A 55,726-nucleotide genomic window follows, 5' to 3' on the forward strand; every position below is an offset into this window, starting at 1 on the left:
AGGTTCAAATCCTGTCCCCGCTACTCACCAGTGGAGGGCCGGCCTCGCCCGGGCGCCAAATGTTTTTGCCCCGCCTTGGCCACCAGCTCCGACCGGGGCGGCAGCGACCTCTCCGGCGGCCAGTGGCAACGGACCGGGAGAGCAGGTCCGGCTCATGCGGCCGAGCCCTCACCGCTGGTTCCGTACGCGGCCATGAACATGTCCAGCAGCCCGTCGACCGCGTCCTCGTCGATGGGCCGGGTCGACAGCAGGCTGCGGTAGTACAGCGTGCCGCACAGCACCTCGGCGGCGAATTCCAGGTTCGCTTCCGCGGTCAGTTCTCCGGTGCGCTGGGCGCGGGTGATCCGGTCGAGGGTGCGCTGCTCGACGGTGACCAGGAATCGTTCGTGCAGGGTTGCCCGCAGTGTGGGATCAGCCTGTGCCTCGGCGATGACGGCACGGTAGACGGGGCCGATGGGCGGGCTGGACAGGGCGAGGCCCGAGCGCAGGAACTGTTCGCGCAGGTCCGCGCGGACGTCCCCGCTGTCGCGGTAGTCCAGGTCGCTGATCCACACGCGGCTGAGCGCGTCGAGCAGCAGCGCCGACATGGATGGCCAGCGCCGGTAGATCGTGTGTTTTCCGACCCCGGCCCTTCGGCCGACCGCCTCGATGCTCAGGCCCGCGTAACCGACCTCCGCAGCCAGATCGAGGGTCACCTCCAGCAGTTCTTCGGTGCGCGCGGCGCCTCGGCGCCTCGGCGTGGCGGGCGTGTCAGTCATGTCGCCACTCTAACGGCACAAGCCGTGCCGTTGACAATATCGCGGGCCGCACGCAGGATTCAGTCTCGATCGGCACGATCCGTGCCGTTGTCGAGTGTGGCGGCATGTCGCCGTCCACGCGTCCAAGATCCAGCACTTCAAGACCCTCAAAGGGGAATCCGCCATGAACAGCACCAAGAGCGGCACGCACGAGGGATTCACGGCCGAGGAGCGGGCCGCGATGAAGGACCACGCCCAAGAACTGAAGACGGCAGCGCGCCGTAGCTCGCGTGCGGACAAGGCGGCGGAGGCGGCACGGGACGTGCTCGCGAAGATCGCCGAGATGGGGGACTCGGACCGGATCATGGCCGAGCGCGTCCATGCCGTCATCACGGCCAACGCCCCGGTGCTCGCGCCGAAGCTTTGGTACGGGATGCCCGCCTACGCGCTGGACGGCAAGGTGGTCTGCTTCTTCCAGAGCGCGGAGAAGTTCAAGGCGCGCTACGCGACGCTCGGGTTCAGCGACCAGGCGAAGCTGGACGAGGGCACGATGTGGGCAGCCGGATTCGCCCTGAACGAGGTGACGGCCGAGGCGGAGGCGCGGATCGCCGCGCTGGTGAAGCAGGCGGTGAGCTGAGGCTCACCCGGTGAACGGGCCAGGGCCCTTCTTCCGGATCCCGCGCCGACGGACAGGACCGTCTCCGGTCCGGAAGAAGTGCCCTGGGCCGGACGCCCGCGTCACCTCGCCAGCCCGTCACCTCGTCAACCCGTCAACCCGTCAACCCGTCAACCCGCGTCGACCGCGCCCCGTGCGATGTCCGCGACCACCTCACGGGCAGCCCGCGTGCCCGAGGCGAGCGCTCCCTGTACGGAGCCGGTCGCGCGGTGGTCCCCGCACACGTAGCGGCCCTTTGTGAAGCGGCAGGTGCGGGTCAGGGGCTGGGGCGGCGGCATGGCGGGGAGCGCGTCCTTGACCGTGTAGGAGGCGACGTGCTCCCAGTCCGAGGTGTCGGTGCCGTAGACGTCGGCGAGCGCCGAGCGCAGCGGCGGCTCCCAGCCCGTGGGGCACTCCCCCAGCACGGAGGTCGAGATCAGCGCCCTGCCGTCGGGCGCGTAGGCGGGCGCCACCTCGCTGAGGACGCAGGTGTTGAGGAAGCGGCGCCGCGCGTCGATGACGAGCGTCGGTTCGCGCAGCGGGGAGGCGGGCGCCGCGTGGTAGTGCGTCGTCACGGTGCGGGACGGGGGTACGCGGAGGCCGGGCAGGAGCCTTTCGGCGTCGGCGGCGCCCGTGGCCACCACGACGACGGCACCGGACACCTCGGTGCCGTCGGCCAGTGTCACGCCGTCCTCCGTCAGCCGCGCGACGGGCGCCCCGAACCGCAGCGTCCCCGGAGGCAGCCCGTCGGCGAGCTGTGCGGGCACGGCACCGATTCCCTCCTCTGGCAGGCACAGCGTCCCGCGCAGCATGCTGCGCCACACCAGGTGGAAGAAGCGGCTGGAGGTCTCCAGTCCGTCCTCCAGGAAGACGCCCGAGAGGAAGGGCCGGAAGAACGTCTCGACGAACTCCTCGGAGATGCCCGCCTCCGCGAGTTCGGCGCGTGTCGTACGGTCCCCGCCGCCTTTCACCACCCGCATCGGCCCCGCCATGTCCCGTACCGCCAACCGGGCGACCGCCGCCAGGTCGCGGCCCGAGGCCATGCGTCCAGGAAGGAGGTCGGCGCAGCCGCGCAGGCCGCGCGTGGGGTCGCTGAAGCGCCGCATCCCGGCGTCCGTGCGGATCAGCGCGCCGGGTGTGAAGCGGCGCAGTCCCAGCGCTCGCAGGTCGAGGCGGCGCCTGAGCTGGGGATAGGAGGTGTTGCAGACCTGGAAGCCCCGGTCCAGGCGGAAGCCGTCGGCCACGTCCGAGCGCATCCGGCCGCCGACCGCGTCACCCGCCTCCAGGACCCGCACCGGGACTCCGGCCGCGCGCAGGTCGAGGGCGCAGGCGAGACCGGCCAGGCCGGCGCCGACGACGAGGACTTCGCGCGGGTTGCTGGGGCTGCTGGGGCACGGGTGCATGCGCGGTGGCCCTTCACGAGACTCACGGTCCGACGTCGCCAGGCCGCACGGCACCGGGCCGCCGCCTCTCAGCATGATCGTCGCTGCGGCCGTGGTCCGCCTGCCGCCCCGCCGCGCGCGGTGCGCCGTCTCCGTCAGAGTGCGGTCAGCGGGTCTCCCGGGCCCAGGACCGTGGCCAGTTCCTCGCGGGTGGGCCCCGTGGCCGGCCCGTGCCGGGTCACCGCGAGGGAGGCCGCGACGTTGGCGGCGCGCGCCGCCTCCCGCGGCCCCGCGCCACGGGCAAGGAAGGCGAGGAAGGCCCCGACGTGCGCGTCGCCCGCGCCGTTGCTGTCCACGGCCTCGACGGGGCGGCCCGGTACGTGGACGGGGGCCTCGCCCGGTGCGGCGACCCAGCAGCCGGAGGCGTCACCGCGCACGACAACGCCACCGGCCCCTGCCCGGCTGGCGCCGCTCGTGCCCAGGCGCTCCCGGAGCGCCGCCGTGGCGCCCTGCTCGTCCTCGACACCCGTGAGCAACCGGGCCTCGCGCCGGTTCGCGCTGAGCCAGTCGCAGCGGGCCAGCACGGGGGCCAGGACCTCGTCGGGGATGCCGTCGACCAGCGGGCCCGGGTCGAAGCAGAGCGTCACGTCCGGGGGAAGCCCTACGGCGAACCGTGCCAGCGTGGGGCCGCTGCCGGGGTGGGCGAGCCCGTACCCGGAGAGTTGCACGAGGTCGCCGGGACGCAGCCGTCGGGCCAGCGCGGCGGTGTCCTCGGCGGTCAGCGACGCCTCCACGCCCAGGGCCGTGGCGAAGGTGCGCTCTCCGTCGCCGTCGACCAGCGCGACGCAGAATCCGCTGTCGCCCTCCTCGCGCGGGGGCAGGACGGTCTCGACGCCCTCGGCCGCGAGCGCCGCGCGGACGCGGTCGCCGAACGGCCCTGTGCCGTGCGCTCCCCCGTACAGCGCGGGCAGCCCGAGCCGTCGCGCCGCGGCCAGCACGTTGAAGCCGCCGCCCGCGGTGAGCCCGTGGGCCGAGGCGAGCACGTCGGAACCGCGTTCGGGGAGGTGGGGGACGCGCAGGACGACGTCGACGATGACGTTGCCCGCGAGGACGAGGCGCGGGGCCGGGGCCGGTGTCGAGGAGGGGGCCGGAGAAGGGGCCGGAGAGGGGGCCGGAGTGGTCATGCGGGGATCGTCTCCTCTTCCTGGGCGGTCCGGGCCGCCTCGTCCACGCGCGCCGCCTCGTCCGTGACCGTGCGGTCCAGGGGGCGCAGGAGTGCGTACAGGACGGCCGAGACGGCGAAGGTGACGGCCCAGCCGAGCCCGTTCGCGCCGAGCCAACTGTGCGAGAAGGGGCCGGAGAACCAGATGTCCGTGTCGCTGGTCTTCGCCTCCGTCAGCAGCAGCCCGACGACGATCGCGACGGCCCACGCGGCGACGGCGGGCCAGGCGAAGCCGCCCCGGTACCAGTAGCGGCTGCCTCGGCGCGTGTCCATCAGCCCCTCGGCGTCGTACGCGCGTCGGCGCAGCATGTCGACGGCGAAGACACCGACCCACGCGGTGATGGGGACGGCGAGGAGGGTGAGGAAGGTGGTGAAGGGGCCGTAGAAGTCCTTCGCGACGAGCATGAAGTAGATGCCGCCCGCGAAGGTGAGGACGACGTCGATGCCGACGGCGACGGTGCGCCGGGTGCGCAGCCCCAGGGTGACCAGGGTCAGTCCGGCCGAGTAGACGGAGAGATGGTTGGAGAGCAGGAGCCCGCCGAAGGCCGCGATCAGGTAGGGCACGGACATCCACGAGGGGAGCATCGTGTTGATGGCCGAGACCGGGTCGGCGGAGGTGGCGAGGCTGTCGTCGCCCGCCGAGAGCAGTGAGCCCAGCGAGATGAGCAGCATCAGCGGGATGCCCGCGCCCGCTGCCGAGGCGACGACGAGCCTGCCGCCCGGTATGCGACGGGGCAAGTAACGGGCGTAGTCGGCGCCCGCGTTGGCCCAGCCGATGCCGGTGCCGGCGGCGATGACCCCGATGCCGCCGATGACGGCGCTGAGCGGCGCTGCGGGCGCGTGGGCGACCTTCGTCCAGTCGACGGTGGCGACGAGGAAGCCCATCACCAGGAGGTTGAGCAGCCCGAAGAGGCAGGTGGCCCAGCGGTTGATCCACATGATGGTGGCGTGCCCGAGGCCGCTGATCAGGAGCGTGCAGGCGATGAAGACCAGCAGGCAGAGCAGCGTCAGCACGGTGTTCTGACGTACCCCGAAGGCGATGGCCAGCAGCGAGAGCAGCGCGTAGGCGGCGGTCGTGGTGTTGATGGTCTCCCAGCCGACCCGGCTCAGCCAGGTCACCAGGGTGGGCCCGGTGTTGCCACGGGCACCGAAGACGGCGCGGGAGAGGGTGAGCGCGGGTGCGCCGCCGCGCTTGCCCGCGATGCTCAGCGCGCCGACGAGCGCGAACGAGCCGAAGGCTCCGATCACGGCCACGAGCGCCGCCTGCCAGATGTTGAGGCCGCGGAAGGCCACCAGGGTGGCGCCCAGGGGCAGTCCCAGGATGGAGATGTTGGCGGCGAACCACGTCCAGAACATCTGGCTGGCCCGGCCGTGCCGTTCGGCGTCGGGCACCGGCTCGATGCCCCGGGTTTCGACGGCACCGACACGCTCGCTCGTCCTTGAGCCGCTCATGACGGAACCTCCTTACGGTTCGGTTCAGGTTCAGGGGTGCGGGGAGGGGCCGCCGGTGCCATGTCGGTCCGGCGGCGGCGCGGCCCGTCAGGCGGCGCGGAGGGCGAGTAGGGCGTCGACGAGGGGGTCGAGGTCCAGGTCGTTGACGGTACGGAGGGTGGTGACGGCTTCGGCGGGGAGGCCCGTCAGACCCGCGGCGGCGCCGGAGACGGCTCCGGCGATGGCGCCGATGGTGTCGCAGTCGCCGCCGAGGTTCGCGGCGAGCAGGCAGGTGCGCCAGGGGTCGTCGCCCGCGAGGGCGAGCACGGCGAAGGCCGCGGGCACGGACTCCTGGCTGGCGACGCTGGTGCCGACCAGTGCGCTGATGGTGTCCACCGCCTCGTCCTCGTCTCGTCCGGCGACGAGTCCGCGTGCCCAGCGGATGCGCGCGGCGATGTCGGCGCCCGCGGCCCAGTGGCCGCGACGGGCTCCGGCGGCGGCTGCCTCCTCGGCCGCGTCCATCGCGGCTGCCAGCCCGTGCCCCTCGACGGCGACGCTGACGGCCGCCGCCACGGCAGCGGCGCTCGCGATGCCCAGGGTGGTGTCGTGGGTGACCTGGCAGGACTCGACGACGTGGTCGAGGAAGCCGTCGAGCGGCTCGACGGGGAAGGCGATCCCGACGGGGGTGACGCGCATGGCGGCGCCGTTGGTGGTGCCGCTCTTGCCGGTCTCGGTGACCGGTACGCCGCGTGCGACGGCGTCCAGTGCCGCCTTGGTGGAGGGGCCGAGGAGGTCGAAGGAGCCCTTGGCCTTCATCTCCTTCTCCCAGTCGAGGAGTTCGGAGGCCAGTTGTACGGGGTCGATACGTCCGGCCGAGCCGATGAGCAACTGCCCGACGACGACGGCCTGTTCGGTGTCGTCGGTGACCGATCCTGCGGGCATTCCGGCGGCGACGGGGTTGTCCGACGGGCCCGGCTCGAAGCCGGTGATCCGGCCGAAGCGGGCCGTGATGGCCCGACGGGACATGATCTGGGTGGGCATGCCGAGGGCGTCGCCGAGTGCGAGTCCGTAGAAGGCGCCGAGGGCACGGTCGGTGCGGCGGGTGGCGTGGTTCATGTGCGCTGTTTCTGCTGGTGGGGCGGGGTGTGTTGTGAGTGCGGGGCCGGGGGGGCGGCGTGCGGGGGTGTCAGGGTGCGGGGGTGTCAGGGTGCCGTGGCCTCTCCGAAGCGCGTACGCAGCTCGAAGTGGGCGGGGTCCAGGAGGCTGACGACGTGCTCGACGAGACCGCCGTCGGGCCCGCGCCCCGTGCGCCGCACCCGCAGGAACGATGTGCCGGACGGCCTGCCCAGGGTGGCGGCGTCGCCGGGTGCGAGGGGGACGGCGGTGGCGCGCTGCTCGCCCGACGCCACGACCAGGCCCGCCTCGGCGAGGGTGCGGGTGAGCGATCCGTCGGCCAGCCCGCGCTCGGGTACCTCCTCAAGACCGGGGTGGAGGGGGACACGGCTGCGTTCGAGGGAGACGTGCGCGCCGTCGGGCAGCGTGCGGAGGCGGTCCAGGGCGAGGAAGCGCTCGTCGGACAGGCCGAGTTCGGCGGCGAGCGCCGTGTCATGGGCGACGTCGAGGCGCAGGACAGTGGTGGTGGGCGACGCGCCCTGGTCCACGAGGGACTGGGTCCAGCCGTGCCGGTTGTCCAGCGGGGTGCCGTCGAAGGTGACGAACGAGCCGATGCCCGCATGGGTGGCGATCAGCCCCTCGTCGTTGAGCGCGCGCAGTGCCTCGCGGACGGTGGCGCGGCTGACGGAGAAGCGCTGGGTCAGTGCGTGCTCCCCCGGGAGACGGCTTCCAGTGCGCAGGGCGCCCGCCCTGATCTCGCGGCCGAGAACCCTGGCCACGCGCTGGTGCTTACGAGCCTGTTCGGACATGTCCGCACCGTAGACCTACCTGTCTGGACCTGTCTAGAGACCTGCGTCACTCCCTCCGCGTCACCTTCCATGGCCAAGGATTTCCTTTCCGGTAATTCCTTTCCCCTTCAGAGGATCACCCTGGAATAACCTCACACGATCGAGGGATACCAAAGGCGGGCGTGAGGGACAAGAATTCCTTTCACCCGGTCGCATCCGACCTCCGCTCATCGCAGGCGGAAAGCGAACGGGCATCTCACCATCACGAGCCCATTCGACCTCCTTTTCCCGTGCCCAAATATTTCACGGGCGCGAGAAAAGGAGCACGGGGAAGGAAAAGAATGACTATCTCGGCGAAAATCCTCCACCGCGCCGGAGCCGTCGCGGCATGCGCGGCGCTCACCCTCACTCTGGCACCCGTCGCCGCCACGGCCGCACCGTCGGCCCAGTCGTCCCAGCCCGCTGCTCAGCAGCTTGCCCACGTGTGCACGGTCAACGACAACGGCGTCAACTACCGGGGCGGACCCGGCAGCAACTATCCGGTGCTGGGCCAGGTGAACAAGGGCCAGAAGATGAACGCCAAGGGCAAGGAGGGTAGCTGGGTGATGGGTGACCTGTGGGGCGGCAGGACGGGAGTCTGGATTCACGTGGCCTATCTGGACTGCTGATCCGCCCCGCGAGGGAAAAAGGGATCATCACACACGGGGGGGGAACTCTCCCACGGAAGAACCGGGGGAAATGTAGGGGGATGCAGGAGGCATTTCCGTGGAGAAACCAGGGGGTTCCCGTGAGTTCGGTGACGGCTTTCCGGAAAGCCTCACGGAAAACGGGGAATCACGGATGACCGCCGCGTGATCACCCCTTCAACGTCCCGTCGGACACCGCTCGCGCAGTCGCCGCGGTGGTGTCCGACGGGATCCGCGCTGCGGTGGCATGAGGCGAACGGCTCGCTCGTGCACGGTTCGCTGGAGCGCGCCGAGGTGGGGGTGCGCGGGCTCAGGTGATGTAGGGGGTCGCTGAGGTCAGCCCGTGCCTGATGCGCTCCAGCAGCGCGGGGTGCACCGGGTAGGCGTCCAGCTCGGCCGGGTCGATCCAGCGCACTTCGGCCGCCTCGTCCAACTGGGGCCGTACCTCCCCGCCGAGCAGCCGGGCCCGCAAGCAGATGTTGATCGGCTGCCGCACCTCGTCCACGTGGTCACCATGCATGTAGACGATCACGTGGTCGGGGGTGGAGAACACCCCGACCAGGCCCACCACCTCGACATCGAGCCCGGTCTCTTCCCTGCACTCCCGGACTCCGGCCTGCCCGACGGTCTCGCCCTTCTTCACGCCGCCGGTGGGGATGGTCCACAAGTCGTTGTCAACCCGGCGAAGCATCAGCAGGCGGCCGTCCTCGTCACGGACGAAGACGCTGGCCGAGGTCTTGCGGCTGGTCGGCTGCGGCGCGTCCGGGTCCCGCCAGTGGTCGATCCTCCGCGTCCCCTTCATCGCCCCTCCTCCGGGTTCTCCAGGCTGACGGGCCGGGCCGAGGCCCATACCCGCTCGTACGACTCGACGTAGGTGTGGAAGAACTGACCGTCCATCCGCCGCAGATGCAGCGTCGGCGTATAGGCGGCGAGCACACCGTAGGCGTGGACGTTGACGATCATCTCGTCGTCGAAGCGGTAGATGCTGTTGTACAGCGGGGTGTCGTGCAACCGCACCTCGACGGAAGCGGGCATCCGGTCACCGTAGTAGGCGAGGACAGAGGCGACCCGGCCTGCGACGCCGCCGCCAATGCGGTACTCGCGGTCTCGCGAGGCGAGCTGTTCACCGTCAGGGTCGCCGAGGAGGAGCCGCACGCGGGCGCCGTGTTCGGCTTTCTGGGCGAGAGTCGGCAGCCAGTCGGGGTGTTCCTCGGTGAGGAAGAGACCGGCGAACGCGAGGAGATCGATGTCGCGGTCGGCCGCACGCAGGAGTTCGGTCCACAGGTGGCGGGGGACGTCGCTGCGCCGGGGGTAGGTCGCGACGAGTTCCGCGCCTGCGAGCGAGGCGGCGTTCCCCACGTCGGGCCACAGGTAGGACTCGTCCTCCTGGAGGATCGCGGCGACGCGGTATCGCGTGCGGGGATAGGGAACGGAGTCACCGGAAATCCACCGTTCAACGCTCTTGGTGGAGACCTCGGCTGCGGAGGCGAGAGTGCCGACATCAAGTCCGGCGCGGTGCATCGCTCGTCGTAAGCGCTCATTCACCATGCCGACAGCATGACAGCACTCCCCACCTGCGGACAGAGAGATGTCCGTAGATGTCTGACTGTGTCGATGCGCTGCCCGTGACCAGTGCGGACGATTGCGTAACGGGCCCTTGAAGCTGCTCCCGACAGCCCGAGGGCGGCGTCAACGCTGTCGAGGAGCATCAACATGGTGAAAAGTACCGCCTTCCGGATGGTGGCAGAGGAACGTAAGCCGGTCATGACACTGCGGGTGTACCGGATCGATGGGCGGACGGGTGCGCGTACCGACCTGCGCGCGGTGGACCCGACGCCTGGAGGGCCCCTGATCTCCCAGGTGTTCCCGCCATGCATGTGCCACCGCTGCCGCACACGGGCCGGGGAGACAGCCCGGTGGGTGAGTCCTCTCCGCGTTGTTTCCGGTGCCGTCGGGCTCCGGGTACACGAACCGCCCTCAACCTGTGCTCCGGTGATGAGCGAGCCCTACGGCCGGAGCGGCGTTCGCGCACGGTCCCCGTGATGGTCTGCGACGGGTGTGCGGCCGACATCGCTGTCGAGGACGCCGCCCGCGCCCGGACCCCGGAGGCGGCACGATGAGCGCGCCGCACGAGTGCGAGGTTGCCGAGGACCGGCACGAAGGCGACGTACGCGAACACGTCATCGCAGGGCCGCTGTGGCTGTGCGCACGTCACCGGCGCTACGTCGGGTACGCCCTGGACCGCATCAGCGTGACCGGTGAGGAACTGGCCCGCGCCATCGCCGTCCTCTCCGGCGCGGGCAAGCGCCCCACCCACACCGACACCGAACCCGCGCCGCCCACCCTGCGTGCAGTGCGCACACCGTGACCCTCACCCGCCACTGATCTGGAGCAATCCCGTGCCTCGCGACCACACCGTCCTCATCCCGGCCGACCCCGAGGATGTCTTCTACGACCCCCACGGCTGGGCCACATCGTCAGGTTTCCCCGTCGCCGTCCTCGACGGCCAGCAGCAACACTTCGTCATGCGCCGCATCCAGGACCACGCCGTACGCCTCATGTACGAACTCCCACACGGCACCGCCTTCCTCACCACCTACCCCCGCCCCATGCCGTCAGGCCAGGTCATCGAGATCATGGAAGGCAACCTCGCGACACTTCTCACCGGCTACGCCTGCCACCCCCTGCGCCTGCGCGACAAGGGCGAACGCATCGCGGTGGACGGCACCACGCGGGACTGCCTGTCCACACTGCTCGCCCCCCGCCACTGGTGGCACGCCCGCCACACCCGCATCGGCAAGGCACTGGAACACGACGGCCGCACCGTCATCCTCACCGCACCCCTCGTCGGCGGACGCACACTCCAACTCACCACCGTCACACCCTGAACGCCTGCCCCGGCAGCACGGCGCCCGGCGCCCGGACCCCGCGTCGGCGCCGGGGCAGGCACCCCCGTCCTGGGCGTGGGGGGGGGCGGCTACGGGTGCCACTCCTCCACGTCCACGACCGCGTCGACCGGCAGCGGCCCATAGAGGTGCGGGAACTCCTCGTCCGCGCCGGGCGCGGGTGGCTCGAAGCGCACCGGGGCCGTCAGCCTGTCGCTGTCGATGACGAGGACCACCAGGTCGGCCGGGTCCGTGTCAGCGCCATAGAGCATTTCGGCGACGGACCGCAACTGGTGTCGTAGCGAGCAGTGGATGAACCCCTCCTCGTGGAGTGTGCGGCCACGTGTGGACATCTCGTACGAGCCCGACTCGCGAGCGGCGTCCCACAGCACGCGCTCCGTGATGTGCAGCAGTTCCGTCATGCGCAGACGCTATGTCACTCCCCCGGCCAGGTGAACCGGGCGTCCCCGCGGGGCACACATGACACCTGGCCCACCGGGCGACGCAGAGGGAGAGGGTCGGAATGCGAGCAGGAGCAGGAGTGCTGCGGGCCGTCGGGGTGGCCACGGCGGTGTACGGGGTGGCGGTGGCCGCGTGGCCGACGCTGCTGGCGCGCCCGTCCGGGCTGGTCGACGGCGAAGGAGAGGTGGCCGAGGCGACGGGGATCTCGCTGCGCCCGCTGGCCTGGCGCGATGCCGCGAGCGGTGTCGCCATGGCGGTCGCACCGGAGGGCGAGGCGCTGCGCACGGCGGCGCTCCTGCGCGTCGCGGCCGACTTCGGCGACGCTCTCCTGCTCGGCGCGACGCTGCCCGACCGCGACAAGCGGGTGAAGGCCGTCGCCGTGTCCGTCGGCTGGGGTGCCCTGTCCGTGCTGGGGCTGTGCGCCGACGCGAGACCGGGACGCCGGGAGACGCGAGGGTGCCGTCGACGCCGGTAGTTGAACGTTGCGCGAAGGGTGGTCAGCACCGGGTCACGGGAGCAGACTCCGCCCCACGTACCGCCCCACCTCAGCACCGAGCACCCAGCACCCAGCACCCAGCACGCCACGACGGAGGGACAGCACATGAGCGGCAACAGGGCAGTGGCGTACCTCAAGCCGGGCACCGTGGAGGTGCAGACCATCGACTATCCGTCACTGGAGTTGCGCGACGGCCCCGGCGTGGCACCGGAGAACGTCGGCCGCACCTGCCGGCACGGTGTGATCCTCAAGGTGCTCGCCACCAACATCTGCGGCAGCGACCAGCACATGGTCCGCGGCCGGACGACGGCGCCCGAGAACCTCGTGCTCGGTCACGAGATCACCGGTGAGGTGATCGAGCGCGGCCCCGACGTGGAGTTCACCGAGGTGGGCGACATCGTCTCCGTCCCCTTCAACATCGCCTGCGGCCGGTGCCGCAACTGCAAGGAGCGCAAGACCGGCATCTGTCTCCACGTCAACCCGGCCAGGCCCGGTGCCGCGTACGGCTATGTGGACATGGGCGGCTGGGTCGGCGGGCAGGCGGAGTACGCGATGGTGCCGTACGCGGACTTCAACCTGCTCCGCTTCCCGGACCGCGAGGCCGCGCGCGAGAGGCTGCTGGACCTCGCGATGCTCTCGGACATCTTCCCGACGGGCTTCCACGGCGCCGTCACGGCGGGGGCCGGGGTGGGCAGCACGGTGTACGTGGCGGGCGCGGGGCCCGTCGGGCTCGCCGCGGCCGCCTCCGCGCAGCTTCTGGGCGCCGCCGTCGTCTTCGTCGGCGACCTCAACGCGGAGCGGCTGGCCCAGGCCCGCAGCTTCGGCTGCGAGACCGTCGATCTGACGCGCGGCGAACCGGGCGAGCAGATCGCCGAGGTGCTCGGCGAACCGGAGGTGGACGCGGCCGTCGACGCCGTCGGGTTTGAAGCCAGGGCGCACGGCGCGGACGCGGAGGAGGCCCCGGCCACCGTCCTCAACTCGCTGATGGGGCTGGCCCGCGCTGGCGGCAGCATCGGTGTCCCCGGCCTCTACGTCACCGAGGACCCGGGCGGCATCGACGCCGACGCGCGGACGGGCTCGCTGAAGGTACGGCTGGGCCTCGGCTGGGCCAAGAGCCACAGCTTCACCACGGGACAGTGCCCGGTGATGACGTACCACCGGCAGCTCAGCATGGCGATACTCCACGACCGGGTGCGCATCGCCCGCGCCGTCAACGCCACCGTCATCCCGCTGGAGGAGGCGCCGCGCGGCTACGCGGAGTTCGACCAGGGGGCGAGCCGCAAGTACGTGCTCGACCCGCACGGCGCGCTGAACGGCGTCACGGCGGCCTGAGCCTCGCCCGCACCCACGCCCCCGACCCCGTCAGTCCTTGCCGTTCTCCGGGGGCGGGGGCGGCACGGGCGCACCGGCCGGGGGCCGGATCTTCGCGTACACGGCCGTCGCCGTGCCCGTACCCGTGCCCGTGCCCCCGGCGCCCGTACCGCCGCTCTCCGCGACGCCCTCGTTCTCGTCGCGCGGCAGCAGCGCGTCACGCCGGGCACCCGGATCCCAGCCGGTGTCCACGACCCGCTTCTGCATCACGATCGCGCCCGCCAGCACCGCCGCGCCGATCACCAGCATCAGGACGACGCCGCCCGCGTCGCCGACCTTCGCCGCGTTGCCGATGAGGGTGCCGAACCAGCCGAAGTCGGCGTCCCCGAACGTGGTGTTCTCCTCGCCGAAGGCGCCGAGCACCTTGAGCAGCAGGGCGGGCAGGAAGGTGATCAGCACGCCGTTGAGGAAGGCGCCGACGACGGCGCCGCGCCTGCCGCCCGTCGCGTTCCCGTAGACCCCGGCCGCGCCGCCCGTGAAGAAGTGCGGCACAAGACCCGGCAGGACGAGCGCGAGCCCGAAGGCGGGCCCGAAGACGGCGGAGAGCAGCGCGAGGCTGACCAGGCCGCCGATGAAGCTGGCGATGAAGCCGAGCAGCACCGCGTTCTGCGCGTACGGGAAGACGATCGGCGCGTCCAGCGAGGGGACCGCGCCGGGGACGACCTTCTGGGCGATGCCCTGGAAGGCGGGCACCAGTTCGCCGAGGATCGTCCTGACGCCGAAGAGGATGACGGCGACGGCGATGCCGAACTGGAGGCCCTGCATGACGGAACTCATGAGGTAGTTGCCGATGTCGGTCGCCGCCTCGCCGCCACCGGCGGTGAACGCCTTGAAAGCCGTCTTCTCGCCCGCCTTGACGAGGTAGATGACGGCGAGGACGAAGTAGATCAGCAGCATGGAGAGTGCGGTGGCCACCATCGAGTCGCGCAGGAAGCGCAGGCCCTCCGGCAGCTTCATGTCCTCGGTGCTGCGGCTGCGCTTGCCGACGAGCTGCCCCGCCGCGCCCGAGACGACGTAGCCCGCGGTGCCGAAGTGGCCGATCGCGATGCTGTTGTTGCCGGTGACGCGCTTGGTCCACGGGTGTGCGAAGGCGGGCATCGAGACGAGCATGATGCCCAGCAGCACTCCGCCGAGGACGACCACGACGGCCGAGGAGAGCCCCGCGATGGCGAGCACCATCGTCAGCAGGGTTGCCATGAACAGCATATGATGGCCCGTCAGAAAGACGTAGCGCAGCGGGGTGAACCGCGCCAGGAGCAGGCTCAGCGCGAAGCCCACGATCATCAGCCAGGCGACGCGTGCGCCGAACTGCTCCTGCGCGATGCCGACGATGGCCTCGTTGGTCGGGATGACGCCGTGTGCCCCCGTCGCGCCCTGGATCATCTCGCCCAGGGGCGCGAGCGCGTCGACCACGAGCCCGGCGCCCGCGTTGATCAGCAGAAAGCCCAGGGTGGCCTTGATGGCGCCGCCGACGATCTGTCCGACGGACTTCTTCAGCGCGATGAGACCGGCCGCCGTGATGAGGCCGATGAGATACGCGGGTTCGCTGAGGATCTCGTTGACGAGGAACTCGGCGATGGATACGAGCCAGTTCATGGTGCCCGGTACTTCCCTCAGACGTCGTAGGTGTCTCGGAGCGTGCTGTCGACCTCGGAGGTGCTGGTGAAGTCCTGGACGACCTTCACGGGGACACCCACGTCCCCCAGCGTTCCGGCGATCTCCCGCGAGGTCAGGATGGCGACCGCCTCGGACGCCTTGCCCTTGGCCGAGATGGTGTCCGTTGCCTCGACGGTGACGTACCGCGACCAGCCCCAGCGGTCGAGGACGCGTTCCAGCGTGTTCTTCAGGAAGAGGCTCGTCCCCACGCCGTTGCCGCACACGGTGAGGATCTTGTGCATGCCGTGGCCACCGCCCGGCGCGCTCCGCGCGGCCCGGTCCCCGGCCGCGGTCCGGCCAGCGCCCCCGCCCCCGGCCGCACCCGCGCCAGCGCCCTCGCCCGCGCCCCCACCGCCCAGCGCGAGGTGCAACGCCTCGGGGGTCGGCGCGTCCCGCAGCGCGTCGGCGGTCGGCGGGTCGGCCAGCAGCCTGGCGAGGGCCGCCATGGCGGCCGTGTGGTCACCGGAATCCTTCGCGGCGAGGCCGACGACGAGGGAGACCGGGTCGTTCGCCTCGTGCCCGAACTCGACGGGCTCCTCGAGCCGCACCCAGGACATGCCCGTCCGCAGCACCGCGGGCGACGGGCGGGCGTGCGCGAACGCGAGACCCGGCGCGATGACGATGTACGGACCGTTCTCCTCGACGTTCGCGACCATCTCCGCCGTGTACTCGGCGGTGCTCGACCCCGTCGCCGTCATCAGCGCGCCCGCGGCTTCGACGGCCTCCCGCCAGTCCGCCGCCGGGACATCGAGACGGATGGCCTCGACGGGCAGAAGTTCACTCAGTGTCGCCATGGAACGGATCGTTCCACGGAACGCGGCGCCCGGCGCGACCGGCTCCCCCTGTGGGCTCCGAGGACCCGTACGGCCCACCGCGACACGCCCCCGATCGTGCCAATCGGCCCTTTTGCGCATGACGAGCGTGTGTGCTGGTCACTCCGCACAACCTTCAACCCTCGGAGTGAATATGCGCATTCGTTCTGCGTTCGCCGCTGCCGCCCTGGCCACCGTGGGCCTCATCGGCGGAGCCGGTGCCGCCGTCGCCGACGCAGGCGCCGCGGGTGCCGCCGTCGGTTCGCCCGGCGTGCTGTCCGGCAACGTGGTGCAGGTTCCCTTGCACGTCCCGGTCAACGTCTGCGGCAACAGCATCAACGTCGTGGGTCTGCTGAACCCGGCGTCCGGGGCCACCTGCGTCAACGACTGAGGCACACCCCGGCTGAGCGGCCCGTCCCCTGTTCCCAGCCCTTCCAGGACGGGCCGCTCAGCGGTGTCCGCGCACACCTTCCCCGTTTCCGCTCCCGGTCAGGACATGTCCGCGTCCCCCTTGTCCGCGTCCCCCTCCCCCTCCCCCTCGTGCGAAGCAGTCGCACCGGGCTCGCCGGGATCGCCGGGCTCCGTACGGAAGACGAGCCGGTCGTCCTCGACACCGACCCGCACGTGGTCGTGCGGTGCGAACTCGCCGCCGAGCAGCATCCGCGACAGCCGGTTGTCCACCTCCCGCTGGATCGTCCTGCGCAGCGGCCTGGCACCGTACTCGGGCTGGTAGCCGCGCCGGGCGAGCCAGCCGATGGCCTCGTCGCTGAACTCGGCCGTCACGTCCTGGGCCCGCATCCGGCGGCGGGTGTCGTCCAGCAGCATGTCGGTGATCCGCCGCAACTGCGGGTCGTCGAGCTGCCGGAAGATCACGATGTCGTCCACACGGTTCAGGAACTCGGGTCGGAAGTGCTCGCGCAGCGGGCGCAGCACCCGCTCCCTGCGCGCCTCCTCGTCGGCCTCGGTGCCACCGGCACCGCCACCGCCCCCGAACCCGAGCACCGAGCCGCGCCCGGTGATCGCCTCTGAACCGAGGTTGCTGGTCATGACGATGACGGTGTGGGTGAAGTCGACCGTGCGGCCCTGTGCGTCGGTCAGCCGCCCGTCGTCGAGCACCTGGAGCAGGATGTTGAAGACGTCGGGATGCGCCTTCTCCACCTCGTCGAGGAGCAGCAGCGAGTACGGGTTGCGGCGCACCGCCTCCGTGAGCTGTCCGGCCTCGTCGTGTCCGACGTATCCGGGCGGGGCACCGATGAGGCGGCTGACGGTGTGCCGCTCCTGGAACTCGCTCATGTCCAGGCGCACCATCCGGTCGTCCGTGCCGAAGAGCGCCTCGGCCAGCGCACGTGCCGTCTCCGTCTTGCCGACGCCCGTGGGGCCGAGGAACAGGAAGCTGCCGATGGGCCGGTCGGGGCTGGCCAGTCCGGCGCGGGAGCGCAGTACCGCGTCGGCGACGGCCGTGACCGCCTCGTCCTGGCCGATGACCCGCTCCCTCAGATGCGACTCCAGGCCGAGCAGCCGGTCCCGTTCCTCCTGGGTGAGGCTGCTGACGGGGATGCCGGTCTGCCGGGAGACGATGTCGGCGATGTCCTCGACGGTGACCTCGGCGATGCGGGTGTGCGAGTGCTGCCTGCGGCCGTCCTCGCCGATGGCGCGCTCCAGCTCGGTGAGGCGGTCGCGCAGCTCGGTGGCCTTCTCGTAGTCCTCGTCGGCCACGGCCTGCGCCTTGTCGCGGGTGACCTGCTCGGCCTCGCGCTCCAGTGCCCGCACGTCGGTGCCCCGGGTGGCGTGGCGGAGCCTGACGCGGGCGCCCGCCTGGTCGATGAGGTCGATGGCCTTGTCGGGAAGGAAGCGGTCGGAGAGATAGCGGTCCGACATCTCGACGGCGGCCAGCAGCGCGTCCTCGGTGTAGCGGACCTGGTGGTGTGCCTCGTACCGGTCGCGCAGCCCGCGCAGGATCTCGACGGCGTCGGCGACGCTCGGCTCGGGGACCAGGACGGGCTGGAAGCGGCGGGCGAGCGCCGCGTCCTTCTCGATGTAGCGGCGGTGCTCCTCCAGCGTGGTCGCGCCGACGACGTGGAGTTCGCCGCGCGCGAGCGGCGGCTTGAGCATGTTGCCCGCGTCCATGGAGCCGCCCTCGGACCCGGTGGTGCCCGCGCCGACGACCGTGTGCAGTTCGTCGATGAACACGATCAGTTCGTCGGAATGGGCGCGGATCTCGTTGATGAGGTCGTTCAGCCGCTCCTCGAAGTCGCCCCGGTAGCGGGTCCCGGCGACCACTCCCCCGAAGTCGATCCGGACGATGCGCCGCCCGAGCAGGTTGTCGGGCACGTCGCCCTCGACGATGCGCTGGGCCAGACCCTCGACGACGGCCGTCTTGCCGACGCCCGCCTCGCCGATGAGGACGGGGTTGTTCTTGCCGCGCCTGGCCAGGATCTCGACGGTCTGCTCGATCTCCTCGTCCCGGCCGATCACAGGGTCGATCTGCCCCTGGCGGGCCAGCTCTGTGAGATCACGCCCGTACTTGTCGAGGTTCGGGGTGTTGTGCGCCGTCGCGCCGGGCGCCTGCGGATCGGGCCCGCCCGGTGCCCTGTGGGCGCCGCTCTGGGAGGCGCCACGGGGGTCGAAGTGCGCCGCGTCGAGGATCTGCCCCGCGGTGGAGTCGCGGTTGGCGGCCAGCGCGACGAGCACGTGCTCGGGTCCGATGTACGGGGCTCCCCGCGAGCGGCCGATGTCGTGCGCGTCCATCAGCGCGCGCTTGACGGCGGGGCTCACCGAGATCGAGGTGCGCAGGGGTCCTTCCCCGGCCTGCCGGTCGATCTCGGCTGCCAGCGCGTCGGGGTCGGCGCCCGTCCTGGCCACCATGCTGCGCGTGGGCTCGGCCGCGAGGGCGGCGCGGAGCAGGTGCTCGGTGTCGAGATCGGCGCTGCCGTGCTCGGCCGCGTAGGAGGTCGCCTCGGAGAGCAACTGCCGTGCGGGCTCGCTCATCATCCGCAGGAAGTCGAAGGCCCGGGGATCGTTCCCCTGCCGTCCCGGCGCGCCCGGCTGACCGCCTGACCGCCCACCTGACTGCCCGCCCGGCTGTCCGCCCAGCTGCCCGCCCGGTGGTGTGGCGCCGAGGAAACGCGCGAGAAACTCTCCGAGCGGGTCCCGGCCGTGCTCTCCGGGGCCCGTGTACCCGCTGGTCATAGGGCTCCGTCCCGTCGGTACGGCGCTCGCGCCGCGCCGACTCGGTGTCGCTTGGTGCGTGTGACCTCTGGGGCCGGAGTTCCCGTACGCGGGGTGGTGACACGTCACGGACCGGCGAAATGTCCGCTACGGCGGGTGTCCGGGTGGCGACACACAGGGAGGGTGGCCGGGGGTGGCGCAGTGGCGCGCCGCCACACGCCACGGTGGGGGCTACTGCCCGGGGCAAATGCCCGTTACGGCAGGGGCAGTTGATTCCCGTGTTGCCGGAGAAAGGGACGGCCCTGTCATGGCACGCTGACTGCCGTGAACAGTCTTCGCTCCACTGTCTTCCGGCCGCCACCTGAATTCGGCCCGGGCGACCTCTTCGTGCGCGAGCCCGTCCGGCCCTCGCGCACCGCACTCGGCATCACCGGTTTCTACGCCGCCGTACCCGTCGTGCTCGCCGTCACGGCCATGGAGCGGACGGGGGTCGGCCCCGGCATCCTGCTCTTCCTCTTCCTGTGGCTGCTGATCGGGGTGGGCGCGGTGCGGGGGCTGCGCCGGCTGCGCGTGGCCTACCGCACGCCGGACGCCGTCGGGTTCGACGGGCGCGGGATGATAGCGCGATGCGACGGGCGGCCCGCCTTCCACATCCCGTGGCGCTACGTGCGCAGGCTGGATCACGGACGCCCGGTCTCGGCGCGGCCCTTCGGGCAGATGATGGAGCGCGACCGCCGCGAGAGCGTCGGCCTCGGTCCCGATCCCGGCTGGCTGCGGCTGTGGGTCGTCGACGGAGTCAGCGTCGAGGGCGTCGACCGTTTAGCGAAGTGGCGACGCACGGGGGACGGCGCGGCCCTGCTGGTCCCCTTCGGCAACGGCATCGACCGCGAGGCGCTGGGCCAGGCCGTACGGCGGCACGCGCCCCAGGGTGTGCGGGTACGGCTGTGACCGCGCGGACGGCGAGCCGGTGAGACGGTGACCAGGGGGGCCCGGCACACGGCCGGGCCCCCTGAGCATGTGTGCCGACGTGTGTGCCCTCCCGGCGCGGTGCCGGTACGGTGACGCCGGGCCCGGTGCGGCCCCGGACCCCGGACGGCGGTCCGTGAACCCCCTGACTACCCTCGGTGTTGGCCGTACGGGTACCCGCGTCCCGCGCCTGGCACCCCGGCCACCGAGCACGGCAGCACCACGAGCCACCGCACCGGGGACACATGTGCGGGGCCGACTCACGAGAACGGACAGAAGCACCGCACACGTGGACACGAGCGAAGCCCACGCCGGGCACAAGGCGACAGCAGCGGCCCGGCACGAGACCCGCGGCCCCGGCCGCACTCCGGAGCCCGGAAGCGCCGGAAGCGCCGGAAACGCCGGACGCGCGAGACGCTTCCCCGGCGCGGGCCCCGCCGGACTGGGCGGCCCGCCCTCGCCCGGCGTCCGCGCGTGGCGGCGGCTGCGCCACCCCGTCGTCACCGACTGCTGGGTCACCGCGCTCGTCCTGTTCCTGTCCGTCATGAACAGCTTCCAGAACCCGATGCTGGGCCCCGCGAGCGAGCCATGGCTCAACCACTGCCTGGCCGCGCTCGTCTCCCTGCCGCTGCTGCTGCGGCGCCGTCTCCCGGAGGCCGCTGCCGCGGTGGCCCTCGTGGCCGCCGCTACGCAGATGTCGGCCTTCGTCTGCCCCTTCGCCTTCTACGCGCTCGGCGCGTACCGGGGCACGGGCCGCCGCACGGTGGTCTGGGGCTCGGCCGTCGTCGGATTCCTCGCCCTCGCGCCGTGGACCGAGCCCGGCTTCGATCTGCGCCACCTCGTGACGTGGGTGCTGTTCCGCTACGTGCTCCAGGTGCTGCTTCCCCTGGTCATCGGCCTGTACGCCGGTGCGCGACGGGACGTGCTCGCCGCGCTCGTGGAGCGTGCCGAACGCGCGGAGCGCGAGCAGTCGCTGATCGCCGAGGCAGCGCGCGTCGAGGAACGCACCCGGATCGCGGGCGAGATGCACGACGTGGTCTCCCACCAGGTGAGCCTGATGGTCGTCCACGCGAACGCGCTGGAGGTCGTGGCCCACGACCCCGAGGTGACCAAGGAGGCAGCGGTCACCATCCGCACGGCGGGACGGCAGGCGCTGGACGAGCTGCGCGAGATGATCGGCGTCCTGCGACGCGGCCCGGACGAGGACGCCCGTCCCGCCGACGGTGCCGGACGCACCGGCGAAGGCACCCCGGACGGCGGGGACGGCACGGACAGCGGGGCCAGCCCGGAGAACGGCGGCGACGGCGGGCAGCGCACCGTCCGGCGGCGTCCCGGGCTGGAGCAGATCCCCGCCCTCGTCGACGCCTCCCGCGCGGCCGGGCTCAATGCGGTGCTGCGCGTCGAGGGCGAGCCGCGCGCGCTGCCCGACGCGGCGGAGCGTGCCGCGTACCGCGTCGTCCAGGAGGCGCTGACCAACGTGCACAAGCACGCGGCGGGCGCCGACACCGAGGTACGGCTCGCGCACGGCGCCGAGGCGCTGCACGTCAGCGTGACCAACGCGCGGCCCGGGCGGTCCGCGCCGCGCCCCGGCTCGTCACCCGGCGCCGAGGAGGAACCGCTGCTGCCCAGCGGCGGGCACGGACTGATCGGGCTGGGCGAACGCGTCCGGCTGGTGGGCGGCACGATCGAGACGGGTCCGCGCCCCGACGGCGGCTTCCGCGTCGCCATCGCCCTCCCCGCCCCGGCCGCAGCCCAGGACCCGGCCGGCTCGGCGGAAGCGCCTCGCGCGGAGGACGGGCCTCCGCTCGACGGCCCCCGCCACGACCCCGACGGCGGCTCCGACAGCGGCCCCCGCGACGGCTGAGACCCGCGCACCGGGCCGCGTTCCCGTCCGCGTGAGCCCGGGATCCGGCGCACGCGATGCTTGTCCGCGCCCCGTCATGCCTTAGCGTGTGGCCCGTGAACAGGGAGGGAACCCGGCTTCTGAGGGTGCGGCTGGCCGTGGCCGGGGCGTTGGCCGCCGTCGCGGGCGCGACCGGGAGCTGGTCGTACGCGCGAGTCGGCGGCTCGGCCACGGACGTGGTGCAGGACCTGTCCGTCGGCTGGGCCTACGCGGGCGCCGGCCTCGTGGCGTGGTGGCGCAGACCGGGCAACCGGACCGGGCCGCTCATGGTCGCCATGGGCGTCACCTGGTTCCTCGGCAACCTCCAGGGCACCCACGTGCCCGCGCTGTTCGCGCTCGGCGCCTGGGGCGAGGCGCTGAACATGGCGGTGCTCGCGCATCTGATCATGTCGTTCCCTGACGGCTGGCTCCCGACGCCGCTCCGGCGCCGCACCGTCATCGTCGCCTACGGGCTCGTGGCCGTCGGCGGACTGCTGCGCACCATGACGTACGACCCCGCCCTCATGACGGACGCCACCTATCTGGACTGCCCGAGCTGCGGGCCCAACCCGCTGCTGGTGCCCGCCGCCACGGACCTGTTCCACATCGTGGACGCCACGTACCGGGGGCTGAGCTGGATCCTCTCCGCCGTGATGGTGACCCTGATCGTCCGGCGCTGGCGGCACGCGACGGTGGCCAGGCGCCGCGCTCTGCTCCCGGCCTGGATCGCCGTCGTCATCGCGACGTCCTTCGTGCTGTGGGACCTGGTCCTGTATCTGCTGCCCGGCATGAGCGACCCGGTCAAGCAGGCCGTCTACGTGCTCTCCGACCTCTCCCAGGTGGGCGTTCCGCTCGCGTTCCTCGCCGGGCTGCTGCGGATGCAGTTGCAGCGCGCCGAGGTGAGCGGCCTGGTCATGGAGGTGGGCGCCGAGCCGACGCCGGGACGGCTGCGCGAGGTGCTGGCCAGGCTGCTGGGCGATCCGTCGCTGCGGCTCGGGCTGTGGCGGGAGGAGCGCGGCGCGTACGTCGACGGCGAGGAGCGCACCGTGGAGACGGGCTCGGCGGGCGCCACCCGCGTGGACTCCTCCCGTGGCACGCCGCTGGCGCTGCTGCGGCACGATCCCGCGCTGGCGGAGGACCCCGAGCTGCTGGAGGCGGTCGCCGCCTCCCTGCGTCTCGGGCTGGAGAACGTCTGGCTGCGCACCGAGGCGCGCGAGGTCACCTCGCGCATCGTGCGCGCCGCCGACACCGAGCGCCAGCGCCTGGAGCGGGACCTGCACGACGGCGCGCAGGCCCGGCTCGTCTTCGCGCTGATGGCACTGCGGCGTGTGGAGAAGGGGGTGGCCGATCATCCGGACGAGAAGCTGCGCCGCTCCGTGCACGAGGTCGAGCACAGTCTGCGGCTCGCGCTGGAGGACCTGCGCGGGGTCGCCCACGGCATCCACCCCGCCGTCCTCACCCGCGAAGGCCTCGGCCCCGCGCTCATGGAACTGGCGGAGCAGGCGACGCTGCCGGTCGTGGTGACGGTCGATCCGCGGCGCTACGACCCCGTCGTCGAGTCCACCGCGTACTTCACGGTCTGCGAGGCGCTGACGAACGCGGCGAAGCACGCGCGGGCGAAGGCGGTCAGCGTCTCGGCACGGCACGACGGCGAGCGGCTCGTGGTCGAGACCGTCGACGACGGCATAGGCGGCGCCGACACCGCGCGCGGCAGCGGGCTGCGCGGGCTGGCCGACCGGCTCGCGGCGGTGGACGGCGTCTTGCAGTTGGACAGCCCCGCCGGCGGCGGGACGAGGATCAGGGCGGAGCTGCCTTGCGGGTGATCGTGGCCGAGGACTCGGCGATTCTGCGGGAGGGGATCGTCAGGCTCCTCACGGACGAGGGCATCGAGGTGCCCGCGCACTGCGGGGACGCGGAGTCGCTGCTCGCGCTGGTCGGGACGCACCGGCCCGACGTCGTGCTGCTGGACATCCGCATGCCGCCGACCCACACCGACGAGGGCATCCGCGCGGCCGCTGAGATCCGCGCCCGCCACCCCGGTACGGGCGTGCTGCTGCTGTCGCAGTACGTGGAGTCCACCAGCACCGTGCGCGCGCTGGCGCGGGACCCGAACGGTTTCGGCTACCTCCTCAAGGACCGGGTCGCCGACGCGGGCGAGCTGTGCGAGGCGCTGAGACGGATCGGCGCCGGGGGGACCGTCGTGGATCCCGAGGTCGTCGCCCGGCTGATGGACAGGCCACGCGGGGCCGGACCGCTCGGCGAGCTGACGGGCCGCGAGCGCGACGTGCTGGCCCTGATGGCCGAGGGCCGGTCCAACGAGGCCATCGCCCGGCAGTTGGTCATCGGCGACAAGACCGTGGAGACCCATGTGCGGAACATTTTCATCAAGCTGCGGCTGGAGACGGATGTGACGGAGCACCGCCGGGTGAGGGCGGTGCTCACGTACCTGCGCTCCTGAGAGCCGAGCCACACGCCGGTGCCCCCGACACCGGCCTGCCCATCGCACCTCTCCGCGGAGGGCCTTCCCCCGAATCCCCCGAGGTCCTCCGCGGAGCGGTGCTGGTGAGAACAACGTTAGGGAACGGCGGCGCGGGCGGCATCAGGGCTAGCCCTGAAATCCGCGGTGCGGGTTCCGGATCACCGGTCCGGGGTCTCGGGGCCGCTGGTCAGGTGTCCGAGGGCGGTGCGCGACGCCCCAGGATGCAGCCCGACGCGGGGCGCGGGGAAGAGGCCCGGCAGGAAACGCGGGGAAGGGGCGCGCGCCAGGAAGGCGCGGCGGGAAAAGGGCGAGCGGAAAAAAGGGGGGCGCTGGCCAGGACGGGGGGAACCTGGCCAGCGCCAGCCTGTGGGGCGGCAAGGCCGGAAGTTCACTCAGCGGCCCGCCGCGTCGACTCTGTTTAACGTACAACAACCATGGTGTGCGCGTTCCGGCGGGGCCCCGTCGGTGTCAGTCCCGCGCCGAGCGGCGCTTACGGGCCACGACCACCATCCCGGCACCCGCCAGGACCACGGTGCCCGCGACGCCCGCCAGCACCAGCGTGTTGTTGGAGGAGCCCGTCTCCGCCAGGTCCGCGGGGGCCGGGCTGTCGCCGCCGCCGGCGGGCTCGGCCGCGGGCGCGCTGCTGGACGGCTTCCCGGACGGCGAGGCGGGGGCGCTCGTGCTCGGCGAGGGGCTGGCCGACCCGCTGGGCGAGGGCGAGGTGCTCGGCGAGGGCGGCGGGGTCTCGTCGTCGCAGACCGGGGACGTCTTCGTCTCGTCCCGCGAGAACTTGTCGTCGTCGCCCGCCACGACGATCAGGCGGACCTCCATCTCCTCACTGTGCTCGGGCAGGTCCAGCTTCTTCTGGAACGACTTCCCGAACTCCTGGACCGGCAGGACCTCCTTGCCGTCCGCCGTGATCTCGACCGTGTTGGGGGAGTCCGCGTCGTAGTTGGTCAGATCGACCGAGACCGACGAGCAGTCCACCTTCCACTCCGGTGTGTGTGCGGAGGCCGGGGCCGCGGCCATGCCCGCGCCCGCCACCGTGGCCACCGTGAGAGCGGCCACACCGGCCCATCTGCCGCGCCTTGCTGTCATGCCAACATCCTTCCGGATCTTCCTGGGGAAACCGTGCGGAACCAGTCGTACAAGGCCCGCACGCTACTCCCACCCGACCCCGCGCACCCGTCAACCCCGAAAACCGTCAACAGACCCTGGGGAAGCAGCAGTTCAGGGCTCCGCGCCGCAGCAGGACGAGGGGAACCGGAACCGTGCGGGAAGCGGTGCGCCGAGCGCTAACCTCTCCGTGGCCGCCCCCCGCCCACGTCCCGCGCCACCCGCGCCCGCGCCGCGCACGGCGCAGAACCGGAGCCTCCATGCCGACACCGTCGACACCTCCGTCTCCGTCACCCTCGCCGCATCTGTCCGAGGTCGCGCCCGGCGTCTTCCTCGTCCGCGGGAGCAGTACGAACTGGGTCATGCTCTGCGAGAGCGGCCAGGTCACGCTCGTCGACACCGGCTACCCCGCCGACCGCGCCCTCCTCCACCGGGCGCTGGCCGAGACCGGGCACGGGACCGGTGACATAGCCGCCGTGCTCGTCACCCACGCCCACAGCGACCACATCGGCTCGGCCGAGGAGCTGAGCCGGGCGGCCGGGGTGCCCGTTCTCGCGCACGCAGCAGAACTGGCGAACGCGCGCAGGGACGTGCTCCAGCAGATCTCCACCGCCACCGTCCTCGCCAACATGTGGCGCCCCTCGGTACCCGGCTGGGCGCTCCACTCGCTGCGCGCGGGCGGCAAGCGGGAGACACCCGTCAGCGATCCGCGCCCCTTCCCCGGCGAGGGCCCCCTCGACCTGCCAGGGCGCCCGGTGCCCGTCGCCACCCCTGGCCATACGGACGGGCACACCGCCTTCCACCTGCCGCACGCCGGTGTGCTGATCACCGGGGACGCGCTCGTGACCGGGCACCCGACCTCGCGCGTACGCGGCCCGCAGTTGCTGCCGCGGATGTTCGACGCGCACCGGGAGCGGGCCCGCGAGTCCCTGTCGGTGCTCGCGGAGCTGGCGGCCGACACCCTGCTCCCCGGACACGGGCCCGCGCACAGCGGCCCGGCGCGGGCTGCGGCGCAGGAGGCGTACGAGAAGGCATGACGCGGGGCTGGTCACCCGGGCGGGGCCGGGCCCGTCACCTGGGCGGAGCAAGCGCGGGCCCGGCGGGGGCGCGGCACGGCGTACGGCGGCGCGGCGCGGGGCGCGCCGCAGGGCGGCGTACCCCGAGAGGACCCGCGAGAGGGTACCCGCGGGCGGGTCCCGGAAGGGCCCCGGGAGGCCGCCGCGAGGGCCTCGTCCCGTCGCCGGTTGTGTCCGTCGCAGTGCGCCACGGGCCCCGCGAGGCGAAGATGGTCGTGGCCGCTCATCGCCGAGGAGGTGGCGGACGTGACGGGCACGACACCGGGCACCGGGGCCGACTCCCGTCGGAACGGCCTGGACCGCATCCTGCTCGACGCCGTGCGCGAGGTGGGCGCGCACGTCGGTCTCGTCTACCTCGTGGAGCCGCGCGAGCAGATGCTCTCCATGGAGGTGATCACGGGGCTGCCCATCGACTTCGCCTCACCCTGGCTGCGGCTGCGCATGGACGGGACCACCCCGGTGGCCGACGCCCTGCGCGACCAGCGTCTGATCTGGCTCGCCGACCAGGAGCACCTGGCCTCCGCTTACCCGAAGGCCGCGCTGTCCACCCCGTACCCCTTCGCGCAGGCCGAGGCCCCGGTCACCGCGGGCAGCACCCCGTGGGGAGTCCTCGCGCTGCTGTGGCCGGGCTCGCGGCCCGGGGAGCTGACCGCGCGGGAACGCAGCCGGATCACGGCGGCCTGCCGCCGCATGGGGCGCTTCCTCGCGCACGCGGCGACAATCGGCCAGCCGCTGCGGCCCGCGCCGCGCCCCCGGGCGATCGAGCCGCCGGCCGTCAGGCAGCGGCAGGCGGGCGAGGCACCGGCAGCCGCCGAGTACGCCGAGCGGCTGCCAGACGGCGCCCTCGCCCTCGATCTGGAGGGCCGCATCACCTTCAGCAGCGTGACCGGCGCCGATCTGCTCGGCAGCACCGTGGACGATCTGCTCGGCGCCATGCCGTGGGACGTACTGCCGTGGCTGAACGACCCCGTCTTCGAGGACAGGTACCGCGCCGCGGTGATCAGCCGCGAGGCCACCTCGTACTCCGTCCTGCGCCCGCCGGGCGAGCGGCTGTCCTTCGACCTGTATCCGGGCGCCACAGGGGTGAGCATCCGGATCACCAAGGCGGAAGCGTCGCTGAGGCCGGTGCCGGACAAGGGGCACACGCCCGTCGGGTCCCTCTACTACCTGATGCCGCTCGCCGCCGGCCTGACGGAGGCCGCCGGGGTACGGGACGTGCTGGACCTGCTCGCGGAGCAGATCATGCCCGCCTTCGAGGCGCAGACCCTCACCCTGATGCTCACCGAGAGCGGCAGGCTGCGGCTCGTGGGCCACAGGGGGGACCGTTCGGCGCTCGTCGAGGAGTTCGACGGTGCCCCGCTGCGCGACGGCCAGGACCCGGCCGCGCGGGTGGTGGCCACCGGCGAACCGGCGTTCTTCCCCTCCTGGCGGGAGATGGAGGAGGTCCACCCCGAGCTGGCCCGCAAGTCGACGAAGGGGGCCTGGGCGGTGCTCCCCCTGATCGCCTCGGGGCGACCCATCGGCGTGTGCGTCCTCTCCTACGACGCCGCGCACCCCTTCAGCGCCGACCAGCGCGCGGTGCTGACCTCGCTGGCCGGGCTCATCGCGCAGGCCCTGGACCGGGCACGGCTCTACGACACCAAACACCGGCTCGCGCACGCCCTCCAGGAGGCGCTGCTGCCCAAGGCGCTGCCGTCCGTGCCGGGGCTGGACATCGCCGCGCGGTATCTGCCGGGGACGCACGGCATGGACATCGGCGGCGATTTCTACGACCTGATCCAGCTCGGCGGCACGGAGTACGCCGCCGTCATCGGCGATGTCCAGGGGCACAACGTCAACGCCGCCGCGCTCATGGGCCAGGTCCGCACCGCCGTCCACGCGCACGCCACCGCCGGCGCGCCGCCCGAGGCGGTGCTCGCCCGCACCAACCGGCTGCTCACCGACCTCGATCCGGGGCTCTTCGCGAGCTGCCTGTACGCGCACATCGACCTGGCCGGCGGCAAGGCGTGCCTGGCCACGGCGGGGCACCCGCCGCCGCTGCTGTGCTCGGCCGACCGGCGCGCCTCGCTCGTACATGTGCCGCCCGGACTGCTGCTGGGCATCGACGCGGACTGCGCGTACCAGCCCAGCGAGGTCTCCCTCCCGCCCGGCGCGGTGCTGGCCCTCTACACCGACGGCCTCGTGGAGACACCCGGCGAGGACCCGGCGGACTCGACGGCCGCGCTGGCGTCGCTGCTGGAGGCCGTGGCCGACGAGCCCGTCGAGCAGCTCGCCGACAGCCTGATCGGCCACTGCGAGCACCGCACGGACGACATCGCCCTGCTGCTGGTGAGGCCGCACGGGCGGCCGGGCGGCTGACGTCCCGCCGTCCGGAGGACACCGTCTACACCGCCGCAGTCCCGCGCCCTCACCGCGGCCACACCGAAGGGAGCCCCGTCATGACAGACCACGGCGCCACCGCCGCAGGCGTGACCGTGCCCGATACCAGGCTCGCCGCCGAGGCGACCGAACTCGTGCGGGACAGCGTCGGCGATCTCGTCTACCACCACTCCCGCCGCGTGTTCTGGTTCGGCAGCCTCCAGGGCCGCAACCGGGGGCTCAGCTTCGACCCCGAACTCCTCTACATCGGCGCGATGTTCCACGACCTCGGCCTCAACGAGGAGTTCCAGGACAGCGGGCGCCGTTTCGAGGTGGACAGCGCCGACGCCGCGCGCCGCTTCCTGCACGCCCACGGCGTCCCCGAGGACAGCGTGCGCCGGGTGTGGACGGCCATCGCCCTGCACACGACTCCCGGCGTCCCTGAGTTCATGGAACCCGAGGTCGCACTGGTCACCGCCGGTGTGGAGTACGACGTGCTGGGCATCGGCTACCACGACATCGGCGAGGCCGAGCGGACAGAGATCACCGCCCTGCATCCGCGCCCCGACTTCAAGCGCCGCATCCTGGAGGCGTTCACCGAGGGCATCGCGCCCAAGCCCGATACGACGTTCGGGAACGTGAAGGCGGACGTCCTGGAGCACTTCGTCCCCGGCTTCCGCCGGGGCGACTTCGTCGAGGTGATCCGGAACTCGCCCTGGCCGGAGTGAGCGGCGCAACCCGGGTGACCACGTGAGCCCTACGGCCCGTCGAGCCTCATGCGCTGCCCGCAGGTGTGCCGGAGCGGACCCGTGCGCGGTCGCGACGCGCTGACGGGGTGCGGCGAAGAGGCGTGCTGAAGACCACGGGCAGCGTCGTGGGGCGGCGGGTCCACGGCGAGGGGTTGAAGGTCACCTCCTCCGGGCCGATGGTCAGCCGGAGCCCCGGCAGCCGGTGCAGCGCGGTGTTCACGGCGGTGTGGGTGATCAGGCGCGCGGCGTCCTGCGCCGGGCACATGTGGGGGCCCGCCGAGAAGGCGGCGTGGCCACGGTTGCCGGGCGGGCGCCGGTCGAGGGGAGGCAGCCGCGGGTCGGTGGCGTTGGCCGCGTTGAGGCCGAGGACGAGGCAGTCGCCGCGGCGGATGCGGCGCCCGCCCAGTTCGGTGTCGCGCAGCGCGTAGCGCGCGGGCATGTGGGTCATGGGCGGTTCGTGCCACAGCACTTCGTCCAGCGCCTCGTCCACGCCCAGGTCGCCGCCGCGCAGCCGGGCCTCGAAGGCGGGGTCGGTGATCACGCGGTAGAGGGTGTGGGCGATCCAGCAGGTGGTGGCCTCGTTGCCCGCCGAGATCATCGCGGCCATGGACTGGAGCACCTCGTCCTCGGTACGCAGATCGTGGTGGCTCAGGAAGGCGCTGGTCAGATCGTCGGTGGGCTGCCGCTGCCTGGCGTGCAGGGTGTCGCGGAGGATCTCCTCGAAGGTGCGGTTGCCCTCCTGGGAGTCGTCCTGGCTGCCGAACAGCGCGATGAGCGCGCGGTGCAGTTCGTGTCCCTGCGCCGCGTCGAGGCCGAAGAGGGCTGCGAGCGCGAGCATGGGGACGTGCGCGGCGTAGTCGCCCATGAGGTCGGCCCAGCCGCGTTCGGTGAAGCCGTCGATGAGGGTCTCGCACCGTCGGCGCACCTGGCGGCGCAGGGTGCGGTGGTCGAAGCGCGCGACGCCGTCGTCCAGCGGTCCGCGCAGCCGCCTGTGCTCCTTGAGGTCGGCGCCGACGACGTTGGGGCGGTACGCCATCATCGGCATCAGCCCGGAGTCCGGCGGGACCCTGCCCTCGTCGAGGTCGCGCCAGTTGCGGGCGTCGCGGGAGTAGAGCTTCTCCCGCTCGGTGATGACGCGGATTTCCTCGACGCCCATGACGAGCCAGGCGGTGACCCCCGGCTCCAGCAGCACCGGGGCGACGGGACCGTGCGTGGCGCGCAGCCGCCGGTAGAGGGGGTGCGGGTCCCGGGCCTGGGTGAAGACGGTGAGCGGGACGGGGCCCGACGCCGGAAGCGGGACCGGGCTCGGGGAGGTGGCCTGATCGTCGTACGGTTCGTGCGGTGCGCGCTGTTCGTGCGGCGCACGGGGTTCGCGTGGCTGGTGCGACGTCATACGAGGGCCTCCCGCGCCGCGTGGCGGTGCTGGTCGATGGCGTGGCGCACGAGCGCCTCCAGGGCCCGCTGCGACGCGCGCGGGTCGGTGGCCTCGCAGGTGACGACGGGGACCGAGGCGGGCAGGTCCAGTGCCTCGCGGATCTCCTCGTCCTCGTATTGGGCGCTGTCGGGGAAGCGGTTCACGGCCACGACGTACGGGAGGCTGTAGCGCTCCCACTGGTCCAGCACCTCGAAGCTGTCCTCGATCCTGCGGGTGTCCACCAGGACGAGGAGCCCGATGGCGCCGGTGACCAGCCCCTTCCACAGCTCCCAGAAGCGCCGCTGCCCCGGCGCTCCGAACAGGTAGAGGACGAGCGACGGGCTGAGGGTGATGCGGCCGAAGTCCATCGCGACCGTCGTCTCGGACTTGGCCCCCAGTCCGCGCAGGTCGTCGACGCCGACGCTCGCCTGGGTCATCCGCTCCTCGGTGCGCAGCGGTCTGATCTCGCTGACGGAACCGATGAGCGTGGTCTTGCCGACGCCGAACGCGCCGACGACCAGGATCTTGACCGCCTGCGTGACCGTGTCCGGCAGGTGCGGGTGCGCGTCGTCCTGGTGGTCGTCGTCCGGGTGCGAGTGCGAGTGCAGGTGCGGGTGCGCGTGCGGGGGCACGTCGTCGCGCTCAGGCGAATTCTTTGTTGCGAAGACCATCCAACACTTCCTGAAGCAATTCGATGCTGGGCTCATGGTTCTGTTCCGGCCGCCGTGGCGCCGGAACCGTCAGATGGCCGGAGGCGACCAGATCGCCCGCCAGCACCCGCGCGACGCTGACGGGCCGCCCGAGCTGCGCCGCCGCCTCGACGACGGAAGTCACGCCCGCGCCGCACTCGCGCAGCAACTGCCGGTGGCCCCTGCTCCCCGCGTCCGGAGGCAGCGGGTGCGGCGAACAGGTCGGCTTCAGCAGGGTCTCCAGCCCCCAGCCCAGCTCGCTGGGGGTGTCGGACCGCCCGCTGGTGAGCACGTAACCGGGTACGGCGTCGCGCCGCCGGGTTCCGCTCCCCCTCACGGCACCGGTTGCTCTCGGTACGGCGTGCCCTGGTGCTCGCCGAAGCGCTGGGCCTGGAGCGCCATCCGGTAGCCGATCTCCCCGGCGTTGACCCTGGCGTCCGTGACGACGGCCAGGCAGGAGCCGTCCCCCGCCATCCGTACGAAGATGAATCCGCCCTCGTACTCGGTCAGCGTCTGGTGGTATGCGTGTCCGCCGGTGCCGAACTCGGCGGCCAGGCCCCGGCCGAGGGAGGCGAGCCCGGAGGCCGCGGCGGCCACCCGCTCGCCGGTCTCCCTGTCCGTGTTCGCGCACCGTGTGGTGGGCAGGCCGTCGGCGCTGAGGACCACGACGTGGCGCACGCCCGCCACCTCCACGACCTCCCGCATCATCCACGCCCTGTCGGTGTCGGTGTCGGTCCGGGCGCAGGTATCGGTCTTGGTGTCGGTGTCGGTCTCGTTGTCCATGCTCAAGTCACCCTCGCGACGCGTCGGTTTCGGTACGGCTGCCACGTCCCGCGCCCAGGAAGGTGCCGAGCCACTGCCCGGCCTCCTCGGGCGTCCTGGGGGCCGCGCGGTCCTGGCCCTCGGCCATGGAAGGGGCGTCGGCCGAGGGAGAGGTGCCGCCGTGCTCCGGCTCCCTGTCGGCGCGGCGCTTGGGCAGGCCCGAGGCGGTGCGCTCCGCGACGGGCACGGGCACGGGTACGGGCACCGGGACACGCGCGGGCGCGGGTGCGGGCGCGCGTGCCGTCCGCTCCGGTCCGGGTTCCGACGTTGCCGTGGCGGGCGGCTGCGCCCCGGCCGGGAGCTGGTGCCGCGCGTGGACGAGAGGACCGTCGCGCTCGGAGGACCTGGAGACCCCGGAGGGCTCCGGCGGCAGCGGCTGGAGGATGTCCTGGGGCACCCGCACCATGGCGCGCACCCCCTTGTACCGGGACGGGTCGAGGTGCACGTCGATGTCGAAGCGGCGGGCGATGTTGCCGACGACGGGCAGGCCCGTCTGCGGACCGGGGAGCGTCCGCAGCGTCACCAGCCGCTCCCCCGCCGCGATCCGGCGCGCGGCGTTGAGCCGGGCCTCGGTCATGCCCAGGCCCTGGTCGTCGATCTGGATCACCACGTCGTGCTGGTCCGCCTCCACCAGCACGTACACGGCGGAACCCGGCGGGGAGTACGTCGTCGCGTTGGCGAGCAGTTCGGCGGTGAGGTGGATCAGGTACTCCGCCGCGTGCGGCACCACCGCGACGTCCGGATCGCCGGTGAGGGAGATGCGCGTGTAGTCGGGGATGCGGCCCGACGCCGCCTGGACCACGTCCGCCACGGCGATGGGCTTCTGCCACTGCTGGCCCGTCCACTCGCCGCCCATGATCTTGACTCCGCCCGCGAGGTGGACGAGGTGGTTGGCCTGGTGGCTCAGATCCATCCCGAGCTGTACCACGGCGGGGTCGTGCGCGTCGTAGAGCGCGCGGGCCCGCTCCTCCACGCGCAGCGCGCCGGACTGCATGCGTGCCGCGAGGGTGAGCAGGGCGTGCTCGTAGGCGTCCTGGTGGTCCTCGGCCGCCTCGTCGGCCATGTCGAGCAGGGTGTGGAGGAGTCGGCGCAGCCATGAGTCGCAGGGTGCGTCCGCGACCGTACGCGCGGGGTCCTCGTCGTCCAGGATCGCGCGCAACTGGACGCCGAAGGCTTCCAGCGTGATCCGGAGCGCCTCGTCCCGCTGCCGGGCCCACTCCCTCCACCGCTGGTCGTGTTCGGCACCGGCCGCGCTGTGCTGCCGCTGGAGCTGTTCGGCGTGCTCGGCGTGCCGCAGAGCGCTTCTGCGGTCGGCGCGGTGCCCGCGCCACAGCGGTACCAGGCAGACCGCCAGGCCGAGGGTGACGCCGGTGGCGACCAGCGCGGCGTCGCGCGGCCAGGCCGTCCAGGCGGCTGCCTGGAGTGCGACCGCGCACAGGGCAAGAAGCAGCGCCAGGGGCCACAGCAACTGCCGCGTGTGCCGGGTGCGCGGGGGAGGGACTGACGGAGAACTCATGGACCGCTTTCGACAATCGCGTCTCGTTCGGGGCGGTGACCCGTCATCGGCGGACTGTCGGTTCCGCGAACAACAGCGCAGGTGCCGGGTGTTGCTGGATGCTAACTCCGGTACCGGCACAGTGCGGATTCTTCTTCGCCATACACATGCGAAGAGGTGACAGCGGTCGAATGGGCGCGCGACGAATTCACAGCTCCTCGCACACGCGCTTTTCCGTGCGGTCGCACGATGTGTCATTGCTTTATGCGGCCAGTATCTTTATACGGCCGAACGGGGCGCGGTCGAATTACTTTCCCGCAGGTATTTCAGATTTTCCACGTGCACGCCACGGCCGTTCCCCGCCCCCGGCTCACTCTTTCTGGCGGTCGTCCACGATGCGGCGGATCTTGCCGACGGAGCGCTCCAGCGTCTCGGGGTCCACGATCTCCACGTCGACGCTGAGGCCGATCCCGTCCTTGATCTCCTTGGCGACGGAAGCGGCGGCGGCCTCGCGCTCCGGCACCCCCGTACCCGTGCGGGCCTCGACGCGCACCGTCATGTGGTCCATGCGTCCACGGCGGGACAGGTGGAGCTGGAAGTGCGGGGCGAGTCCGTGGGTGCGCAGCACGATCTCCTCCACCTGACTGGGGAAGATGTTCACCCCACGGAGGATGATCATGTCGTCGCAGCGGCCCGTGATCTTCTGGATGCGGCGGAAGGCCGGACGGGCCGTGCCCGGCAGCAGCCGGGTCAGATCGCGGGTGCGGTAGCGGACGACGGGCATGGCCTCCTTGGTGAGCGAGGTGAAGACCAGCTCGCCCTCCTCCCCCTCCGGCGGCACCTCGCCGGTCAGCGGATCGACGACCTCCGGGAAGAAGTGGTCCTCCCACACGTGCAGCCCGTCCTTGGTCTCCACGCACTCCTGGGCCACGCCGGGGCCTATGACCTCGGACAGCCCGTAGATGTCGACGGCGTGGATGCCGAGCCGCTCCTCCATCTCGCGGCGCATCTCCTCGGTCCAGGGCTCGGCACCGAAGATGCCGATCTTGAGGGAGGTGCCGCGCGGATCGACGCCCTGGCGCTCGAACTCGTCGAGCAGCGTGAGCATGTAGGACGGGGTGACCATGATGATGTCCGGCTCGAAGTCCTGGATGATCTGGACCTGACGGGCCGTCATGCCACCGGACACGGGAATGACGGTGCAGCCGGCGCGCTCGGCGCCGTAGTGCGCGCCGAGTCCGCCGGTGAAGAGGCCGTACCCGTAGGAGATGTGCACCTTGTGGCCCGGCCTGCCGCCCGCCGCGCGGATCGAGCGGGCCACCACATCGGCCCACATGGAGAGGTCGTTCTCGGTGTAACCCACCACGGTGGGGCGGCCCGTGGTGCCGCTGGAGGCGTGGACGCGGCGCACCTGGTCCATGGGGACGGCGAACGTCCCGAACGGGTAGGACTCGCGCAGATCCGCCTTGGTGGTGAAGGGGAAGCGGGCCAGGTCCTCCAGCGTGCGGCAGTCCTCGGGCCGTACACCCGCCGCGTCGAACTTGGCGCGGTACATGGCGACGTTCTCGTACGCGGTGCGCAGCGTCTCCTGGAGCCGGGTGAGCTGAAGGGCGCGCAGCTCCTCGCGGCTCATCCGCTCGCCCGCGTCGCGCAGCGCGGCGGGCAGGGGCTCCGCGGCCGTCACCCGCGGCGCGGCGGGCGCCATGGAATCGCTCATGCTCGGGTTCCTTCCACGCGGGGGACGGTACGGCTGCGGCCACGGAACTCCGCGATCACCTCACCGTCGCGCAGGACGCTCACGTCGTAGATGCCGCTGCGGCCGTAGCGGGTGCGTTCGGTGGCGACCGCGGTCAGTTCGTCACCCTCCCTGGCCGGGGCGACGAAGGAGATGTCCGCACCGGCAGCGACGGTGACCGGGCCATGGCTGTTACAGGCGCACGCGAAGGCGGTGTCGGCCAAGAGGAAGAGATAGCCGCCGTGCGCGGTGCCGTGGCCGTTGACCATGTCCGGGCTCACCGTCATCCGCAGTTCCGCCGCGCCGTCGTCGGCTCTCAGCAGTCTGATCCCGAGCCCCTGTGACGCCCGGTCGGCGGCGAACATCGTCTCCGCCGGTTTCCCCGGTTCCCCCGGCGTTCGCGGTGTCGGCGGTCCCCCGTGCGTCGCACTCGCCATGCGTCTTCCACCACCCCTCCCGGCCCGACCGACCATTCGGTTAGCGTTGCGGCGCGGTCAAGTAATCCAGCATCGGCGCTGGCTGTCAAGGGATCTCACGTACGTCGGCGGGGCGGAGAAGCGGCCGGAAGGGCGGCCGGGAAAGCGGCCGGGGCCCGGCGCGTGGTGCGCCGGGCCCCGGGGGCTGTAGGACGAGGTGGGACGGGGCGGGGCGGCTCAGCCCGCGTAGACGTCCTCGACGTAGCGGCCCTGCGCCGTCAGCTCCTGGAGCCAGTCGGCGGCCCGCTCCGCACCGGCGTCCGGGTGCCGCCGCAGGTACACCTCGCGGAACGCCTCGCGCACGCCCGGCGCCATGTGGGCACCGTCGCCGCACACGTACACCCGCGCGCCCTCCTCCAGCAGCCGCCACACCTCGTCGGCCTCGGCGGCGACGCGGTGCTGCACGAAGCGGACGCCGTCACGCGGGCTCCTGCTGTGCGCCGGGCGCAGGGAGACGGCGCCCGCGCGCTCCGCCGCGCGCAGTTCGTCCGCGTACAGGAAGTCCGCCGCCGGGTCCTGGCAGCCGAAGTAGAGCAGCGCCGGGGCCAGTTCGGCGCCCTGTTCCAGCAGTGCGCGACGGTCGGCGACCGTGCCCCTGAACGGCGCGAGGCCGGTGCCCGCGCCCACCATCAGGACGGGGACGTCGGGCGCGTGCGGGACGCGGAACGCCTCGCGGCACGGCTGTACGCGCGCGAGCACGGTGTCGCCGGGCGCCAGCGCGACGAGGTGCGCCGAGCCCGCGCCCCGGTAGGTGCCGCGCCCCGAGCGGGCGGGGGCCTCCAGGAGCGAGACCATCAGATCGGCGTGGCCCGGCAGGTCGCCAGGGGAGGACGAGACCGAGTAGTGGCGGATGCGCATCGGGGGCAGCAGCGTGAGGATCAGCGGCCAGGTCAGCGCCTCGCGCAGCGCCGGGTGGTCCGCCACCAGGTCGAGGAGGGTGCGGTGGTCGGCGGCCAGCGCCTCCGGGTCCTCGGCCAGCGCGGCGAGCGCCGCGCGCTCGGGCGGGCACGGGTTGGCGTCGGCCAGTGCGGCGACCTGCTCGCGTGTGGGCCGGTCCTGAAGCTCCAGGTGGCGGGTGAGCAGTTCCCGTACGGTCAGCGGCCGGTCCACCGGCAGGCTGCCGCGCCCGGGGCGGCCCGCGTGGATGCTCAGCACCGCGTCCAGCCGCGCGCCCAGCACCCCGGCGGCGCGCGCGACCAGTACCGGGTCGTTGGCGGGCAGGACGGCGAGATGGTCGGCGGTGCGGTAGGAGGTGCCCTCGGGCAGGGCCAGCCGCACCAGCCGCTTGCGGCGGGCATGCCCTTCGGCGGTCAGGTCGCGGGCCTCGGTCACCGTCATGGGGACGAGGCCGTGCCGCGCGGCGAGCGCGTCGAGGGGGTCGCCGGTGACCTCGGCGACGGTGTAGGCGGGGCCCTGGTCCGGCGCGACGGCGGCGCCCACCGTCTCGGGGTCGCCGTGCTCGGTGAGGAGCGCCGTGCGCAGCGCCGACGTGAACTCCCGTACCGCGCCGTCCAGGTCACCGGACGCGTCGGCCTCGGCGCGGGCGACGAGGCGGGTGCCGCCGAGCGCCGCGAGCCGGTCGTCGAGGAGGGTGGGGACACGCTGGTAGGTGGCGGCCCAGTTGCGGTCACCGACCCCGAGCACGGCGAACGCGACCCCCTCGGCCGCGCCCGCCTCCGCCTCCTCCTGGAGCCACTGGGTGAAGCGGGCGGCGTCGTCGGTGGGGCGGCCGTTGTAGGACGCGGCGACGATGACGACGGCCCTGTCAGTGGGCAGCGCCCCGGTGTACGCGTCCAGCGGGGCGACGGACGTCTCGCAGCCGAGGCCCTCCGCGGTCTCGGCGAGGCGCCCGGCGAACTCCTCGCAGGTGCCGTAGTTGGTGCCGTGCAGCAGGAGCAGCCCGGTGCCCGCGCGCACGCGCGTCGGCAGCCCGGCCGTGTCCTGCGGCCCCTCCCCCGGCGCGGCGGAAGCGGCGGTGGCGGCGGTCACGAGGGGGAGCGCGTCGAAGGCGGCACGATCGGCGGCGCGGTCGGCCGGGGTCCGCAGGACGAGAGTGAGGGTGAAGCCCTCGGGCTTGAGGGTGAGGGTCTCCTTGATCCGCAACTGGTAGTCGGCATGGTCGATCAGCCGGTAGCGGTGCAGGAGCATGCCGAGCAGCATCGTCGCCTCGTGGAGGGCGAACTGCCGCCCGATGCAGGCGCGTTCCCCCGTGCCGAAGGGCTTGTACGCGTGCGGGGAGCGGCCCTGCTCGGCCTCGGGCGCGAAGCGCGCGGGGTCGAACGCCTCCGGGTTGTCGCCCCAGACCGCCGCACGGTGCAGCATCGGGGTCTGGACGGTGACGGTCTCGCCCGCGCGCAGCGGGTACCGGCCGCCGAGGAGGGTGTCCTCGCGGGCCTGACGGCCGAAGCCGGGAGCCGTGGGCCACAGCCGCAGCGCCTCGTTGAGCACCTGCCGGGTGTAGCGCAGCTTGTTGACGTCCTCGAAGGTGGGCTCGGGGGCCGGATCATCACCCCACAGCTCGTCGGCCTCGCGCTGGGCCAGCCGCAGCACGGCGGGGTTCTTGACGAGGTAGTACAGCGCGAAGGAGAGGGCGCTGGAGGTGGTCTCGTGCCCGGCGATGAGGAAGGTGATGACCTGGTTGCGGATGTTGGCCAGGTCCAGGGTGGTGCCGTCGGCGGGGTGGGCGGCGCCCAGCATCAGGCCGAGGAGGTCGTCGAAGGACTGCGCGTCCCTGGCCTCGTCCCCGCCGCTGGTGGGGGGCGCGGTGCCGTCGCCGCTGCCGTTGTCCTTGTCAGCCGCGACGCGGGACTCGATGACCTCGTCGACCACGGAGGCGAGGTAGTCGGCGTCGGCCCGGAAGGCCGCGTCCTCCTCGGTGTGATCGGCACCGGGCTTGCGGCCGAGACGCTTCATGCTCCAGGCGAGGCAGCGCACCATGGCGTCCACGAACGGGTGCGGCTCGTCGCGCGCGAACGACTCGAAGTCGTAGCCGAAGCCCGCCAGTCCGATGGTGTCGAGCGTCATCCGGGTCATGTCCTCCGACACCTCGACGGGGCGCGGCGCCGCGCCGACGGTACCGACGGCGTGGTTCGCCTTCGCGTCCCAGGAGGCGATGACGCGCCGCGCGACGCGCAGCATCACGGGGTGGTAGGCGCGCATGGAGCCGAGCGCGAAGGCGGGCATCAGGATGTCGTGCGCCCTGGCCCAGTTGGGCTCGTCGTTGTACGCCGTGAACAGCCCGTCGGCCGCGAACTCGCGCACGTTCACCAGCGCGGGCCCGACGGCCTTGCTGAACCGCTCCTCGTCCGCCAGTTCCGCGACGAGGCCGGGGTCGCTGACGAAGAGGGTGTCGCGGCCGTACAGACGCCGGTTGAAGATCGGCCCGTACGTACGCGCCAGCTCCATGGCCTGCTGCACGGGGGTACGGGTGGGTCCGGTGCCGGAGATGTCGGCGACGGGTATCGCCGCGCCGTCGGTAGTGGCGTCAAGGGTGGCCTGGCTCATCGCGTAAGTGCCTTCTGCGGTGGGGGAATTGCTGCCGGGGCGCCACACCGTCCGTCGCCGGGGAGCCCTCCCTCACCTTCGCCCCGACGACCCCGGCGACGAGGCCGCGGCGCTACATGATTGTGTAGTGGTGATCCGGTGTGGCGCTCTTGCGCGTGGCCTTGCCGAGGGGGCGCCGAGGTGGGCCGGGGGGCGCCTGGTGACGGATGACAGGTGACGCGCGACGACCAGTGAGGCAGTGAGTGTGAGCGTCTTCCACGCACACCCCTTCAGGGACGGAGAGGCGGTGATGTGGCGGAACAGGTTTCTGCTGCTCTTCGACCGCGTACAGAGCGCCCTCGCCGTGTGCCGCACCGACGGGACGATCCTGCTCGCCAACCCGGCGATGGCCGCCGAATGGGGCGCCCCGCCGAGCAAGCTGTGCGGCCACAACGCCCTGGAGCTGTTCAGGCCGCGCGAGCCCGACCAGATGAGGCGGCTGGTGGAGGCGCTGCGCCTGGGACACCGCTCGCGCTATCCGGTCGGGGTCGGATGGAGCACGGACGGCTGCCCGCGCTCGGGCGAACTGACCGTCGTCCCGGTCAGCGAGACCCCGCAGAAGGAGCCCGCGCTGCTGCTCCAGCTCCGGGTGCGCGAGCCCGACTCCGGCCCGGCCGCCCCCGCGGACGAGGGGCTCGCGCGGGTCAGCGCGATCGAGGCGGACATCCTGGCGCATGCCGCGGCCGGGGCGACGACCGCGTCGATCGCCGGGGCCGTCGGCCTGACCATCGACGGCGTCAACTACCACCTCTCTCGGCTCTCCAGGCGCTGGCAGGTGCCCAACAGGCCCGCGCTCGTCGCCCGCGCGTACGTCCTCGGCGTGCTGGAGGCGGGGGTCTGGCCGCCGCGCCCCGTCGTACACCCCGCCCCGGCCGCCGGGAACTCCCGCCCCGGCCCGCAGTGAGCGCGACAGGACCGGCGCTGCCGCCGAAGGCCCCCCGCCGGCCCCGGGGGACTAGCGCTCGTCGAGGATTCCGGGGGTGTCGTGCAGGACGACGCTCTGTTCAAGCGGGACGCGCCCCATGTGGAAGCTGTTCGCCGGTGCGGCCAGGTCGGCGGTGCCGAAGGAGATGCCGAAGAGCAGCTTGAGGTCCTTCGGAACGCCCAGGAACTCCCGGACGGTGTCGGCGTACATCCCGAGCATGGTCTGCGGAATGCCGCCGAGTCCCCGGGCCGTCAGCGAGAGCAGGAAGTTCTGTGCGTACATGCCGATGTCACCGGCCACCCGCACGCCGTCGCCGAACGCGGGCATGAAGAGAAACGCGGCGTGGGGGGCTCCGTGGAAGTCCAGGTTCTCCCGGGCATGCGCGTTCCTTGCCGCCCGGTCCGAGCGGGGTATCCCCAGAGCGCCGTACACGGTCGCGGCGTGGTCGTGCGCCCGGTCGAGGTAGGCTCCCTCGCCGAAGTCGTCATAGCTGAAGGAGAAGTCGGGGGAGAACCGCTCCTCCTCGTCGGCCTTGAGGAGTTCCTTGCTCAGGGCGTCGCGCGCCGCGCCCGAGACGACATGCACCGTCCAGGGCTGGGTGTTGCAGTTCGACGGGGCGGCCTGGGCGTCTTCCAGTACGCCGCGGATGTCCGACGGGGACAGCGGTGTGGGGTGGAACCTCCGGACGGAGTACCGGGAGCGCACGTAGTCGGTGATGGGCGAAGCCGTGGCGGGCAAAACGATTCCTTTCAAAGGGGGGCCGGTCCGGTTCAAAGGGGGGCCGGTCCGGTGACCGCGATTGCGTCCGAGGGGGCTGTCGCGGGCTTGGCGGCAGCGCCAGGCGCGTCAGCGGTGGAAGGAGCGGTTCAGCTCGACGAGCTGCTCCCGCGTGGGCGTGGAGGTGAAGGCGGCGAAGCGCTCCATCGCGCGGTCACGGTTGCGCGGGGCCTGCTCCCGGTCGGCCGAGCCGAGGGCCTTCTCCAGGTCCCGCAGGTCCAGTTCGGTGCAGTAGGCGGGGGTCATCGGCTGCTGGCGCCAGGAGTCGGCCAGCACCCCGGCATCGAAGGGGTCAAAGCCGGTTTCGTCCACTAGACGCATGCCCACACGCCGCGCCTCCTCGGAGTCCGCCGCGACCGGCAGCGCGATGCGGCCCGGGGTGCCCGCCGGAGCGTCCTTGGCCTGGAACGTCTGTGCCAGCACGGCGTTCCACGCCTTGACCACGGGCCGCCCCAGATGCTCGGTGACCCACAGGCTTTCCACCTGGCCGTTGTCCACCGCCTTGATGGCGCCGTCCCGGTGAGGCATGTAGTTGGAGGTGTCGATGACCACGGTTTCCTCGGGCACGGAGGCGAACAGCGGCGCCACCGCCGGGATCCGCCCGAACGGGATGGACAGAACGATGACGTCCTTGCCCTGGACCGCGTCGGCCGCGGTCACCGCGTGCGCCCCGAATTCCAGCGCCTCGGCATCGATCGTCTCAGGGCCCCGGGAGTTGGCGACCGCGACGTCGTGTCCGCCCACGCTGAGTCTGCGCGCCAGCGTCGTCCCGATCGGCCCGGTTCCGATAACACCAATTCTCATGATTTGTCCCTCTCGATGTCGCACCACCCCCAGGGAGGGGACGGCAAGATGTGATGGATGAACCGCGCGGGGAGAACGCCGCCGGGACTCTCAACGGCACCGGCGGCCGACGGCCGACGGCGAGGAAAGCGGCCGGTGGCCTACCCCTCGTCGTTCTGTTCCCGGTATCCGCTCTCGATGAGCGTGCGCAGGCGGCCGAGCGATTCCTCATCGGTGGCGCCGGTCCCGCTGATCCAGGCGGTGGAGACCGCCGCGAGGTACAGGTCGTACCCCTTCACCGAGGGCCGCGCGTGCCCCGCGGCCTGCGCGGCGCGCAGATATTCGTCGGTGGTGGCGATGAGGTCGTCGCAGGGAAGGGTGAGCGGGTTGTCCGGCTCCCGCTCCCTGGCCGCGGTCATGAGCGGCTCCGGCAGCCCGCTGAAGGCGCTGAAGTACTCCTCCATCGCGCGCAGCCACTGCCGCAGCCTCTCGGAGGCGTCACCGAGCCGCGCGATGTCCGCCCGGCGGACCACCAGTTCCTCGGAGCGCATCTGGAGCACGGCCGCCAGCAGCGCCTCCCGGGTCGGGAAGTGCCGGTACAGCGTGGCGGGCCCGACGCCCGCCTCCTTGGCCACCGCCTCCAGGGAGGCGCCGACGCCGTCCTTCAGGAAGTGACGCTGGGCCGCCTCCAGGAGGGCCGCACGGTTGCGCTGGACGTCCGCACGGGGCTTGCGCCCTCGCTGTTCCTTGACGCTCATGCACCCTCCGGCCTCGTGCGTTCCTGCGACCACAACAAAACGGAGACTGCCTCCGTACAGATTCGAGCGTAAAACGGAGACAGCCTCCGGTCAACTCCGCGCCGCCGCTCCGCCGACACCCGGAGGGCGCCCGGGGTGGCGACGGCGCCGAGGGTGGCCAGGACCCGGGCCCTGGTCGCCGGGTCCTGGCCACCGGGTCAGCCCTCGCCGCGCGGGACGACCATGGACAGCACCGACGGCAGCGGGTACCAGTCGGAGGTGACGTAACTGGCGTTCGCGCCCGCGAGCTGTGTGACCCGGTCGCGGGCCTGCTGCTCGGTGGGGTTGGTGGCGTCGATCTCCGGGGCCACCTTGTGCGCGTCGGTCATCACGACCAGATAGCCGCGCTCCCTGTACCAGCCGGTGTCGATGTCCCCGGCGGCGTAGGCGGAGGCGTCGCCGTCGAAGAAGACGAACCAGCCGCGTAGGTCCTCCGCGTAGCGGCTCTCGCGCGGGTCGCCCTTCTCCGCGCCGTGTACGGCGGGGAAGGCACCGGCCTCGCCGAGGCGCCCAGCCGCCGCCAGGTCCCGCAGATGGGTGGCGTACTCGCGGTCGGTCCACAGGTCGTCGGCGGGGTTGCCCTCCTCCACCGTGCCCGGTATCAGCTCGAAGACGAACTTGCCCGCGAGCGCCGACCTGTCCGGCCAGGCCCCGGCGCGGACCGCCTCGTCCAGGTTCGCGTGGTCTCCGGCGAGGTCGGCGGGGCGGTAGAGCGCGTCGCCGAGCTTCTCCGTCAGCAGCGCGTCCAGTTGTGCCGGGCCGCGGTCGGCCTTGCCGTAGAACCCGTCCTTCATCTCCACCTTGATGGTGACGGGCGCGTGGTCCGGGTGTGCTTCGTGCCAGGCCCGCATGTCCGCGAGGCAGCCGCCGAGGCTCTGGTTGCGGGGCTTGGTGCGCAGCTCGTCCGGCGAGGAGGCGTTCTCGCAGTTGTTGTCGCTGCCGATCGGGTTGTTGTGCGCGACGCGCCAGCCCGAGCCGAAGGCGCTGGTCCAGACGTCGAGTTCGAGGAGGGACGCGCCGGAGTCGAGGGCATCGGCGAAGTAGCCGTACTTGTCCTTCTCGTACGCGTTGTGCACGCCCACGGCCGTGGAGTCGGACACCTTGGCCGTGGGGGTGGGGGCGGACGGGGCCGCTCCGGCGAGCTGCGGGACGGTGAGGGCGCAGGCCGTGGCGGCGAGCGCGGTCGCCGCGGCGGTGGTGACGAGCCGGGATCTGTTCATCCGTGAATGCCTCTGCTGTGAAGTGGGGGGCAGGAAGGCATCAGATTACGGATGTTGCCGCACCACAGGTATGGCACGGAGGAGATGACTCCGGTGAACTCCCGGTGAAGCGGCGGCACTTCGGCCGGGACGGTGCGCCCGCCCCGGCCGAGCGACGGGGACGGGCCTGGCCCGGGTGCGCCGGACAGGGGTACGGGCCGGGCCCGCGCACCCGGCCCGTCATCCCCGCCCGTCAGGCCAGCCCGTCAGGCCAGCGCGTCGTGCAGCGCGGGCAGCAGCTTGGCCGAGGCCCACTCGGTGAACGCGGACTGGGCCTCGCCGCCCGCCTGGACCAGGGCGATCTGGTCGAATCCCGCGTCGGCGAAGGGCCGGATCTTCTCGACGAACTCCCCCACGTCGGAGCCGCAGGGGATCTGCTCGGCCACGTCCTCGGGCCGCACGTACTGCGAGGCGGCCGTGAACGCCTGGGTCCCCGGCAGCTCCGCGTTGACCTTCCAGCCACCGGCGAACCAGCGAAAATTGGCGTGCGCACGACGCATGGCCGTGTCCCTGTCCGGGTCGTAGGAGACGGGGATCTGGCCGATCCTGGGCTTCCCCGCTCCCCCGGCCTCGTCGAACATCCGGCCCAGCTCGGGCTTGGGCTCCGTCGCGATCAGCACATCGCCCAGCCGCCCCGCGAGATCGCACGACTGGCGCCCCGAGACGGCGACGCCGATGGGCGGCGCGGACTCGGGTACGTCCCACAGCTTCGCGGACTCGACGCGGTAGTGCTTGCCGTCGTGGTTGACGTAGCCGCCCTCGAAGAGGGAGCGGATGAGGGTGATGGCCTCTTCGAGCTTCTCGTGCCGCACGTTCGCGGCGGGCCATGGGCCCACGACGTGCTCGTTCAGGTTCTCGCCCGCGCCGAGCCCGAGGGTGAAGCGGCCCTCGGACAGCAACTGCACGGTCGCGGCCTTCTGGGCGACGACGACGGGGTGGTAGCGGAAGGTCGGGCACGTCACATACGAGACGAGCGGCAGCCGCTCGGTCACCTGGGCCACTGCCCCGAGCACGGTCCACACATACGGCGAGTGCCCCTGTTCGGGAAGCCAGGGAAAGAGATGGTCGGAGGCGACGGCGAAGTCGAAGCCCGCCCGCTCGGCCGCCACCGCGTCCTCGACGAGCTGGCGCGGGCCTGCTTGTTCGCCCATCAGCGTGTATCCCATACGTACCATGGCGATGGCTGTACCCCGGTGCGGCGGCGCAAGGCATCACCACGGCCACTGATCACCCGCATGGCCCGTACGGCTCGTATGACCCGTACGGCCCGCGCGGCGGTGCGCTGCTACTGGCCGCGTGCCTGGAGCGAGGCGAGGTAGGCGTTGTAGGCGGCCAGCTCCTTGTCGCCGTCCCGGTCGGCCTTGCGGTCGTCGCGACGGGCCTGGCGCTGCTCCGTCACGTACCACTGGAAGACGAGCGCCACGAGGACGATGACCGACGGGATCTCGCTGAACGCCCAGGCAATGCCCCCCGCCGCCGTCTGGTCCGAGAGCGCGGTGACCCCGAGCGAGGCGGGCGGGTCGGCGTAGGTGCTGACCATCGGGCGGGTGGCCATCATCAGCGCGATGCCGAAGAACGCGTGGAAGGGCATGCCCGCGAACAGTTCCAGCATCCGCATGACGTAGCCGGGCCGGTTCGGGCCCGGGTCGATGCCCATGATCGGCCAGAAGAAGATCAGGCCGACGGCGAGGAAGTGGACCATCATCGCGATGTGGCCCGTCTTCGAGCCCATCAGGAAGTCGAAGAGGGGGGTGAAGTAGAGCGCGTAGAGACTCGCGATGAACAGGGGGATGGTGAAGGCCGCGTGGCTGATCACGCGGACGTAGCGGCTGTGCAGCAGCGCCACCAGCAGCTCGCGGGGCCCCTTCCTGCCCCGGCCGGCCGAGGGCAGCGCCCGCAGCGTCAGCGTCACGGGGGCGCCCAGCAGAAGCAGGATCGGCGACAGCATGCTGATCACCATGTGCTGCACCATGTGCACGCTGAACAGGACCATGCCGTACTCGTTCAGCGCCGTGCACATCACCAGCGCCACCGTCAGCACGCCCACGGTCCAGGCGATGGTGCGGCTCACCGGCCAGGTGTCGCCGCGGCGGCGCAGCCGGATGACGGCCCAGCCGTACAGGCCGAGCGCCAGCAGGCAGCCGACCAGGAAGAACGGCTCGCCCGTGAACTCCAGACCCCGTCCCAGCGTGAACGGCGGCAGGTCCATCGTCATGCCGTGTCCGCTGTGATCCATCCGTGCTCTCCCGGTTCGCGCCGATCCGCCCGGACCAGCGTAGAACCGCCCCCGCCGTGCCGGGCACGCGGGGGCGGTCTGATGTGCCGCGACGGTCAGGCAGAAGCCGGACGGCCGTCAGACAGACGTCAGGCGGGCTGCGTGGCCGCCGCGATGCGCTCCTGGCGCAGCGCCTCGTACCAGCGGTCGTCGGCCGGGGGCAGCGCGTTCACGTCGAGCGCGAGCTTGATCAGCAGATCGGCGATCAGCGGGTTGCGGGCCAGCACGGGTCCGTGCATGTACGTGCCGAAGACCGTGTCGTTCCAGGCGCCCTCGGTGCCGTCACCCGTGCCGTTGCCCTTGCCGAGGCGGACCCTGGCGAGGGGGCGGGCCGTGGGGCCGAGGTGGGTGACGCCCTGGTGGTTCTCGAAGCCGGTGAGCTGCGGCAGGCCGAGGCGGTCGTCGATGTCGCCCAGCACGTCGCCGACACAGCGCTCGGCCTCGCCGCGGGTGCTGACCACGTCGAGCAGGCCGAGGCCCTGCTCACGGGCGCCGAGGTCGTTGATGAACTCGTGGCCCAGGATCTGGTACCCGGCGCAGACGGAGAAGATGATCGCGCCGTTGTCCACGGCCCGGTTCAGACCGCCGTCGCGGCGCAGCCGCTCCGCCGCGAGCCGCTGCGGCCTGTCCTCGCCGCCGCCGATGAGATAAATGTCGGCGGAGGTGGGGATCGCCTGGTCCGAGCGCACGTCCGTGCGCTCCACGAAGAGCCCGCGCTGCTGCGCGCGGCGCTCCACGACCAGCGCGTTGCCCTGATCGCCGTAGGTGCTGAGCAGGTCGGGGTAGACCCACACCACCCGGAGGCCCGTATTACTCATGCTCGCCGATCTCCTTCGGGGAACGAGGGGTCAGTTGCCGACGACGCGGCGCAGGTCCTGGAACGCGGTGTAGTTCGCGATGGCCTCGATGCGGCCGGGCGGCAGGATGCGGACGGCCTCGTCCACGTCCGAGCACACCTCGAAATCGACGCCCGCGACCTCCAGCCGCACCGCGAGGTCCAGCTTGCGGTCGCCGATGACGCAGATCGGGTGCCCGGCCAGCCGCGAGTAGTCGACGTCCCACAGCCAGGAGGTGTCGGTGCCGTCCGCGCCGCGCGCGTTGACGGAGAGGATCACGGGGGCCGGGGGCGCGTCGATGAGGGAGAAGGTCTCCAGCCAGCCCGCCGGGTTCTTGGCGAGCAGCAGCCGCACGTCACGGCCCTGGTAGGAGACGACGTCATAGCGCCCGGCGACCGCCGTCACGGCGTGCATGCGCTCCAGCGCCACCTGCGGGGGCACCCCGAAGGCGGCGGCGACGGCGGCCGACGTGGCGGCGTTGGCCTTGTTGGCGCGGCCGGGGAGCTGGAGCACGATGGGCCAGGCGGAGCCGTGCGGGTCCAGCACGTGGTCACCGGAGAGTGCCCAGCTCGGGGTGGGGCGGCGGAAGCCGCACTCGGCGCAGAACCAGTCGTCCCCGGGGCGCTGCATCACGCCGCCGCAGGCGGGGCAGGACCAGGCGTCGTCCTTCCACTCCTGGCCCGCGGCCACCCAGACCACGTTCGGCGAGGAGGAGGCGGCCCAGACCACCAGCGGGTCGTCGGCGTTGGCGATGATGACCGCCTTCTGGCCCGACAGGCCCTCGCGCCAGTGCTCGGCGAGCATGCGGGTCTCGGCGGCGCGGTCGAGCTGGTCCCTGGAGAGGTTGAGCAGCGCGATGGCCTTGGGCGTGACGTCCCTGGCGACGTTGGCGAGGTACTTCTCGTCGACCTCGATCACGCCGAACTGGGCGTCCGAGCCGCCCGCGAGCGCGGAGGTGATGCCCGCTGGCATGTTGGCGCCCAGGGCGTTCGAGACGACGATGCCGTTGGCGCGGAGTGCCTCCGCGATGAGGCGGGTCGTGGTCGTCTTGCCGTTGGTCGCCGACACCAGGACCACGTCCAGGTTCTGTGCCACGCGTGCCAGCAGGTCGGGGTCGAGTCTCAGCGCCACCTTGCCGCCGATCACCGACCCGCTGCCGCGCCCCGCGGCTCGCGACACCGCCGCTGCGGCCCTGCCGGCCGTGACGGCCAGCCTCGCCCGCGGCGACAGCGGCTCCGTGTTGCCTGCCATCGTCCTTGATCCTCCTTGCCCCTCGGTCGGGAGAAGCCTACCGAGATACCGCGCGGCCCCCGAACCGCGCCACCCTGCGAAAATCCCCGCCCCGTACCCTTGCCCCCATGCAACGCGGCACCATTCCCGGCAGTTCCGGCTCCGTACGCCCCCTGCGGAGGTACGGGGACGCGGTGCTGCACGCCGCGGCGCGCGACGTCACCGGGGACGACGGGCCGCTCGCGCCGCTCGTCGAGGACCTGTTGGCCACGATGTACGCGCACGAGGGCGTCGGTCTCGCGGCGCCGCAGATCGGTGTCCCGCTGAGGCTGTTCGTCTTCGACTGCCCCGACGACGAGGAACGCCGTCACCGAGGACATGTCGTCAACCCCCGCCTCGTGGAGGCCGACGGTGTCACCGTACGCGGTCCGGAGGGCTGTCTGTCACTCCCGGGTCTGGAGGCGGGCACGCCACGTCACGATCACACGGTGATCGAGGGCACGGATGTGGACGGCGCGCCGGTGCGGGTCGAGGGCACGGGGTTCTTCGCGCGCTGCCTCCAGCACGAGTTCGACCACCTGGAGGGGACCGTCTACGCGGACCGCCTCACGGGGCTGCGCCGGCGGCGGCTGCTGCGGGCCGTGCGGCGCGCGGGCTGGTACGGGGGCGGGTGAGCGGTACCGGTACCGGATCCGGCACCGGGTGGGCCGTCGCGGGGCCGGGGGCGCCGGACGGGCCGGGCGAGTCGGACGGGGTCAGAAGCCCGGGCCTCCCACCCTGTCCCCCGCCGCCGCAAGGCGTCCCCATAGCAGGTCGGCGAGGTGCCGGACCAGTTGGGCGCGCGAGCACGGTCTCTCGCGCAGCCACCAGTCCCCCGCCGCGTGCATCATGCCGACGATGCCGTGCCCCCAGACCCGGGCCAGCTCCTCGCCGCCGGGCCCGAGGTCGACCCGTTCGGCGATCACCTTGGCCAGCTCTTCGCCGAGCCGCCGCAGCAGGGGCGCGGAGTGCTGCCCGACGTCGAAGCTGCGCTCCACGGGGGCGCCGTCCTCGGCCGGGTGCATCAGGAAGCGGTAGACCTGCGGCCTGGCCTCGATCGCCGCGAGGTAGGTGTCGAGCGTGGCCTCGACGCGTTCACGCCGCTCCCTGGGTGCGTCGAGCGCGGCCCGCAGCGCGTCGAGGAGGGCGTCGGTGTGGCGCACGGCGAGGGCGCGGTAGAGGCCGCCCTTGTCGCCGAAGTGGCGGTACAGGATGGGCTTGGTGATCCCCGCCTCCGCCGCGATGGCGTTCATGGAGGCGCCGGGGCCGTCCCGCAGAACGACCCGGTCAGCCGCCTCCAGCAGCTCCCTGCGGCGCCGTTCCGCGGCGCTCCGCTGATCGTCGCGTTGTGTGGTCGTCCCCATGGAAGGTGCCTCCCCGCCCCTCTTGCTCGCTTTGCCCCCGCGCAACGTAACACCCGCGGTACGGAGGAAACGGGCACGGCAGTCGGGAGGAGGGGAGTTGACATCTCTTACTGGCGAGTAACAGACTCTCAATTACCGAAGGTAACCAGATGTCTGGAAGGGAACCGCCATGGCCGACCCCGCATTCGCGCTCGACCTCAACGACGAGCAGAAAGAGGTCCGGGAGTGGATCCACGGATTCGCCGCGGATGTCATCCGTCCCGCCGCGGCGGAATGGGACGAGCGCGAGGAGACCCCCTGGCCCATCATCCAGGAGGCGGCCAAGATTGGCCTGTATTCCCTTGACTTCTACGCCCAGCAGTTCTTCGACCCCACAGGACTCGGCATCCCCATGACCATGGAGGAGCTGTTCTGGGGCGACGCGGGCATCGGCCTGTCCATCGTGGGCACGGGTCTGGCGGCCGTCGGCGTGCTCGCCAACGGCACCGAGGAGCAGATAGGCACCTGGGTCCCGCAGATGTACGGGGACGCCGACGACGTGAAGGTCGCCGCCTTCTGCTCCTCCGAGCCGGACGCGGGCTCGGACGTGTCCGCCATGCGCACCCGCGCCGTCTACGACGAGGCCAAGGACGAGTGGGTCCTCAACGGCACCAAGACCTGGGCGACCAACGGCGGCATCGCCAACGTCCACGTCGTCGTGGCCGTCGTCGACCCGGAGCTGGGCTCCAAGGGCCACGCCTCCTTCATCGTCCCGCCGAACACCCCGGGCCTCTCCCAGGGCCAGAAGTTCAAGAAGCACGGCATCCGCGCCTCGCACACCGCCGAGGTCGTGCTGGAGGACGTGCGCATTCCGGGGCACTGCCTGCTGGGCGGCAAGGACAAGCTGGACGAGCGCCTCGCCCGCGCCCGTGAGCGGGCCAAGAAGGGCGGCGAGCGCATCAAGAACGCCGCGATGGCCACGTTCGAGGCGTCGCGCCCGGCCGTCGGCGCCCAGGCCGTGGGCATCGCGCGGGCCGCGTACGAGGTGGCGCTGGAGTACGCCAAGACCCGCATCCAGTTCGGCCGCCCCATCATCGACAACCAGGGCGTCGCCTTCCAGCTCGCCGACATGCGGACCCGTATCGACGCGGCGCGGCTGCTGGTGTGGCGCGCCTCGTGGATGGGCGCGGCGGGCAAGCGCTTCGAGTCGGCCGAGGGCTCGATGTCCAAGCTCTTCGCCGGGGAGACCGCCAAGACGGTGACCGCGCAGGCCATGCAGATCCTCGGCGGCAACGGATACACGCGCGAGTACCCCGTCGAGCGCATGCACCGGGACGCCGCGATCTACTCGATCTTCGAGGGCACCAGCGAGATCCAGCGCCTGGTGATCGCCCGTACGGTCTCGGGCGCCACCATCCGCTGACCTGGGCCCCGCGCCCCCCGTCAACCGGCCCGCGCTCACCGGCCCGCGCCCGGGATGTCCGGAGCGGGCCGGTAGCGCGCACGGCCCCGCCGGGCGACCATGGTGACCTGGCGGCGGTTCCGTACGTGCGGCACTCCGTGGCGCCGCGGGCCGTCGGGAGGAGGGTGCTGAGATGCCTGGTACCGCGAAGGCGCTGACGGTGTGCACGGTGGTCGCGCTTGTCATCGTGACCGCCTACACGGTGACCCTGGGGGGCAGTGGCTGGCTGTGGTTCGCCTGGATCGTGCTGGTACTGATCACCGTGGGGGCCGTGGCCACCAAGGAGAGCTGAACCGAGGGAGCGCGAGCGTGGGGCGGCCGGGTCCGGCGGGACCCGGCCGCCCTTTCCTTGCGCCCCACACCTTTGCCCCTCGCGCCCTTCGCGTGAATTGCCGCACCGCATTCCGCCCGCGTGCACCGATGATTTCCGGACAGCCGGAACGGCCGGTCCCGTGCCGCGAGGAAAGCTACTGCGAAAGGCCGACCGGCCTCTCCGCCACCCGCAGCGCACGCCTCGCTCCCTTTCACCGGAAACGGCTCCTCCCGTACGCGGAGGAACTCGTCCCGAAAGGCCGTTCCGCGCCGGGAACGGCCGGAAACAGGGGCGCGGAAACGGCGGAAACCCGGGGCGGAGGGAGTCCAAGATCACAGCTTTGCCGTCTGCTGCGATCACCCGGCCTCACCTAGCCTGCCGTCATGACGGTCCCGCCTGACGATGGGCTCTCCCTGGCCGCCGACTTCCCCGACGCCACGCGTGAGCAGTGGCGGCGACTCGTCTCGGGGGTGCTGCGCAGGACAGGGGTCACGCCCGCAGACGAAGAGGTTCCCGAGTCCGCTCTCGCCACCGCGCTGCGCGACGGCATCCGGGTGAACCCGCTCTACACCGCCGAGGACGCCGAGGCGGACCACGGCCTGCCCGGCTCCGGCCTGCCCGGCTTCGCGCCCTACACCCGGGGCGCCAGGCCCGAGGGCAATGTCGCGGGCGGCTGGGACATCCGGCAGCGCCACGCCCTGGGCGACGCGCGCGCCGTGCGCGAGGCGGTACTAGCCGACCTGGAGAACGGCGTCAGCTCCGTGTGGCTGACGGTGGGTCAGGGCGGGTTTCCCGTACGTGACCTGGCCACCGCGCTGGAGGGCGTCTATCTGGACCTGGCGCCCGTCGTCCTCGAAGCGGGCGCAGAGGCGGGCGCGGCTGGCCGGGAGCTGCTCCGGCTCTACGCGGCCTCCGGCGGCCCCTCCCCCGACGCACCGGCCAACCTGGGCGCCGACCCGCTGGGCCACGCGGCCCGCACGGGGCGGCACACGGAGGCCGAGGCCCTGGGCGCCGACGCGGCCGGGCTGGCCGTGCTCTGCGCTGCCGACCACCCCGGTGTGCGGGCCCTCACCGTCGACGCGCTGCCCTACCACGAGGCGGGCGCCTCCCCCGCGCAGGAGCTGGGGTGCGCGCTGGCCACCGGGGTGGCCTATCTGCGGCTGCTGACGGAAGCGGGGCTCCCGGTGGCCGAGGCGTGCGCGCAACTGGAGTTCCGCTACGCGGCGAGCGCCGACCAGTTCACCACCATCGCGTCCTTCCGCGCCGCCAGGCGGCTGTGGGCGCGGGTCGTGGAGGCGTGCGGCGCGGATCCTGAGGCGGGTGCGCAGCGCCAGCACGCCGTGACCTCGCCGGTGATGATGACCCGGCGCGACCCGTGGGTGAACATGCTGCGCACGACCGTCGCCGCGCTGAGCGCCGGGGTCGCGGGCGCCGACGCGGTGACCGTGCTGCCCTTCGACCACGCGCTGGGTGTCCCCGACGGCTTCGCGCGCCGCATCGCCCGCAACACCTCCAGCATCCTCGTGGAGGAGTCCCGGCTGGCCGGGGTGATCGACCCCGCCGGCGGCTCCTGGTACGTGGAGCGGCTGACCGACGAGCTGGCCCGCGCCGCCTGGGCCTGGTTCCAGGAGATCGAGCGCGCGGGAGGCATGGCGGCGGCGCTGCGCGAAGGGCTCGTCGCCGGACGGCTGGACGACGAGTGGGCCCGGCGCTCCGCCGAGCTGGCCCGCAGGCGGGAGCCGGTGACCGGGGTGAGCGAGTTCCCGAACCTGGCGGAGCGGCCGCCGAGGCGCGAGGCTCCGCCCGCGCCCGCGAGCGGCGGACTGCCGCGCGTGCGGCGCGACGACGGCTTCGAGGAGCTGCGGGCACGCTCCGACGCGCACCTGGCCGCGACGGGCGGGCGGCCGAGGCTCTTCCTCGCCGCGCTCGGACCGGCCGCCGAGCACACCGCGCGGGCCTCCTTCGTCGCCAACCTCCTCCAGGCGGGCGGCATCACACCGGTGCACGACCCCGTGTCGGTCGACGCGGCCTCGGCCGGTGCGGCGCTGGCCCGCAGCGGGGCCACGGTGGCGTGTTTGTGCTCCAGCGACGAGCGCTACGCGCGGGAGGCGGGCGAGGTGGCCGCCGAGCTGAAGGCCGCGGGCGCGGCGCACGTGCTTCTGGCGGGCCGCCCTGGCGAGGAGCGGGACGCCTTTCTGCACGCGGGGGTCGACGAGTTCGTCGCGGCGGGCTGCGACGCCGTCGCCGTCCTCTCCTCGCTTCTCGACCGGATCGGAGTGGCATGACCGACAGCGCGGCCCGTCAGCCGGGCACCGTCCCCGACTTCTCCACGATCGCGCTGGACCCCGGGCCCGGACACGGGCACGACAGCGGCGCGCGGCCGGAGGGTTCTGCGGAGCAGTGGCGCGAGGCGGTGCGGAAACGCACCGGGAAGAGCGCCGAGGAGCTGTCGTGGGACACGCCCGAGGGCATCACCGTCAAGCCCCTCTACACCGGTGAGGACCTGGCGGGTCTGGACTTCCTGTCGACGTATCCGGGGATCGCGCCGTATCTGCGCGGCCCGTACCCGACGATGTACGTCAACCAGCCATGGACGATCCGCCAATACGCGGGCTTCTCCACCGCCGAGGAGTCCAACGCCTTCTACCGGCGCAACCTGGCGGCGGGCCAGAAGGGCCTCTCGGTCGCCTTCGACCTGCCCACGCACCGCGGCTACGACAGCGACCACCCGCGTGTCACGGGCGACGTCGGCTTGGCGGGCGTCGCCATCGACTCCATCTACGACATGCGGCAGCTCTTCGACGGCATCCCGCTGGACCGGATGAGCGTGTCGATGACGATGAACGGTGCCGTGCTGCCGGTGCTCGCGCTCTACATCGTCGCGGCCGAGGAGCAGGGTGTGCCGCCCGAGAAGCTGGCGGGGACCATCCAGAACGACATCCTCAAGGAGTTCATGGTCCGCAACACCTACATCTATCCGCCGCAGCCCTCGATGCGGATCATCTCGGACATCTTCGCGTACACCTCGCGGAAGATGCCGCGCTACAACTCCATCTCCATCTCCGGGTACCACATCCAGGAGGCCGGGGCGACGGCCGATCTGGAGCTGGCGTACACGCTGGCCGACGGGGTCGAGTACCTGCGCGCCGGGCTGGACGCGGGGATGGACGTGGACTCCTTCGCGCCCCGGCTCTCGTTCTTCTGGGCGATCGGCATGAACTTCTTCATGGAGATCGCCAAGCTGCGCGCGGCGCGGCTGCTGTGGGCCAGGCTCGTGCGGCAGTTCGGCCCGGAGAACCCCAAGTCGCTGTCGCTGCGCACCCATTCGCAGACCTCGGGCTGGTCGCTGACCGCGCAGGACGTGTTCAACAATGTGACCCGCACCTGTGTGGAGGCCATGGCCGCCACACAGGGCCACACCCAGTCGCTGCACACCAACGCGCTGGACGAGGCGCTGGCGCTGCCCACCGACTTCTCGGCCCGTATCGCACGCAACACGCAGTTGCTGCTCCAGCAGGAGTCCGGCACGTGCCGCGTCATCGACCCATGGGGCGGCAGCGCGTACGTCGAGCGGCTGACCCACGACCTCGCGCGGCGTGCCTGGCAGCACATCGAGGAGGTCGAGGCGGCCGGGGGCATGGCGAAGGCCATCGACGCGGGCATCCCGAAGCTGCGCGTCGAGGAGGCGGCGGCGCGTACGCAGGCGCGGATCGACTCGGGGCGGCAGCCGGTCATCGGCGTCAACAAGTACCGGGCCGAGAGCGACGAGCAGATCGAGGTGCTCAAGGTCGACAACTCCTCCGTGCGCGCCCAGCAGATCGAGAAGCTGCGGCGGCTGCGCGAGGAGCGCGACGAGGACGCGTGCCGGGCGGCGCTGCGGGCGCTCACCGCGTCGGCCGAGGCGGGGCCCGGCAGCGGTTCGGAGGGCGACGGCCTGGAGGGCAATCTGCTGGCCCTCGCGGTGGACGCGGCCCGCGCGAAGGCCACCGTCGGCGAGATCTCCGACGCGCTGGAGAAGGTGTA

50 protein-coding genes (1 of these 50 cut by a window edge) are annotated in these 55,726 nt (G+C 72.3%); 20 read left to right on the plus strand and 30 right to left on the minus strand.

Annotated elements, in window-relative coordinates:
* Positions 1-152 precede the first annotated feature (152 nt).
* Complete coding sequence (locus ACWGJ2_RS11705; RefSeq protein ID WP_453345862.1) at positions 153-758, minus strand: TetR/AcrR family transcriptional regulator; 606 nt, start codon at positions 756-758, stop codon at positions 153-155.
* A 163-nt stretch (positions 759-921) separates the two neighbouring features.
* Between ACWGJ2_RS11705 and ACWGJ2_RS11710 the strand changes: the two genes are divergently transcribed.
* A complete protein-coding gene (locus tag ACWGJ2_RS11710; RefSeq protein WP_453345863.1) occupies positions 922-1,374 on the plus strand; it encodes an iron chaperone in 453 nt (150 codons plus the stop codon).
* Positions 1,375-1,523: 149 nt separating this feature from the next.
* On the opposite strand, the gene ACWGJ2_RS11715 is transcribed toward ACWGJ2_RS11710, so the two are convergent.
* The 5 genes from ACWGJ2_RS11715 to ACWGJ2_RS11735 form a co-directional block, all read right to left on the minus strand.
* The gene (locus tag ACWGJ2_RS11715) at positions 1,524-2,795 is read right to left on the minus strand and encodes an NAD(P)/FAD-dependent oxidoreductase (RefSeq protein ID WP_453345864.1); all 1,272 of its coding nucleotides are present in this window, start codon (positions 2,793-2,795) and stop codon (positions 1,524-1,526) included.
* A 134-nt stretch (positions 2,796-2,929) separates the two neighbouring features.
* Positions 2,930-3,958, minus strand: a complete 1,029-nt coding sequence (locus ACWGJ2_RS11720) for a PfkB family carbohydrate kinase (RefSeq protein ID WP_453345865.1) — start codon at positions 3,956-3,958, stop codon at positions 2,930-2,932.
* The gene (locus ACWGJ2_RS11725; RefSeq protein WP_453345866.1) at positions 3,955-5,448 is read right to left on the minus strand and encodes a purine-cytosine permease family protein; all 1,494 of its coding nucleotides are present in this window, start codon (positions 5,446-5,448) and stop codon (positions 3,955-3,957) included. The genes ACWGJ2_RS11720 and ACWGJ2_RS11725 overlap by 4 nt, the downstream gene beginning before the upstream one ends.
* An 87-nt stretch (positions 5,449-5,535) precedes the next feature.
* On the minus strand, positions 5,536-6,543 hold the full coding sequence (locus tag ACWGJ2_RS11730; RefSeq protein WP_453345867.1) for an ADP-ribosylglycohydrolase family protein: 1,008 nt from the start codon (positions 6,541-6,543) through the stop codon (positions 5,536-5,538).
* Between the two features lie 86 nt (positions 6,544-6,629).
* Positions 6,630-7,349 (minus strand): GntR family transcriptional regulator, encoded by a 720-nt coding sequence (locus tag ACWGJ2_RS11735; protein WP_453345868.1) that lies wholly within the window; start codon positions 7,347-7,349, stop codon positions 6,630-6,632.
* A gap of 320 nt (positions 7,350-7,669) precedes the next feature.
* Between ACWGJ2_RS11735 and ACWGJ2_RS11740 the strand changes: the two genes are divergently transcribed.
* Positions 7,670-7,996 (plus strand): SH3 domain-containing protein, encoded by a 327-nt coding sequence (locus tag ACWGJ2_RS11740; RefSeq protein ID WP_453345869.1) that lies wholly within the window; start codon positions 7,670-7,672, stop codon positions 7,994-7,996.
* A gap of 328 nt (positions 7,997-8,324) precedes the next feature.
* On the opposite strand, the gene ACWGJ2_RS11745 is transcribed toward ACWGJ2_RS11740, so the two are convergent.
* Together ACWGJ2_RS11745 and ACWGJ2_RS11750 are read right to left on the minus strand one after the other, a co-directional pair.
* Complete coding sequence (locus tag ACWGJ2_RS11745) at positions 8,325-8,816, minus strand: NUDIX domain-containing protein (protein ID WP_453345870.1); 492 nt, start codon at positions 8,814-8,816, stop codon at positions 8,325-8,327.
* The gene (locus ACWGJ2_RS11750; protein WP_453345871.1) at positions 8,813-9,562 is read right to left on the minus strand and encodes an XRE family transcriptional regulator; all 750 of its coding nucleotides are present in this window, start codon (positions 9,560-9,562) and stop codon (positions 8,813-8,815) included. The genes ACWGJ2_RS11745 and ACWGJ2_RS11750 overlap by 4 nt, the downstream gene beginning before the upstream one ends.
* Before the next feature lie 568 nt (positions 9,563-10,130).
* Here ACWGJ2_RS11750 and ACWGJ2_RS11755 point away from each other — a divergent pair.
* Both ACWGJ2_RS11755 and ACWGJ2_RS11760 read left to right on the plus strand, forming a co-directional pair.
* Positions 10,131-10,382: a hypothetical protein gene (locus ACWGJ2_RS11755; RefSeq protein ID WP_453345872.1), complete on the plus strand. Its 252-nt coding sequence runs from the start codon at positions 10,131-10,133 to the stop codon at positions 10,380-10,382.
* A 31-nt stretch (positions 10,383-10,413) separates the two neighbouring features.
* Entirely contained in the window at positions 10,414-10,902 is a 489-nt protein-coding gene (locus ACWGJ2_RS11760; protein ID WP_453345873.1) for a hypothetical protein, read from the plus strand.
* 89 nt (positions 10,903-10,991) lie between these two features.
* On the opposite strand, the gene ACWGJ2_RS11765 is transcribed toward ACWGJ2_RS11760, so the two are convergent.
* On the minus strand, positions 10,992-11,321 hold the full coding sequence (locus ACWGJ2_RS11765; protein ID WP_453345874.1) for a DUF952 domain-containing protein: 330 nt from the start codon (positions 11,319-11,321) through the stop codon (positions 10,992-10,994).
* A 101-nt stretch (positions 11,322-11,422) separates the two neighbouring features.
* On the opposite strand from ACWGJ2_RS11765, the gene ACWGJ2_RS11770 reads away from it, so the two are divergent.
* Both ACWGJ2_RS11770 and fdhA read left to right on the plus strand, forming a co-directional pair.
* The gene (locus ACWGJ2_RS11770; RefSeq protein WP_453345875.1) at positions 11,423-11,836 is read left to right on the plus strand and encodes a hypothetical protein; all 414 of its coding nucleotides are present in this window, start codon (positions 11,423-11,425) and stop codon (positions 11,834-11,836) included.
* Between the two features lie 126 nt (positions 11,837-11,962).
* Entirely contained in the window at positions 11,963-13,189 is a 1,227-nt protein-coding gene (fdhA, locus tag ACWGJ2_RS11775; protein WP_453345876.1) for a formaldehyde dehydrogenase, glutathione-independent, read from the plus strand.
* A 30-nt stretch (positions 13,190-13,219) separates the two neighbouring features.
* Here the strand turns inward: fdhA and ACWGJ2_RS11780 are convergent, their stop codons facing one another.
* Both ACWGJ2_RS11780 and ACWGJ2_RS11785 read right to left on the minus strand, forming a co-directional pair.
* Positions 13,220-14,824, minus strand: coding sequence for a PTS ascorbate transporter subunit IIC (locus ACWGJ2_RS11780; protein ID WP_453345877.1), 1,605 nt, complete (start codon positions 14,822-14,824; stop codon positions 13,220-13,222).
* A gap of 17 nt (positions 14,825-14,841) precedes the next feature.
* Positions 14,842-15,678, minus strand: a complete 837-nt coding sequence (locus ACWGJ2_RS11785; protein ID WP_453345878.1) for a PTS sugar transporter subunit IIA — start codon at positions 15,676-15,678, stop codon at positions 14,842-14,844.
* A gap of 172 nt (positions 15,679-15,850) precedes the next feature.
* Here ACWGJ2_RS11785 and ACWGJ2_RS11790 point away from each other — a divergent pair, with 172 nt between their 5' ends.
* A complete protein-coding gene (locus ACWGJ2_RS11790) occupies positions 15,851-16,087 on the plus strand; it encodes a chaplin (RefSeq protein WP_453345879.1) in 237 nt (78 codons plus the stop codon).
* Positions 16,088-16,185: 98 nt separating this feature from the next.
* Here ACWGJ2_RS11790 and ACWGJ2_RS11795 read toward each other — a convergent pair whose 3' ends face one another.
* Entirely contained in the window at positions 16,186-18,885 is a 2,700-nt protein-coding gene (locus ACWGJ2_RS11795; protein WP_453345880.1) for an ATP-dependent Clp protease ATP-binding subunit, read from the minus strand.
* A 303-nt stretch (positions 18,886-19,188) separates the two neighbouring features.
* Between ACWGJ2_RS11795 and ACWGJ2_RS11800 the strand changes: the two genes are divergently transcribed.
* From ACWGJ2_RS11800 to ACWGJ2_RS11815, 4 genes are all read left to right on the plus strand, one after another.
* Positions 19,189-19,812, plus strand: coding sequence for a hypothetical protein (locus ACWGJ2_RS11800; RefSeq protein WP_453345881.1), 624 nt, complete (start codon positions 19,189-19,191; stop codon positions 19,810-19,812).
* 307 nt (positions 19,813-20,119) lie between these two features.
* Entirely contained in the window at positions 20,120-21,694 is a 1,575-nt protein-coding gene (locus ACWGJ2_RS11805) for a sensor histidine kinase (protein ID WP_453345882.1), read from the plus strand.
* Positions 21,695-21,789: 95 nt separating this feature from the next.
* Positions 21,790-23,535: a sensor histidine kinase gene (locus ACWGJ2_RS11810; RefSeq protein WP_453345883.1), complete on the plus strand. Its 1,746-nt coding sequence runs from the start codon at positions 21,790-21,792 to the stop codon at positions 23,533-23,535.
* Positions 23,526-24,170, plus strand: coding sequence for a response regulator transcription factor (locus tag ACWGJ2_RS11815; protein WP_453345884.1), 645 nt, complete (start codon positions 23,526-23,528; stop codon positions 24,168-24,170). Before ACWGJ2_RS11810 ends, ACWGJ2_RS11815 begins: the two co-directional genes overlap by 10 nt.
* 489 nt (positions 24,171-24,659) lie before the next feature.
* On the opposite strand, the gene ACWGJ2_RS11820 is transcribed toward ACWGJ2_RS11815, so the two are convergent.
* Positions 24,660-25,289 carry an LAETG motif-containing sortase-dependent surface protein gene (locus ACWGJ2_RS11820; protein WP_453345885.1) on the minus strand — a complete coding sequence of 210 codons (630 nt, stop codon included), beginning with the start codon at positions 25,287-25,289 and terminating at the stop codon, positions 24,660-24,662.
* Between the two features lie 278 nt (positions 25,290-25,567).
* Between ACWGJ2_RS11820 and ACWGJ2_RS11825 the strand changes: the two genes are divergently transcribed.
* The 3 genes from ACWGJ2_RS11825 (at position 25,568) to ACWGJ2_RS11835 (ending at position 29,469) form a co-directional block, all read left to right on the plus strand.
* Positions 25,568-26,344, plus strand: a complete 777-nt coding sequence (locus ACWGJ2_RS11825) for an MBL fold metallo-hydrolase (RefSeq protein WP_453345886.1) — start codon at positions 25,568-25,570, stop codon at positions 26,342-26,344.
* A 285-nt stretch (positions 26,345-26,629) separates the two neighbouring features.
* Positions 26,630-28,741, plus strand: coding sequence for a SpoIIE family protein phosphatase (locus ACWGJ2_RS11830; RefSeq protein ID WP_453345887.1), 2,112 nt, complete (start codon positions 26,630-26,632; stop codon positions 28,739-28,741).
* Between the two features lie 80 nt (positions 28,742-28,821).
* Entirely contained in the window at positions 28,822-29,469 is a 648-nt protein-coding gene (locus tag ACWGJ2_RS11835) for an HD domain-containing protein (protein ID WP_453345888.1), read from the plus strand.
* A gap of 46 nt (positions 29,470-29,515) precedes the next feature.
* On the opposite strand, the gene ACWGJ2_RS11840 is transcribed toward ACWGJ2_RS11835, so the two are convergent.
* From ACWGJ2_RS11840 to ACWGJ2_RS11875, 8 genes are all read right to left on the minus strand, one after another.
* Positions 29,516-30,883, minus strand: coding sequence for a cytochrome P450 (locus tag ACWGJ2_RS11840; RefSeq protein ID WP_453345889.1), 1,368 nt, complete (start codon positions 30,881-30,883; stop codon positions 29,516-29,518).
* Complete coding sequence (locus ACWGJ2_RS11845; RefSeq protein ID WP_453345890.1) at positions 30,880-31,575, minus strand: GTP-binding protein; 696 nt, start codon at positions 31,573-31,575, stop codon at positions 30,880-30,882. The genes ACWGJ2_RS11840 and ACWGJ2_RS11845 overlap by 4 nt, the downstream gene beginning before the upstream one ends.
* On the minus strand, positions 31,547-31,930 hold the full coding sequence (locus ACWGJ2_RS11850; protein WP_453345891.1) for a DUF742 domain-containing protein: 384 nt from the start codon (positions 31,928-31,930) through the stop codon (positions 31,547-31,549). Before ACWGJ2_RS11850 ends, ACWGJ2_RS11845 begins: the two co-directional genes overlap by 29 nt.
* The gene (locus ACWGJ2_RS11855; RefSeq protein WP_453345892.1) at positions 31,927-32,376 is read right to left on the minus strand and encodes a roadblock/LC7 domain-containing protein; all 450 of its coding nucleotides are present in this window, start codon (positions 32,374-32,376) and stop codon (positions 31,927-31,929) included. The genes ACWGJ2_RS11850 and ACWGJ2_RS11855 overlap by 4 nt, the downstream gene beginning before the upstream one ends.
* A 7-nt stretch (positions 32,377-32,383) precedes the next feature.
* On the minus strand, positions 32,384-33,931 hold the full coding sequence (locus ACWGJ2_RS11860) for an ATP-binding protein (RefSeq protein ID WP_453345893.1): 1,548 nt from the start codon (positions 33,929-33,931) through the stop codon (positions 32,384-32,386).
* Positions 33,932-34,280: 349 nt separating this feature from the next.
* Complete coding sequence (gene paaK / locus ACWGJ2_RS11865) at positions 34,281-35,627, minus strand: phenylacetate--CoA ligase PaaK (protein WP_453345894.1); 1,347 nt, start codon at positions 35,625-35,627, stop codon at positions 34,281-34,283.
* Positions 35,624-36,010, minus strand: a complete 387-nt coding sequence (gene paaI, locus ACWGJ2_RS11870) for a hydroxyphenylacetyl-CoA thioesterase PaaI (RefSeq protein ID WP_453345895.1) — start codon at positions 36,008-36,010, stop codon at positions 35,624-35,626. The genes paaK and paaI overlap by 4 nt, the downstream gene beginning before the upstream one ends.
* A 288-nt stretch (positions 36,011-36,298) precedes the next feature.
* The gene (locus ACWGJ2_RS11875; RefSeq protein WP_453345896.1) at positions 36,299-39,625 is read right to left on the minus strand and encodes a bifunctional cytochrome P450/NADPH--P450 reductase; all 3,327 of its coding nucleotides are present in this window, start codon (positions 39,623-39,625) and stop codon (positions 36,299-36,301) included.
* A gap of 244 nt (positions 39,626-39,869) precedes the next feature.
* On the opposite strand from ACWGJ2_RS11875, the gene ACWGJ2_RS11880 reads away from it, so the two are divergent.
* Positions 39,870-40,568, plus strand: coding sequence for a PAS domain-containing protein (locus tag ACWGJ2_RS11880; protein WP_453345897.1), 699 nt, complete (start codon positions 39,870-39,872; stop codon positions 40,566-40,568).
* Between the two features lie 51 nt (positions 40,569-40,619).
* Here the strand turns inward: ACWGJ2_RS11880 and ACWGJ2_RS11885 are convergent, their stop codons facing one another.
* The 8 genes from ACWGJ2_RS11885 to ACWGJ2_RS11920 all read right to left on the minus strand — a co-directional run bounded on the left by ACWGJ2_RS11885 (position 40,620) and on the right by ACWGJ2_RS11920 (position 48,567).
* Entirely contained in the window at positions 40,620-41,327 is a 708-nt protein-coding gene (locus ACWGJ2_RS11885; RefSeq protein ID WP_453345898.1) for a nitroreductase, read from the minus strand.
* A 108-nt stretch (positions 41,328-41,435) separates the two neighbouring features.
* On the minus strand, positions 41,436-42,170 hold the full coding sequence (locus ACWGJ2_RS11890) for an NADPH-dependent F420 reductase (RefSeq protein ID WP_453345899.1): 735 nt from the start codon (positions 42,168-42,170) through the stop codon (positions 41,436-41,438).
* A 140-nt stretch (positions 42,171-42,310) separates the two neighbouring features.
* Positions 42,311-42,907, minus strand: coding sequence for a TetR/AcrR family transcriptional regulator (locus ACWGJ2_RS11895; protein ID WP_453345900.1), 597 nt, complete (start codon positions 42,905-42,907; stop codon positions 42,311-42,313).
* Between the two features lie 197 nt (positions 42,908-43,104).
* Positions 43,105-44,166: a phosphatidylinositol-specific phospholipase C domain-containing protein gene (locus tag ACWGJ2_RS11900; protein WP_453345901.1), complete on the minus strand. Its 1,062-nt coding sequence runs from the start codon at positions 44,164-44,166 to the stop codon at positions 43,105-43,107.
* Positions 44,167-44,411: 245 nt separating this feature from the next.
* Entirely contained in the window at positions 44,412-45,380 is a 969-nt protein-coding gene (locus tag ACWGJ2_RS11905; protein ID WP_453345902.1) for a TIGR03557 family F420-dependent LLM class oxidoreductase, read from the minus strand.
* Between the two features lie 110 nt (positions 45,381-45,490).
* Positions 45,491-46,441 carry a cytochrome c oxidase assembly protein gene (locus tag ACWGJ2_RS11910; protein WP_453345903.1) on the minus strand — a complete coding sequence of 317 codons (951 nt, stop codon included), beginning with the start codon at positions 46,439-46,441 and terminating at the stop codon, positions 45,491-45,493.
* 128 nt (positions 46,442-46,569) lie between these two features.
* Entirely contained in the window at positions 46,570-47,298 is a 729-nt protein-coding gene (locus ACWGJ2_RS11915; protein WP_453345904.1) for a type 1 glutamine amidotransferase, read from the minus strand.
* Between the two features lie 30 nt (positions 47,299-47,328).
* Entirely contained in the window at positions 47,329-48,567 is a 1,239-nt protein-coding gene (locus ACWGJ2_RS11920) for a MurT ligase domain-containing protein (RefSeq protein WP_453345905.1), read from the minus strand.
* Positions 48,568-48,674: 107 nt separating this feature from the next.
* On the opposite strand from ACWGJ2_RS11920, the gene def reads away from it, so the two are divergent.
* The gene (def, locus tag ACWGJ2_RS11925; protein ID WP_453345906.1) at positions 48,675-49,220 is read left to right on the plus strand and encodes a peptide deformylase; all 546 of its coding nucleotides are present in this window, start codon (positions 48,675-48,677) and stop codon (positions 49,218-49,220) included.
* Positions 49,221-49,301: 81 nt separating this feature from the next.
* Here def and ACWGJ2_RS11930 read toward each other — a convergent pair whose 3' ends face one another.
* Positions 49,302-49,949: a TetR family transcriptional regulator gene (locus ACWGJ2_RS11930; RefSeq protein WP_453345907.1), complete on the minus strand. Its 648-nt coding sequence runs from the start codon at positions 49,947-49,949 to the stop codon at positions 49,302-49,304.
* Between the two features lie 169 nt (positions 49,950-50,118).
* Between ACWGJ2_RS11930 and ACWGJ2_RS11935 the strand changes: the two genes are divergently transcribed.
* The 4 genes from ACWGJ2_RS11935 to scpA all read left to right on the plus strand — a co-directional run.
* Positions 50,119-51,351 carry an acyl-CoA dehydrogenase family protein gene (locus ACWGJ2_RS11935; RefSeq protein WP_453345908.1) on the plus strand — a complete coding sequence of 411 codons (1,233 nt, stop codon included), beginning with the start codon at positions 50,119-50,121 and terminating at the stop codon, positions 51,349-51,351.
* 172 nt (positions 51,352-51,523) lie between these two features.
* The gene (locus ACWGJ2_RS11940; RefSeq protein ID WP_453345909.1) at positions 51,524-51,682 is read left to right on the plus strand and encodes a hypothetical protein; all 159 of its coding nucleotides are present in this window, start codon (positions 51,524-51,526) and stop codon (positions 51,680-51,682) included.
* Between the two features lie 404 nt (positions 51,683-52,086).
* Positions 52,087-53,988 carry a methylmalonyl-CoA mutase family protein gene (locus ACWGJ2_RS11945; RefSeq protein WP_453345910.1) on the plus strand — a complete coding sequence of 634 codons (1,902 nt, stop codon included), beginning with the start codon at positions 52,087-52,089 and terminating at the stop codon, positions 53,986-53,988.
* Positions 53,985-55,726 carry the 5' portion of a methylmalonyl-CoA mutase gene (scpA, locus tag ACWGJ2_RS11950; RefSeq protein ID WP_453345911.1) on the plus strand. Its footprint extends 526 nt past the window's final position, so only the first 1,742 of its 2,268 coding nucleotides appear in the window; the start codon lies at positions 53,985-53,987; its stop codon lies off the right edge, out of view. Before ACWGJ2_RS11945 ends, scpA begins: the two co-directional genes overlap by 4 nt.

Source organism: Streptomyces sp. NPDC054796, from assembly GCF_053611545.1.

Bases quoted from the DNA above. Each gene is read 5' to 3' on its own strand.
- ACWGJ2_RS11705 (WP_453345862.1), bottom strand. From the start codon at position 758: ATGACTGACACGCCCGCCACGCCGAGGCGCCGAGGCGCCGCGCGCACC.
- ACWGJ2_RS11710 (WP_453345863.1), top strand. From the start codon at position 922: ATGAACAGCACCAAGAGCGGCACGCACGAGGGATTCACGGCCGAGGAG.
- ACWGJ2_RS11715 (WP_453345864.1), bottom strand. From the start codon at position 2,795: ATGCACCCGTGCCCCAGCAGCCCCAGCAACCCGCGCGAAGTCCTCGTC.
- ACWGJ2_RS11720 (WP_453345865.1), bottom strand. From the start codon at position 3,958: ATGACCACTCCGGCCCCCTCTCCGGCCCCTTCTCCGGCCCCCTCCTCG.
- ACWGJ2_RS11725 (WP_453345866.1), bottom strand. From the start codon at position 5,448: ATGAGCGGCTCAAGGACGAGCGAGCGTGTCGGTGCCGTCGAAACCCGG.
- ACWGJ2_RS11730 (WP_453345867.1), bottom strand. From the start codon at position 6,543: ATGAACCACGCCACCCGCCGCACCGACCGTGCCCTCGGCGCCTTCTAC.
- ACWGJ2_RS11735 (WP_453345868.1), bottom strand. From the start codon at position 7,349: ATGTCCGAACAGGCTCGTAAGCACCAGCGCGTGGCCAGGGTTCTCGGC.
- ACWGJ2_RS11740 (WP_453345869.1), top strand. From the start codon at position 7,670: ATGACTATCTCGGCGAAAATCCTCCACCGCGCCGGAGCCGTCGCGGCA.
- ACWGJ2_RS11745 (WP_453345870.1), bottom strand. From the start codon at position 8,816: ATGAAGGGGACGCGGAGGATCGACCACTGGCGGGACCCGGACGCGCCG.
- ACWGJ2_RS11750 (WP_453345871.1), bottom strand. From the start codon at position 9,562: ATGGTGAATGAGCGCTTACGACGAGCGATGCACCGCGCCGGACTTGAT.
- ACWGJ2_RS11755 (WP_453345872.1), top strand. From the start codon at position 10,131: ATGAGCGCGCCGCACGAGTGCGAGGTTGCCGAGGACCGGCACGAAGGC.
- ACWGJ2_RS11765 (WP_453345874.1), bottom strand. From the start codon at position 11,321: ATGACGGAACTGCTGCACATCACGGAGCGCGTGCTGTGGGACGCCGCT.
- ACWGJ2_RS11770 (WP_453345875.1), top strand. From the start codon at position 11,423: ATGCGAGCAGGAGCAGGAGTGCTGCGGGCCGTCGGGGTGGCCACGGCG.
- fdhA (WP_453345876.1), top strand. From the start codon at position 11,963: ATGAGCGGCAACAGGGCAGTGGCGTACCTCAAGCCGGGCACCGTGGAG.
- ACWGJ2_RS11780 (WP_453345877.1), bottom strand. From the start codon at position 14,824: ATGAACTGGCTCGTATCCATCGCCGAGTTCCTCGTCAACGAGATCCTC.
- ACWGJ2_RS11785 (WP_453345878.1), bottom strand. From the start codon at position 15,678: ATGGCGACACTGAGTGAACTTCTGCCCGTCGAGGCCATCCGTCTCGAT.
- ACWGJ2_RS11790 (WP_453345879.1), top strand. From the start codon at position 15,851: ATGCGCATTCGTTCTGCGTTCGCCGCTGCCGCCCTGGCCACCGTGGGC.
- ACWGJ2_RS11795 (WP_453345880.1), bottom strand. From the start codon at position 18,885: ATGACCAGCGGGTACACGGGCCCCGGAGAGCACGGCCGGGACCCGCTC.
- ACWGJ2_RS11820 (WP_453345885.1), bottom strand. From the start codon at position 25,289: ATGACAGCAAGGCGCGGCAGATGGGCCGGTGTGGCCGCTCTCACGGTG.
- ACWGJ2_RS11825 (WP_453345886.1), top strand. From the start codon at position 25,568: ATGCCGACACCGTCGACACCTCCGTCTCCGTCACCCTCGCCGCATCTG.
- ACWGJ2_RS11835 (WP_453345888.1), top strand. From the start codon at position 28,822: ATGACAGACCACGGCGCCACCGCCGCAGGCGTGACCGTGCCCGATACC.
- ACWGJ2_RS11840 (WP_453345889.1), bottom strand. From the start codon at position 30,883: ATGACGTCGCACCAGCCACGCGAACCCCGTGCGCCGCACGAACAGCGC.
- ACWGJ2_RS11845 (WP_453345890.1), bottom strand. From the start codon at position 31,575: ATGGTCTTCGCAACAAAGAATTCGCCTGAGCGCGACGACGTGCCCCCG.
- ACWGJ2_RS11855 (WP_453345892.1), bottom strand. From the start codon at position 32,376: ATGGACAACGAGACCGACACCGACACCAAGACCGATACCTGCGCCCGG.
- ACWGJ2_RS11860 (WP_453345893.1), bottom strand. From the start codon at position 33,931: ATGAGTTCTCCGTCAGTCCCTCCCCCGCGCACCCGGCACACGCGGCAG.
- paaK (WP_453345894.1), bottom strand. From the start codon at position 35,627: ATGAGCGATTCCATGGCGCCCGCCGCGCCGCGGGTGACGGCCGCGGAG.
- paaI (WP_453345895.1), bottom strand. From the start codon at position 36,010: ATGTTCGCCGCCGACCGGGCGTCACAGGGGCTCGGGATCAGACTGCTG.
- ACWGJ2_RS11875 (WP_453345896.1), bottom strand. From the start codon at position 39,625: ATGAGCCAGGCCACCCTTGACGCCACTACCGACGGCGCGGCGATACCC.
- ACWGJ2_RS11890 (WP_453345899.1), bottom strand. From the start codon at position 42,170: ATGAGAATTGGTGTTATCGGAACCGGGCCGATCGGGACGACGCTGGCG.
- ACWGJ2_RS11895 (WP_453345900.1), bottom strand. From the start codon at position 42,907: ATGAGCGTCAAGGAACAGCGAGGGCGCAAGCCCCGTGCGGACGTCCAG.
- ACWGJ2_RS11900 (WP_453345901.1), bottom strand. From the start codon at position 44,166: ATGAACAGATCCCGGCTCGTCACCACCGCCGCGGCGACCGCGCTCGCC.
- ACWGJ2_RS11905 (WP_453345902.1), bottom strand. From the start codon at position 45,380: ATGGTACGTATGGGATACACGCTGATGGGCGAACAAGCAGGCCCGCGC.
- ACWGJ2_RS11910 (WP_453345903.1), bottom strand. From the start codon at position 46,441: ATGGATCACAGCGGACACGGCATGACGATGGACCTGCCGCCGTTCACG.
- ACWGJ2_RS11915 (WP_453345904.1), bottom strand. From the start codon at position 47,298: ATGAGTAATACGGGCCTCCGGGTGGTGTGGGTCTACCCCGACCTGCTC.
- ACWGJ2_RS11920 (WP_453345905.1), bottom strand. From the start codon at position 48,567: ATGGCAGGCAACACGGAGCCGCTGTCGCCGCGGGCGAGGCTGGCCGTC.
- def (WP_453345906.1), top strand. From the start codon at position 48,675: ATGCAACGCGGCACCATTCCCGGCAGTTCCGGCTCCGTACGCCCCCTG.
- ACWGJ2_RS11930 (WP_453345907.1), bottom strand. From the start codon at position 49,949: ATGGGGACGACCACACAACGCGACGATCAGCGGAGCGCCGCGGAACGG.
- ACWGJ2_RS11935 (WP_453345908.1), top strand. From the start codon at position 50,119: ATGGCCGACCCCGCATTCGCGCTCGACCTCAACGACGAGCAGAAAGAG.
- ACWGJ2_RS11940 (WP_453345909.1), top strand. From the start codon at position 51,524: ATGCCTGGTACCGCGAAGGCGCTGACGGTGTGCACGGTGGTCGCGCTT.
- ACWGJ2_RS11945 (WP_453345910.1), top strand. From the start codon at position 52,087: ATGACGGTCCCGCCTGACGATGGGCTCTCCCTGGCCGCCGACTTCCCC.